The sequence below is a fragment of the Chryseobacterium metallicongregator genome, from assembly GCF_031324065.1.
Taxonomy (GTDB): domain Bacteria; phylum Bacteroidota; class Bacteroidia; order Flavobacteriales; family Weeksellaceae; genus Chryseobacterium; species Chryseobacterium metallicongregator.
Window position 1 is genome coordinate 57,672 of sequence record NZ_JAVIXS010000016.1, and the last position, 57,671, is coordinate 115,342.

The window sequence follows — 57,671 nt, forward strand, 5'->3', positions numbered from 1 at the left end:
GAAACAATTGCCAGGTCAGTAGCACCGCCATTGGAAAATGCCATCAATGGAGTGGAAAATATGGACTATATTACTTCTACAGCGAGTAATGACGGTACATTGAGTATTACTGTTATTTTTAAATTAGGAACAGATCCGGATCAGGCCGCGATTAACGTTCAGAACAGAGTGGCACAGGTGACCAACCAGCTTCCTGCAGAGGTAATCCAGGCAGGAATCACCACCGTGAAAAGACAGAACAGTATGATTGCGATGGTCTCTCTGACCAGTAAAGATGGTACGATGAGTGATCTTTTTCTTGAAAACTATGCGAAAATCAACATTGTTCCGGAACTGAAAAGAGTAAAAGGAGTAGGAGATGCCATGGTGTATGGAAATAAAGATTACTCCATGCGTATCTGGCTGGACCCGAATAAACTGACTTCCTACAATCTTACGCCCTCCGATGTTTCCCGTGCTATTCAGACGCAAAACCTTGAAGCAGCACCCGGAAGATTAGGGGAAAGAAGTAAAGAAGTGATGGAATATGTTCTTCGCTACAAAGGAAAATTTACAGAACCTGAGCAATATGAAAATATCACGATTAAAGCGTTGAATGATGGTTCTGTTTTAAAATTAAAAGACATTGCCAAAGTAGAATTCGGAGCGTACAGTTATACGGTTTCTTCCAATTATAATAAAAAAGCTTCGGTAACGATGGCGATCTTCCAGATGGCTGGATCCAATGCCAATGAAGTACAGATCGCCCTTCAGGAAAGAATGAAAGAACTGGAAAAGTCCTTCCCCGCAGGAATGGATTATGAAATTCCCTATGCTACAAAAGATGCACTGGATCAATCCATAGAGCAGGTTATTCATACATTGATAGAAGCATTTATTCTGGTATTCATAGTGGTGTATATCTTCCTTCAGGATTTCCGTTCCACATTGATTCCGGCTATTGCAGTTCCGGTATCGATTGTAGGAACATTCTTCTTTATGAAAGTTTTCGGGTTCTCTATTAATATTCTTACGTTGTTTGCTTTGGTGCTCGCCATTGGTATTGTAGTGGATGATGCTATTGTAGTGGTGGAAGCGGTTCATGCTAAAATGGAACATAAAAAGCTCAATCCTAGGGCAGCAACAATGTCAGCAATGAGTGAAATTACAGGAGCCATTGTTTCCATTACATTGATCATGTCTGCCGTATTCGTTCCGGTAGCCTTTATGAGTGGTTCCACGGGATTGTTTTACCAGCAGTTTGCCTTGACATTGGCTATCGCGATTGTGATTTCAGCGATCAATGCCTTGACATTGAGCCCGGCGTTATGTGCTTTATTTTTAAAACAACACCATCCGGGAACGCATGAAAAGATGAATTTCAAAGATCGTTTCTTCGCAGGTTTCAATGCCAGCTTTAATAAACTGACATTCCGTTATGGGAAAGCTGTGCTGTTCCTTTTGAAAAGAAAATGGGTGGCACTTGTTATGATTGTGGCTTTCGGAGGTTTGTTTGCATGGATGTCTATGACAACGCCTAAAGGATTTATTCCGGACGAAGACCAGAGTTTTATCATTGTAACCGCGAACCTTGCTCCGGGAGCTTCAAAAGACAGAACCTCAAAAGTAGTTTCCGATACTGAAGATTTATTGATGAAAAATCCGGCCGTGGATAAAGTAATTTCTGTAGACGGATTGAACTTATTCAGTGGTTCAATGTCATCATCGGCAGCTTCTATTTTCGTTAAATTAAAAAAAGGAGGCGAGAGAGGTGCTGTTAATAATATCAATGACATAATCGGACAAACCCAGGGAATGCTTTCCCAGGATAAAAGAGCTAATTTCCTTGTGATCAATACGCCAACGGTAGATGGTTTCGGAAATACCAGTGGAATGGAACTTGTGCTTCAGGACCGTACCAACGGAGAACTTCAGAATTTAGGAAATATTTCTTACGGAATGATGGGAGCTTTGATGCAGAGACCTGAAGTAGCGGTAGCATTTACCACTTTCGATGTTACGTATCCGCAGTTTGAAGTGCTTGTAGATGAAGTGAAATCTGCCCAGCTGGGAGTCAATGTTTCTGACGTATTAGGAGTAATGCAGGGATATTACGGAAGTATTCAGGCATCTGATTTCAATAGATTTGGAAAGTATTACAGAGTTCTGGTACAATCTACACCAGAGACAAGACAAGATAAAGAATCCCTGAACGGAATTTTTGTTAAAAATAATTTAGGTCAGATGGTTCCTATCAATACATTGGTAAGCCTGAAACAGGTAACAGGAGCTGAGGTAGTAGACCGCTTCAACCTGTTTAATTCATCCAATTTAACAGTAATGGCAGCTCCGGGATATAGTACAGGACAGGCTATGGCGGCCATTGAAGAAGTGAGCAAGCAGGTACTTCCTCCGGGATACACTTATGATTATAAAGGAATGAGCCGTGAAGAAGCGGGTTCAAGCTCACAATCTGTTATGATCTTCGGATTATGTATCGTGTTTGTATTCTTCCTTTTATCTGCTCAATATGAAAGTTATATTCTTCCATTGGCTGTATTGATTGCTATTCCGGTGGGACTTTCCGGAGTATTTGTAGGAATTACATTTGCGGAATTATCCAATAATATTTATGTACAGATTGCTCTGGTAATGTTGATTGGGTTATTAGCAAAAAATGGTATCCTGATTGTGGAATTTGCCATTCAGAGACGTAGAGCAGGGAAAAGTCTTATCGCCTCTGCAGTAGAAGGAGCAAAAGCCCGTTTACGTCCTATTTTGATGACCTCTCTGGCATTTATTACCGGATTGATCCCATTGATCTTTGTGGTTGGACCTTCTGCAATGGGTAACCATTCTATTGGATATGCCGCCATTTCAGGGATGCTTTTCGGAACGATCCTAGGAATTTTCGTAGTTCCTGTTCTTTTCGTAGTGTTTCAGGCCTTGCATGAAAGAATCAACGGAAAAGTAGTAACCGATGCGGATTGGGAATATTAATTCAAATGATTTTAACAATGAAAATTAAAAATATAGCATATATCGCATTCATTTCGGGAACCGCAATCTCCTGTAAAGTTCAGAAATATGAACAGCCTGAAGTAAAAATGCCTGAAGCTTTCCGAAGTGACAGCATTGTAGCAGGTTCTCATGAAAATATTGCGAAGATCAGCTACAAAGACTTTTTTAAAGATCCTGTTCTTGTAGGATTGATAGATAAAGCGATGGTGCAAAATAACGATCTTCAGGTCGCTTTAAAACAAATAGAATTTGCTTCATTGGCTTACAATCAGAGCAAATGGGCAAATATTCCGACTGTTAGTGCTTCTGCCAATGCCAATATCAACCGTCCTTCAGACAACAGTATGAACGGAATGATGGCCGGACAGTTTATGGGAAAAAGGTATATGGAAGATTATACAACTTCTTTGAGTTTCTCATGGGAAGCCGATATCTGGGGAAAGATTAAAGGAAGAAAGGAACAGGCTTTAGCAGAATATCTTAAAACGCAGGAAGCGGCAAAAGCAGTGAAAACACAAGTTGTATCTGCTGTAGTACAAGGATATTATAACCTTTTGATGCTGGATACTCAGTTGGAAATTACAAAATCCAATCTGGCTTATGCGGATAATACGCTGAAATTTCTGACCAAACAGCAGGAGCTTGGGCTTACTACAGCATTGGCTGTACAACAGCAGGAAATTGTGAAAGATCAGATTCTGAAATCAATTCCGGCTATTGAAAGTTCTGTAACAACCCAGGAAAATGCTTTGAGCCTGTTAACGGGATCTATGCCCGGAAAAATTGAAAGAAATGCAAGCCTGAACAATGTACAGTCTCCGGATCATCTTGCTGCAGGAATTCCTTCTGAATTATTAAGCTACAGACCGGATATCAAAACAGCTGAACTTGAAGTAAGAAAAAGTGCAGCAGCCATTCATGTGGCAAAAATGAGTATGTATCCTTCATTGAATATTACTGCGCAGGGTGGTGTGAATGCCTTCCAGATCAGCAAATGGTTCAGTGTTCCGGGATCGCTTTTCGGAATGGTAGCGGGAGCTGTAGCACAGCCTATTTTGAACGGGAAACAGTTGAAAACCCAATATGAGCAGTCTAAAGTATTGGCTGATCAGGCGGAAATTAACTTTAAGCAATCTGTTTTAAAAGCGGTAGGTGAAGTTTCTGATGCATTGGTTCAGATTAAAAAGCTGGAAGAACAGCAGAAAATTGCAGAAGGACTGGCAGTGAAATCTGGAGAAGCAGTAAAGAAGGCTGATCTGTTATTTAAATATAATTCAGCAACTTATGTAGAAGTGATTATCGCACAAACGAATAAACTTCAGGCAGAACTGGAGCTGGCTTCTCTGAAAACCCAGAGACTGAATGCCATTACAGCGCTGTACCGCTCTGTAGGAGGCGGATGGCAATAAAGTAAAATTGAATCTGTTTCGTCTTTAATGACGAAGCAGGTTTTTAATCCATTATCATTATGAAGACAAATATACAAGAGGGGATCATTCTCATTCCGGATTTCAGCGGATTTACCGAATTTGTGTTCAATACAAAATTGTACACAGGTGAGTATATTGTGCGACAATTATTGTCTACACTGATTGATGTGAACGATGAGTATTTTGAAATTTCCGAGATTGAGGGCGATGCCATTTTATTTTACCGTTATGATGAAAATCCATCCTATCAGAGTATTTCAACAATATTGTGGAAGATGAGAAGTGCCTTCAACAGGAAAATAGAGGAGTTAAGTAAAAGTTTAAGCACAAAAATTGATCTGGCTCTTAAGTTTATTGTTCATTACGGATCCTTCTCACAGTACAATATTGGAAACTTCAGAAAATTATATGGAAAAACGATTGTGGAAGCCCATCAGCTTTTGAAAAACGGAGTGGCAGAACAACCTTCTTATGCGCTTTTCAGTAATTCTTTTCTGGAAAGCAGTAAAAATAAGGAGTCTGATTTTAATAAAGATCCGCTTCGTTTGCCGGAAGTAGGTGTTATCCACTATTTTGAAAATTTAAACTAGCATATATTTTTTAATATCATTCCTTGTAAATTTGCTATTGCTAGCGGCCCGGGTGAGATCCGGGCTTTTTTTATGGGACTACCTCTGAATAAAAATTGATTTATATAGACTGGAAGTAAAATATTCATATAATTATCAAGGATTTTAAAACTTTTTTACGCTAAATTTAAATTATGTGTAAAAAGCTTTTTTAAGAATATTTATTATGAAAGTGATTTATATTGTCTCTTTTTATTGAATAATGTGTAGTGTTTTTGAATTTATGTTTAAATTTAGTGCTGATATCTTGTTGGTAATTAAGTATTTATTTTAATTTTTTTCTTTTTTGATGTAACGAAATTATCAAGATAGTGGTCTTATAGATAAAACTATAATTTCACATGAAAATACTATTATTTCCAATAGCACTATTAACAGGCTCATTAGCAATGGCTCAGCAAGCTCCAGCTCCGGCAGCCAGCGATACTGTAAAAGGAAATGCAAAAGAAATAGAAGCTGTTACACTGGTAGCCAGAAAACCAACAGTAGAATCGAAAATAGACAGAACTGTATTCAATGTAGCCAATAGTGCAATTCTGGCAGGAAATACAACATGGGATGTTCTTAGGATGACGCCTTTGGTAAGTATTGATAACAATGATGAGGTAAAAGCCGAGGGACAATTGGTTACCGTATACATCAATGACAGGAAATCTGTTTTTACAGGAAAAGAATTGAAGGAATATCTTAAAACAATTCCAGCAGATAACCTGATGAAAATTGAAGTGATTACCAGCCCGTCTTCCCGTTATGAAACTTCAGGATCCGTGATCAATATTGTCCTTAAAAAAAGAGATGATGAAGGAATAAAAGGAAGCATCTCCCTCAACAACAGGCAAAGTACAAAGAACTCACAATACACGAACTTCAACCTGAACTATCATAAGAAAAAGTTTACCCAAACCTTTATAGGAGGCTACAATAGCGGAAATTATGTACAAAAGACCCAAACATGGGACAATCGGTATGCAACGAATAAACTGACCCAGTTCAATTTGGAGAATGTGATGAGAAACGAAAGTCCGTCTATTTCTTCCACTTCAGAATTTGCACTGAATGATAAAAACAATATCGGATTTGTAGCAGAATATTCACAGAGCAGAAATTTGTCTCTGTCAGAGTCTAATGGGATGATCTTCAATAATGGTGAGCCTGGAGACTCTTTTCTTCAGACTCAGAATACATGGGGATTCAACCGTAATCTGGGAACGAATGCTTTCTATAAATATTATGATAAAGAAAAGAACAGAATTTTAGATATTAATTTAGGAACCAATTACTCCAGCAATGACAATGACAATTTAATTGATAAACAAATTAATAATCAGACTGGCAGCTCAAATCAGCAGCTGGGAGTTATCAGCTCCAATCAGATGCGTAATTATTATCTGAAAGTAGATTATACACAGCCTTTAGGGAAATCTGGGGGTACTGTAGAAGTAGGAGGAAAAACGGAAATTAATAACCATGTTATTCCCAATAGTCTGTATGGATTCAGTATGAATGATAGTCATTCAGAATATTACAATCTTGCGAGAAATGATACTTTTCATTATGAGGACAATCTGAGCTCTTTATATGCCAACTATAGTAAGACGTTCTTCAAAAAACTGGAAACAAGAATCGGAGTACGTTATGAATATATTGATTATAAAGTAAGACAGGATGTTGCGGGGGCAGAGAGAAAAGATTCATACGGAACTTTTCTTCCCAATTTATTGCTGAAATATAATTTTTCAGAGAAATTTGATTTAAGTCTTACCTATAACCGAAGCATCTGGAGACCGTGGTATTCTGAATTTAATCCTTTCCTCGTTCCTGAAATTAACGGAACCTATTCCAGAGGAAACCTTTATCTGAATCCCAATCCGAATGACCGGCTTTATATGAAATTGGGAATCCTGAAAAAATACTTTATCTCTGCAAGATATATGCACACGAATCAGGATTACTGGACAACGTATGTTACGGAAAACGGAAGAACGGTTTCATTGCCAGGAAACTTCGATGGAAAGGTTGAAAAATATTACCTGTTTGCCAATACCAACCAGAACTTCCTGAAAAATAAACTGAATGTGAACGCCGGATTCGGATGGTATTACATTAATAATAAAGACTTCAACCAAAAGAATGATCTAAGGGGTAAAGACTATATCAGTTATTGGGGAGCTTCTGCCAACGTATCTTACACGAATCTTTTCAATAAAAATATTAATCTAAGTGCGTGGGTAGAATTGGCCAACCAGAATAATGGAAATTCTTATGCGAATAATACCAACGTATTCCATAATATTTCAGTGACCAAAATATTCCCGAAAACTCAGATGGAGCTAAGTATGCAGCTGATGAATATCTTTAAAAGACCTTACGGTGATAACACGACTTATAGCCCGGACGGAACATTCAGAGAGTACTCAAAATGGGACTGGTATGGTGTTTCCCTTACTTTCGTAAAACGTTTCGGAAATCAGAAGGTAAAAGAAAATACAAAAACCGACGTAGAGAAAAACGGAGGCGGAGGAAAGTAATTCAGGATTTGTTAGATAAAAATGAAAGCAGGTTTTCAATTGGGAATCTGCTTCTTTATTAACCATATAAACAATAAACACCGGTTTGTCAGAAAACGTACATAAAGTATAGCAGATTGTTTGCTGTATAAACGCAATGCTCGCAAAGTTGTATTACATGGTATACTTTTTTCGATCGCAATGGCACCTCGTTTAGCAATGGAATATTTGTCTCAGCTGAGTTTAACGCCTTTGCGAACTTTTTTCCATAAAATTATTTCTAAAAGAATTGCGCTCTTTTGCGTTTAAACAATAGTATCTTATAGATTTCGTAATCTGAGCAGAGTTAAAATTGTGTGACCTGTTGGAGAATAAAAAAACAGATCCCAATCTGGAATCTGTTTGCATTCTATCAAATAATTATTAAATAGAGTTTAGTACTCTTAACTCTCAGTTTTATTTAAGGGTAAATTTCACTTTCGTTTTAATAGCATCTGAGGAATTTCCAATCAATGCTTCAAAATCTCCAGGTTCAGCTACCCAATCGTGTTTTTGAGCATCAAAATAACTTAGAGCTGTTTTATCAATCGTGAAAGTAACTTCTTTTTGCTCTCCCGGGTTCAGATATACTTTTTCAAAACCTTTCAACTCTTTTGCAGGGCGTGGAACAGATGATTTTAAATCACTGATATAAAGCTGGGCAACTTCTGCTCCTGCTTTTTTACCTGTATTTTTAACGGTTACTGAAAATGTGATTTTACCGTCCTGTGAAATAGTAGTCTGGTCTGCTTTTGCTTTTCCGAATTCGAAAGTGGTATAACTCAATCCATGTCCGAAACTGAAAAGAGGTTTTATATTCTTAGTGTCATGCCAACGATAGCCTACAAAAATGCTTTCATTGTAAGTAATATTGATAGGATTTTTCTGATCTTTACCTTTTCCTGCTGCAAACTCATCCTTTTGCCCTGGATATTCTCCAAGCTGATGGGCTGAATTGTCTTCAAGTTTTACAGGGAAGGTAAACGGAAGCTTTCCTGATGGGTTGGCATCTCCGGCTAAAACAGCGGCAATAGAGTTTCCTGCTTCAGAGCCCAGATACCAAGCCTGTAAAACTGTGGGAACTTCTTTAATCCATGGCATTGCTACGGCATTTCCGGAAACTAAAATTACTGCAAGGTTTTTATTTGCTTTGGCAATAGCAGAAATCACGTGATCCTGATTGTAGGGTAATCCATAGCTTTTTCTGTCGTTTCCTTCACTGTCCTGGAAGTCTGCTTTGTTCAAACCTCCTACGAAAATTACGTAATCCGATTTTTTAGCTAATTCTATAGCTTCATTCAGTAATTCTGCTTCAGAGCGGGAATCTTTTAAATCCTGTCCGGATTTTACGCCATTGTATTCTCCTCCGATGTCACCTACATAACCTCTTGCATATTGTACATCTGCCTGTTTTCCAAATCTGGATTTGATTCCGTCTAAAGGAAGGGTTTCATATTTCACTTTTAAAGATGAAGAACCTCCGCCTACCGTCATTATTTTGATGGCATTTTCTCCGATAACCGCTATTTTTTTAGCCTTATTAATATCAATTGGAAGAATATTCCCCTGATTTTTTAATAAAACAATTCCTTCTTCTCCGATTTCTTTAGCAACCGCTTTATGCTCTTCAGAAGCAATATTTCCGAAAGGCTTGTTGCGGTTCATTGTCGTTTTATAGGCAAGACGAAGAAGTCTTGTTACCTTATCATCCAATTCTTTAGTTCCTACTTTTCCTGCTTTAATCAAATCAAGATAAGGCTTTGCCAGATAATAATTATCATAGGCATTTTTCGTCCCTGCGGAAAGTCCGTTCGTCCATGATCCGAATTCAAGATCAAGACCGTTATGGATGGCCTGTTCTGTATTGTTTACAGCACCCCAGTCGGATACCACTACGCCTTTATAGTTCCATTCTTTCTTTAAAATATCATTTAAAAGATACTGATTCTGGCTGGCATACTGACCTTTGTACATGTCATAAGCACCCATGATGGTCCAGGAATCACCTTCTGTTACGGCTGCTTTGAAAGGTGGCAGATAGATTTCATAAAGAGCTCTGTCGTCTACATTCACATTGCTTGTATGGCGGAACATTTCCTGATTGTTCAGGGCAAAATGTTTCACAGAGGTTGCCACTCCGTTAGACTGTACTCCTTTAATGTAAGGTACTACCATCTTTGAAGTCAGATAAGGATCTTCACCCATGTATTCAAAATTTCTTCCATTCAGCGGAGTTCTGTAAATATTAACTCCAGGTCCCAGAAGAATATCTTTTTTTCTGTAGCGGGCTTCTTCACCCAACGCTTTACCATAATTCCATGACATTTTTTTATTCCATGTGGCGGATAAAGCGGTCAGGGCAGGGTAGGCGATAATAGAATCGTTTGTCCATCCGGCCTGATCCCATTCGTCCCACATTACCTCAGGACGTACTCCATGAGGGCCATCTGTTGTCCAGAATTCAGGAATTCCCAATCTGGGAACACCCGGTGAGCTGAATTTCGACTGTGCATGAAGCATGGCCACTTTTTCTTCCAGTGTCATTCTTGATAATGCATCCTGAATACGCTGTTCTACAGGTTTGGATTCATCTAAATAAACGGGGATGGTAGTATTGGTCTGAGCCATATAAGAAGCAGAAATAAAGGTGAGTAAACTTATAATGACGGTTTTCTTTAACATAATGCCTTTCTATTTGATTTACAGCAAAAATAAAGAAAATTTTTTATTATCTCAAATTGAGAAAATAAAATTTTAGCGAATAAAAAACTGCCTGCTTAATGGCGGACAGCTTTTTATTAAATATTGTATTGGTAAATGCGGAAAAACTGAAGAGAAGCATAAGAGTGAAAAGCAATACTCTGAATCGCGAAAACCCGTACCCCGAATCCACCCTCACAACTCTACTACTCTCAAACCCTCAAACTCTCTCACTCATCAATCCCATCCTTTCACAGCGCCACCTTTGAAAATTTCTTTGGCTTTCTTTTCCACTTCGGGAGACTGATAGGCTTTTACAAAGTTTTTTACTTTCTGGCTGTTTTTATTATCTGGTCTGGCAACGACTACATTCACATACGGTGAGTCTTTATCTTCTACAAGAATACCTTGTTTTTCCTGATCCAACCCTGCCTGAGCAGCAAAATTATTATTAATCACCCCCACAACAACATCTCTGTCTTCCAGAACTCTTGGGATCTGAGCTCCTTCAATTTCCATGATTTTCAGTTGTTTCGGGTTTTCTGTAATATCCGTTACTTTGGGAAGAAGTCCGACACCATCTTTCAATTTCAGCAGACCACTTTTTTGCAGAAGCAGTAAAGAACGTCCTCCGTTGGTAGGATCATTGGGTATAACAATCGTGTTGCCTTCCTGTAGCTGACTGATATTATTAATCTTTTTTGAGTACGCTACTATAGGATAAACAAATGTATTGCCTACAGGCACAAGATTATAACCTCTTTGTTTTGACTGTTCTGTTAAATAAGGAATATGCTGAAAAGCATTGGCATCAATATCTCCGTTGGTCAAAGCTTCATTGGGAACTACATAATCGTTGAAAGGGATAAGCTCCACTTCCAGGTTATACTTATCTTTAGCAACTTTTTTGGCAACTTCGGCAATTTCCTGTTCCGGGCCGTAAGTAATTCCTACGCGGATAAAGTTCGGGTCATCTTTTCTTCCCGAACATGCGCTGAACAGTAATATTCCGGCAGTTAATAAACCAAAAATCTTTATTTTTTTCATTCTAATTAAATTTTATATATACTGATCACGCATCACGCATCTCGTACGCCGGATCTCAAATCTCAAACCCTCCGACACTCTCACCCAATTACCTGTGATCAAACTTTTTTGACAACCTGTCGCCCATAAACTGGATGAAGAAAACCAAAAGTACAAGCAGAATCAATACCGTATTCATAATGACAATATCATATCCGATATATCCATACTGGTAGCCCACCTGTCCAAGTCCACCTGCACCTACGGCACCACCCATTGCTGAGTAACCTACTAAAGTAATCAAAGTGATGGTTGCATTATTGATTAATGAAGGAAGTGCTTCAGGAAGCAAAACTTTTCTGATGATTTGTAATGGAGAAGCTCCTAAAGCTCTGGCTGTTTCTATAAGACCATGAGGAACTTCAATCAGACTATTCTCTACAAGTCTTGCAATAAAAGGGGCAGCTCCCACACTTAGAGGAACCAACGCGGCATTTACTCCAATAGAAGTACCTGCCAGAATTCTGGTAAAAGGAATCATCCATACAATTAGAATAATGAAAGGAATTGCGCGGAAAATATTAACCAAAATAGAAAGCCCTCTATGATAGACTGCATTTTCCAGCAGCTGGCCTTTTCTTGTTAAAAATAACAGAATTCCTACCGGAAGACCCAGTGCAAATCCAAAAAATCCGGATAAAAATGTCATATAAACCGTTTCCCAGGTTCCTTTTGCCAAAAGGGCAATTACCGTATCACTAAGCATATCCTTTTACTGTATTTTGAATTTTATTTTGGTTGAAATAATAGATCGCCTGTTGGTTTTCTTCAGTTTCACCCTGAAGCTGCAGCAGAAGTTTACCGAAATTGGAATTTCCAAAATACTCTACATCTGCCTTTAATAATTTATAAGGGATTTTATATTGGTTGTATAGTGTTGAAAGAATTTGTTCAACACTGATATTTTCGTTAAGTTCTATTTCGACCAGCGGAAATAAACCTTCTTTAGGCTCTTTCTGTAGTCTGTTGATGAGTTCCTGTGGCAGGGTCATAATGTCTGAATTGATGAACTGGCGGATGATCGGGTTTTCTTTATCCGAAATAATCTCGCTTAAAGTTCCTTTTGTTAATAATTTTCCTTTATCGATCACAGCAACGTGGTTGCAGACCGCTTTGATGACTTCCATTTCGTGGGTAATTAAAAGGATGGTAATTCCCAGTCTCTGATTAATATCTCTTAAAAGCTGCAGAATAGACTGCGTGGTAGCAGGATCCAGTGCGCTGGTTGCTTCATCACAAAGCAGAAGGTGAGGATCATTGGCCAAAGCCCTTGCAATGGCAACTCTTTGTTTCTGCCCTCCGGAAAGGCTTTTAGGATAATCGTTGGCTTTATCTTCAAGTCCTACAATTTTCAGTAATTCATTAACTTTTCTGTTGATTTCGTCCTTGCTGGTATGGTCCAGTTCAAGAGGAAGCGCTACATTATCAAAAACAGTTCTCGAAGAAAGAAGATTGAAATGCTGGAAGATCATTCCGATTTTTTTACGCTCCTCAGCCAGTTGTTTGGAACTCAGTCGGGTAAAATCTTTTCCGTTAATGATAATCTGTCCTTCATCCGGTCTTTCCAATAGATTTACCGTACGGATCAGGGTACTTTTTCCTGCACCCGAAAATCCTATAATTCCTACGATATCTCCTTTATCTATGGTAAGACTTACCTTATCCAGTGCTTTAAAAGACTGTTTTTTCTGATGAAATGTTTTTGATATGTTTCTGATTTCTATCATTCTGATTTTATATACTTTTTTAAATAGGCTGATATCTTCTGCCTGTTCTGTTTAAAAATCTCCTTACTCTTCTGATTTTGACCTTTGACCGTTTTGAAAGTCTGAAATATTTGGTGACATTCGTTAGAAGTACTCCCAGCAATATAACGAATAAACCGTACAGCTGACCTCCATTGATGCTTTGGTTGGCAATAATCCAGCCTGCAATCACTGTTACAATAGGATTGATGTAGGTATGGGTGCTTACCAAAGCAGCGGGTTTTACGGACAGAAGCCAAATGTACGACAAATAAGCGACTATCGATCCAAAGAAGATCAAAAATAGAACTCCAAACCATGCCGATAACGGAACAGCAGAAACTGAAAAATCAGTCCATTCTTTTCTGAAAAAAGCAATGAGAAAGGAGGCTAATCCTGCTACAATAAGCTGTTGGGCAATATTCATAAATGTAGATTGAGAAGCCGGATTTTTCTTTGAATATAAAGAACCTAATACCCAGGCAATAGAACTTAATCCCAACACTACAAACGCAGTAATACGTAAGTTTCCATCTGCCAATGCATGAGCATTAGAATTTACACTACCTTTTAAAAACATAATCAATCCTGCAAAACCAATTACCAATCCTATCGGAATAAATTTATCTGAAAAATAATATTTCCAGTTCTTTTTGTCGATAGCAATAAACCAGAATGGCCCTGTTGCAATCGAAATAGCAGCCTCAGAAGCCGTTACATATTGTTCTCCCCAGGCTACTAGCCCGGTTCCTCCGGTAAGAATAAGAATACCGGTAATTGCATTTTTCTTCCAGTTGATCAGAGAATTTGCTTTTTCTCCTTTAGAAAGAAGATATCCTATCATCAGAATTCCGGCAACCAGAAATCTTAATCCTGAAAGAATGAATGGCGGAAAACCTTTTAAGCCAAATGAAATAGCTAAAAACGTAATTCCCCATATCACATAGATGTTTGTAAAAGCCAATGGAATCAACCATTTGTTTTTAGAATTGCTCATTTTTATTTTTTTGATGTTGTTGTGTTCAATAAAAAAAGGCTCTACCACGTGATAAAGCCTTTGAAAATATATCTATATAAAAGTAAGGTCAACCACAGTATTCTTGATGTATAGGCATACAGATATCCTTCATCATATTTTTGATGGTATGTTTCTTAATTGTATTATTGTTTGATTTTGCCTTCATTTTGTTTTCTTTCCTGAATACGTTTGCAAATATATAATTTAATTTTTATTAGTCCATTAAAAAAGTAGACATTTTAAATATTAATTTATTGTTAATGATTTAAATTGCTGTTTGATAGTATTTTACAATGTAAATATTCACTCATTTATTTTAATTTTAAAAATATTTTTAATGCCTTTTATTTCAAAAAATAGAGAAAATATCATTTATTTTTAATTATTAAAAATGTAATATAAATTGAAATTTATGAGAATTAAATAATTTTTGTATTGTCATGGATAAAATAGGTAGAAATTTATTCTGGTGCATTTTTATTTTGTAGATTTTTTATAAACCTTAATGTATGTATTGCTTGAATTCCCATAAAATATGTGAATTTTAAATTAAATTATTATCAGATCAAAGAGACAAGATCATTGGACCTTTTTGATTTATTAAACTAGTTAAATGCACAGGATTTCCGTTCACTGTAATTTAGCATCAAAATTAAAAGACATGGACAATAGAATTTTAGGTCTGCATCATATTACTGCTATTGCAGACAACGCCAAAAGAAATTTAGATTTTTATACTAAAGTTTTAGGTGTAAGACTGGTAAAGAAAACTGTAAATTTTGATGATCCTGGAACGTATCACTTCTATTTCGGAAACGAAAACGGAACACCGGGAACCATTCTTACTTTCTTTCCATGGGAAGGAATAGGAAAAGGAAATAATGGAAGTGGTATGGCTACTCATATTGGATATTCAGTACCCAAAGGAAGTCTTGAATTCTGGAAAAACCGCCTGCAGGGATTTAATATAAATGCAGAAGAAGGTGAAATATTTGGAGAAAAAATGATTTCTTTTAAAGATCCGGACGGACTTCAGTTACAGCTGATAGAGCCATTAGTTGAAGACAACAGAAAAGTATGGACAACAGATGATATCAAAGATGAAAATGCCTTGAAAGGGTTCCATAATGTTACATTAACCTTAAAAAAGGCAGATCCTACCATCAAAGTTCTGACGGATATTTTAGGATATGATTTGCAGAAACAGGACGGAGAAAGATACAGATTGGCAACGAACGCAATTGATACAGCCAATCTTGTAGATATTATTGAAAATGATACCATTCCTGCCGGAAGAAATGCTGCCGGAACCAATCACCACATTGCATTCAGAGTGAAAGATGATACTGTTCTGATGGAGTATCGTGAGAAAGCGTTATCTGCGGGATTAAGCATCACTCCGAAGATCAACAGAGATTATTTTTACTCACTGTACTTCCGTGAGCCGGGAGGCGTTTTGTTTGAAATTGCAACCGACAACCCGGGATTCACCGTAGACGAACCTTTGAATGAATTGGGCAAAAATCTGAAACTTCCCGTTCAATATGAAGGAATGCGTGACAAAATAGAAGGAGTACTGCCGAACTTATCATAGATCATCGGTCATATTTTAGAAAGATGCTAATTTTGAATTAAGAATTAAAAACAAGAAAAATGGAAAGAACAGAAATAGTTTTAGAAGGAAGAAAAGGAGAGATTCAGCTTTTCTCAGACGATCATAAAGCAGGTAAAATGGATATTTCAGTCATTGGAAAAAAACTGACTGTTTACCATACCGAAGTGAATCCGGAATATGAAGGAAAAGGTTTTGCAAAAATTTTACTGGAAAGACTGGTTTCCTATGCAAGAGAAAATGATTTGAAAATTTTACCGTTGTGTCCGTATGTACACGCACAGTTCAAACGTCATCCGGAAGAATATAATGATGTATGGTTGAAGGAAGAGCTATAGTGAGTTTGAGAGGCGGGTTTCGGGATGCGGGTTTTCGAGATTCGAGTTTGAGAATCGGAAGGTAATAGGGTTTGGGAGTCTTGAGCTAAAAAATAGAAGTGAAAGACAAACGATGCATAAAGCTACTCTCACGCTTATCAACCCGAATCCCGAAATCTCGCCTTCCATCATAATAACCAATTAACAATTTCAACACAATGAAACTTATCACAGGATTGCATCACGTAACGGCAATTACCGGCAATGCACAGGAAAATATAGACTTTTATACCGGAGTTTTAGGACTTCGATTAGTAAAAAAAACGGTCAATTTTGATTACTCAGATGTTTATCATTTTTATTTCGGTGACGAATACGGAACACCGGGAACCATTATGACCACTTTTCCCTATGGCAAAGATTTGATCAATGGAAGACATGGTAAAGGAATGCTCAATACCACTGCTTTTTCAGTTTCTTTAGAAGCCCTGGATTATTGGATGAATCGTCTGGAACAATTCAATATTCCTTTCAAGCAGCCGCAGCAAAGATTTTCTGATGAAGTTTTCATTTATCTAGAAGATTTTGACGGGCTAGGGCTGGAATTGGTTTTTAATGATAAAGACGAAAGAAAAGGATATTACAACGGCTATATTCCAAAAGATTATGCAATCAAAGGGATTCATCACGTGGAAATCTGGCAGGATGCTTATGAAAGAACAGCTGCACTTCTGACGACTCAGATGGATCATAAAGTGATCAAAGAAAGTCCTGACCGATTGAGATTAGGAACAGAAAATATGCCGGGGAAATATGTAGATTTGCTTTCTACTCCCAACGCTTTGAAAGGATTAGCCGGAAGAGGTACTGTTCATCATGTAGCTTTTGCCACTCCAGATGCAGAATCTCAGCTGGAAATGGTAAAAAGATTAAATGCATACGGACTGGAACATACTGAAGTGAAAGACAGAAAATATTTTACTTCTGTATATTTTAAAGAACCGGGAGGTGTTTTATTTGAAATTGCAACTTCCAGCCCCGGATTCGATGTAGATGAAGAGGCCGCATTTTTAGGAGAAGATCTCCAATTGCCGCTACAGTTTGAAAAAAGAAGAGAACGTTTGAATGAAGTTCTTCCCAAAATCGATTATCCAACAGAAAAATTCAGATAGAAATAATGAGTCATATTTTAAATATAAAAACAGCAGGCATACCATTGAATCAGGCAGAAAAAGCTTTGATCATGGTTCACGGACGTGGAGGAAGTGCTCAGGATATTCTGAGTTTATCACAGCATTTAAATGTAAAAGATTATGCTCTGTTAGCGCCACAAGCACTGAATCACACCTGGTATCCCTTCTCATTTATAGCACCCGTGGAACAGAACGAACCATGGTTGTCATCAGCCCTTGAAATGGTTGATGAAACAGTAAAAGCCACAGTAAAATCCGGAATTCAACCTGAAAATATCTACTTTTTCGGATTTTCTCAGGGAGCCTGTCTTACCCTTGAATTTTTAGCACGAAATGCTCAGAAGTTTGGTGGAGCAGCAGCCATTATCGGTGGAGTGATAGGAGATAAAATCAACCGTGAAAATTATAAAGGCGATTTTGCAGGAACTCCAATTTTTCTGGGAACCAGCAATCCGGATTTTCATGTGCCCGTAGAAAGAGTATATGCTACAGCCAATATTTTAAGAGAAATGAATGCGGAGGTAACAGAAAAAGTATATGCCAATTTCGGACATTTTATTAACGAGGAAGAAATTGAAATAGCTAATTCAGTGATATTTAAATAATTTAACCACAAAAGTCACAAAAGATTTGATAAGCTAATATTGAATTTCTGACAAGGACACTTAAGTTTTATAAAAATCTTTGATTTTTCTCTTATGTGATCTTTATATTGTATGTTATTAAACTGTATAAACATTTTAAAATAAAAACTTTGTGACTTTTGTGGTTATTACATTTTAAGTAATCAAGTAAAGTGGAGATTCCTACGGAATGACAAATATTACGTTTTATCTATCCGTACACTTTGTCATTCCGTAGGAATCTATCCAATGCATAAATTAACATTTAATAAAGATGAGCTTTAGCCCGCCTTACAATAAATAATCAATCCACTAGCTTTAGCCAAAACCTAAATAACCAGAATCTAAAAACTAACCTCTAATTTCTAACTTCTAAAAAACATGCACGAACAACTACTTTTAATATTAGGTCTTTTATTACTGGTTATGCTGCTGGTCATGCTGGCACAGCGGATCAAAATTGCCTATCCTATCTTTCTGGTTCTTGCCGGTTTGGGAATCAGCCTTATTCCCGGAGTCCCTGTTTTAAAGCTGGATCCGGAGATTATATTTCTGATTTTTTTACCACCTCTTTTATACGAAGCGGCCTGGTACACTTCATGGAACGATTTCTGGAAATGGAAACGTCCCATTAGTTTGTTGGCATTTGGATTGGTATTTCTGACCTCTCTGGTAGTGGCTTATACTTCACAAATGTTGATTCCTGGGTTTACATTGGCATTAGGGTTTTTATTGGGAGGAATTGTTTCGCCACCGGATGCTGTAGCAGCCACAACCGTCTTAAAAGGATTAAAAGTTCCCAAGCGTACGATTGCCATTCTGGAAGGAGAAAGTCTGATTAATGATGCCTCTTCACTGATTGTTTTCAGATTTGCTCTGGCAGCTGTAATGACAGGGGCTTTCTCAATGCATGAAGCGACTGGACAGTTTTTTCTGGTAGCAGGAATGGGTGTTGTCATAGGAATCGCAGGAGCGCATATTTTTTATGCTATTCACAGGTTTTTACCCACTACACCCGCTATTGATGCGGCACTTACTGTAATGACTCCTTATATTTTGTTTCTTTCAGCAGAGCATTTTCATTTTTCGGGAGTGATGGCTGTGGTGAGCGGAGGATTGTTTATGTCTTTCCGTGCTCATGAAATTTTTAAAACAGGAACCACTAGAATTAACATGACAGGAGTCTGGAACACCCTTATTTTTGTGATGAATGCTTTGGTTTTTGTATTAATAGGGCTCGAACTTCCGGATATCATCAATGGATTAGGGGGAATTTCTTTGATGGAAGGAATCAAATATGGTTTAATTATCAGTTTGATTGTCATTGTTGTACGTCTGTTGTGGATTTATCCTGTGGCTCATCTTCCAAGATGGTTCAGTGAAAAAGCTCGTCGTGATCCTAGTCCGGGATGGAAAAATCCGTTGATTATAGGCTGGGCAGGAATGAGAGGAGTGGTTTCCCTTGCAACAGCCTTGTCAATACCGGTTATGATGAATTCACAAACTGAATTTCCGATGAGAAATCTGATCATTTTTATCACATTCGTAGTCATTTTTGTGACATTGGTGTTTCAGGGACTTACCTTGCCTTTAGTTATTAAATTAACTAAAATAGGAGAGATTGATCATATCCTTCCTTCTCATGAACAGCAGGCCGGAATTCAGATGAGACTGGATAAACTTGCCGTTCATAAACTTGATAACGAATACAATGAAGCGGTGAACAGCAATGGTCTGCTGGAGAATCTTAAAAAGGCACTGGAAAGTGATATCAAACTTCACCAGAATCATTTAAGTTCTATTGAAATGTGTGCCAACAGGCAAAATGATATGGCAGAATATCACAAAGTAATGCTGGACATATTTGCCCTGCAAAGAAAGGAACTGTTTAAAATGAAACGAGAAAAACTCTTCAGTGATGATGAAATCAGAAAAGCAGAATCCCAACTGGATCTTAATGAACTGAAAATTACAGGGAATAAACATTTGTAGGAGCGGTTCGGAAGGTGGGTTTTGAGTTTGACAGTCGGAGGGTTTGAGAATATTAGAGTTGTTAGTGTGGAAGCGGGTTTCGAGATTCAGATTATTGAGTGGGAGCATTTGGAAGTAAAAGTGTTTAGATTCCTACGGAATGGACAAACTAAGCACTTTATTTATCCGCACACTATGTCATTCTGCAGGAATCTAAATATTGTATTTAATTATTGGAAAAGAACTCTCGATTAAGAGGATTTAAGAAATCTATTATTTTGCAATTTCGCCTATTCGCTATTCCGTCCTTTACTTAGGGAATATAAACATTAAACATTGAATTGTAAACTTTAAACCTTCAACAACATGAAAACATTACATTTTTTAGTCATTGGAAAAAACCAGGAAATTCTGGATACTTTAAAAAGAATTATAGAAAACAATGAAGGCTGGACAGCAGAAATCCAAAGCGATCAAGGTTTCTGCTATGAATACATAAAAAATAATAAAGTAGATATTGTCCTTTTAAGCTCTGGCTTAGAAGATGATTTTGAGAAAGATATAAAAATATTCTGTGCCGGTTTAGATAAGGACGTTAAAGTAATTGATCATTACGGAGGCGGAAGTGGACTTTTAAAGAATGAAGTTTACAGTCTTTTTCCTAATTTGCAGGGATAAACCTGACATTATGTTCGAAAATATCATCAAAAATATTACACGATTTATCTCCATCACTCCGGAAGAAGAAAAAACTTTTACAGATCTGCTTGTTTGCCAGTCGTTTCCAAAGAAAACGGTTTTACTCAGAGAAGGAGAAATCTGCCAGTTTGAAGGGTATATTCACAAAGGATGTGTAAGAATGTATTGTTTGGATGATAATGGTTCTGAAGTAACGTTACTGTTTGCCATCGAAGACTGGTGGATCAGTGATATTGCCTCATTTCAGGAGCAGAAACCTTCTAAAGTGTATATTGAAACGCTGGAAGATTCGGAAATCTATATGCTGAACCCTTCAACGAAAGAAAAATTATTGCAGGAAGTTCCTAAATTTGAAAGAGTTTTCAGAATGCTGGTTCAGAGAAATCTGGCAACCCTGCAGAGCCGACTGGTTAATACCATTTCCAAAACCGCATCAGACAGATACCTTGAATTTATCAAAGTATATCCTTCAATTCCACAAAGAGTAGCACAATATTACATCGCTTCTTATCTCGGTGTTTCAAAAGAATTTGTCAGTACCATCAGAAAGCGTCTTGCTTCAAAGGAGAAATAAATCTTAGTTTTTATACTTGCAGATTGCAGAGATTTGCATGGGTTTTACAGGTGTGAATATTCCTGTGAAATTATAGCCACCCATTTTATCGGAAATAAAATCCTGACGCCTTAAAAATATTTAGCTTAAAAAACAACTCGCGTCTTTGCGGTTTCCAACTATTCAGCTATTTTTTGACTTATCATTCATACAGAGATTCCTACGGAATGACACAATTGCAATTGCGGCCTTACCCATGCAGTTTGTCATTCCGTAGGAATCTAGTGAAGTTATCCTTTAAATTATTATACTGAATTGAATAGTTCCTAAGAGTAAAAAGATTCTTGCAATTTCCAAAAAACTGCAATCCACTTTAGTTATACTGCCGAATACAAAAGTATCCGGCATTTTTTTTTGCTGCAAAGTCATTTATTAAACTAGTTAAATGTGCAGGGTTTTTCAGCGCTCTACATTTGTCATATCAAAAACGAACAAATAACAACTGAGATATGGACAGAAAAGATTTTTTAAAAAAAGGATTACTGGGAACAGGAATGTTTGTAGCATCAGCTTCTTTGGCCAACGCTATGAAAAATGATATCGATGAAATTGAACCATTAGAACCGATCGGATATAATCACCTTCCTAATACAGAATCAAAAATAAAGGAAAATTCTGTAATCCACAGAGCAGACTCAAGAGGGAAAGCTGACCACGGATGGCTGTTGAGCCAGCACACTTTCAGTTTTGCCAATTATCACAATCCTGAAAGAATGCATTTCGGAGTATTGAGAGTCCTGAACGACGACAAAGTGGAAGCAGGCAGAGGTTTCGGAACACACCCCCACGACAATATGGAAATCATCAGTATTCCTTTAGAAGGTGATCTTGAACATAAAGACAGCATGGGAAATACGGCAGTGATCAGAAGTGGAGACATCCAGGTGATGAGTGCAGGAACAGGAATTATGCACAGCGAATTCAACAAAAACAGTGATCAACTGGTGAAATTCCTTCAAATCTGGATTTACCCGAAAAAGAGAAATGTTACCCCAAGGTATGACCAGATTACATTAGATAAAACAAAAGGTCACAATCAATTTCAGCAGATTCTTTCTCCTGATGCAGATGACGAGGGTGTATGGATTCATCAGGATGCCTGGTTCCACCTGGGAACTTTTGAAGAGAATAGAGAAACCCATTACCAGATCAGAAAAAAAGGAAATGGAATCTATGTTTTTATCCTTAAAGGAAGCGCAGAAATAGGTGGTGAGATCATAGAAGAACGTGATGGATTCGGAGTCTGGGATATTCAGGAAATTACGATCAAAACCCTTCAAGAAGGTACAGAAATCCTTTTGATGGAAGTACCGATGACATTATAAATAAAAAATTCAACAGAAATAACAACCCTTAAATTTTAAATAATTATGAAAAAATTAATCCTATCATTTGCAGCTGGTTTATTATCATTAACTGCATCAGCTCAAAACCCTGGAAAATCATTATTAAACCCTACTAATCACGCAGTAGTGCTTATAGACCACGAAGGACAAATGGCTTTCGCTACAAAAAGCATCAGCATGGAAGAATTAAGAAATAATGTGGCATTGGTAGCAGGAGGATCAAAAATATTCAATGTTCCTACAGTGGTAACGACAGTGGCAGAAAAATCATTCAGCGGACCTGTTTTCCCTGAAATTTCAGAAGTATATCCTGAAGCAACAAGCGGTTATATAGACAGAACTACTATGAATACATGGGAAGATGTTAACGCTCACAAAGCCATTACAGGAAAAAATAAAAAGAAACTGGTTTTTGCAGGATTGTGGACAAGTGTATGTATCGTAGGACCTGTATTATCAGCGATTGACGAAGGTTATGATGTATATGTGGTAACGGATGCTTCAGGTGATATCTCCAAAGAAGCGCATGATCAGTCAATCACCCGTATGGTTCAGGCAGGAGCACACCCAATTACTTCTGTTCAGTATGTGTTGGAACTGCAGAGAGACTGGGCAAGAAAAGAAACCTACAAACCGGTTAATGACTTAATGAAAAAACACGGAGGAGCTTACGGTATTGGAATTCAGTATGCTCAGGAAATGTTAAAACATTAATGATGTCTGTTTCGGCAGGCTGAAAGCCTGCCGAAACCTTCAACCTTAAATATTGAAATAATGAAACTACTGAATATACTTACTCTTTCCACAGTTTTGGCGGCAGGACTCCTGAATGCTCAGAAAGCAGACATGATTATCACCAACGGGAAGATTACCACAATGGATGATAAAAATCCTGAAGTACAGGCTGTCGCCATCAAAGACCATAAAATCTTACAGGCAGGAACCAATGCCCAGATTTTAAAATTAAAAAACAGTAATACAAAAGTCATTGATGCCAAAGGAAACAGAGTGATTCCCGGTTTGTTTGACAGCCATTTGCATGTGATCCGTGGAGGAAGATTTTACAATACAGAACTTCGTTGGGATGGCGTGAAATCTTTAAAAAGAGCTTTGGAAATGTTGAAAGAACAAGCTCAGAGAACACCGAAAGGACAATGGGTAAGGGTCATCGGAGGCTGGAATGAATATCAGTTTGAAGAAAAAAGACTTCCCACACTGGCTGAAATTAATGAGGCCACAGGAAATGTTCCCACATTCATCATGTATCTTTATGGGAAAGCATGGCTAAACAAAGCAGGATTACAAGAACTGAATATCAACGGAGATACTCTAAATCCGGCACAGGGACTTATTGAAAAAGACAATAATGGAGTTCCCACAGGATTATTGGTTGCAGAGCCTAACGCATTCATCCTTTATTCAACATTGGCCAAATTACCGGAGTTGAAAGAAGAAGAAAAAATAAACTCAACCCTCCAGTATATGACGGAACTGAACAGATTAGGGATAACGGCTGTAATGGATGCAGGAGGAGGATTCCAAAATTTCCCTGACGATTATGGAACAACAGATCAGCTGAACAAAGAAGGAAAAATTACCGTTCGCTTACCTTACTATTTATTTGCTCAAAAGAAAGGTTCTGAGCTTGCAGATTATACCAAATGGATAGGAATGGTAGAGATTGATGATCATGGCCACAATGATTTTAATGAAATAGATTACCATGTGAACGGAGGTGGTGAAAACCTGGTTTCTGATGGTGCCGATTTTGAAAACTTTCTTTTTCCAAGACCAGAACTTCCCGCTACCATGGAGAAAAATATGAAAGAGGTTGTAAGTCTTCTGGTAAAAAATAAATGGCCTTTCAGAATTCATGCTACCTATAATGAAAGTATCACAAGATTTTTAAATGTCATTGAGGAAGTCAACAAAGAAAATCCTTTGAACGGATTAGTCTGGTTTATTGATCACGCAGAAACCGTTACTGAAGACAATATGAAAAGAATAAAAACTTTGGGTGGAGGAATTGCAGTACAGCACAGAATGGCATATCAGGGAGAAAGTTTCATCCACAGATATGGTAAAAAGCCGGCTTTAGCTTCTCCTCCCGTGAAAAAAATGCTTGAAATGGGAATTCCTGTAGGATTGGGAACTGATGGAACAAGAGTAGCAAGTTACAATCCATGGGTTGCTTTATACTGGATCACCACAGGAAAAACCATCGGAGGAACTCAGGTGATGGGAAAAGAAAATACGCTGGACAGAAAAACAGCCCTATCCCTTTCTACTTATGGAGGTTATGAATTAATAAAAGACTATCAGAAAGGAAAAATACAAAAGGGATATTTTGCAGACCTTACCATTTTGGATAAAGACTATTTTGAGGTTAAGGATGAAGAAATCAAAAACATAACTTCAAAACTGACAATCGTAGATGGGAAAGTAGTTTACGGAGATGAAACCTACAAAACAGCAGCTCCAGCACCGCTTCCTGTCATTCCGGAATGGTCACCCGTAAAATATTACGGAGGCTATCAAACCCAATAACCAATAGTTGATCAAAAGTACAAAAATTCCCCTCCCTTGGAGGGGTGGCGAAAATTCAAAGAATTTTTGACGGGGTGGTCTTACCCATAAAAGCCTTCAATAGTAAAACAGTTACAACAATCATGAAAAAGTTAATTCATATTATCACAAACACCAATCCGGGAGAGAAACTAATCAATATTGCACTTTTAGTGTTCAGAGTTTTACTTTCAGTAGAATTAATCGTAGCCCACGGCTTAAAAAAAATAGGAGTAGGCGTTTCAGAAGCCGAGCAGGTTCCGAACCCGTTGCACCTTCCTGAAGCATTCAACAGTCTTTTTGCAGATGCTGCCAATCTCGTATTTCCGGTATTTGTAATCTTCGGGTTTTTCACAAGAATTGCCGTATTGCCGATCTTGGCTGTGACTCTTACAGGATATTTTATTCTTCATTGGAATGATGCATTACTGGTAAAAGATACTCCGTTTATGTACAGTTTGTGTTACCTGTTTTTATTATGGATGGGGGCAGGAAAATATTCAATGGATCATTATTTAACAAAAAAATCATCATGAAAAAACTGATTGCCATTGTACTGTTATTGCAGATTTTTATTCCAATTCAGCTCTTAGCTCAGTTTAAGCTGATGAGGTTTGATGAAGAGTATGCGGCATACAAAGACTCCGCAAAAACTTTTTATAACTCCATAAAATACATCCCGATTGCAGAAAACAATAACAAATATCTGTCATTGGGAGGAGAAGCAAGACTGGAATTTGTGGATTTTAATAATGAAGACTGGGGCAGAATGGGAATTGGAAGCAATCCTTTTCTGATTCAAAGATACACGATACATGCAGATCTGCATCTGGGCTCACGGGTAAGAATTTTCGGGCAGGTGAGAAGTGCATGGGAAAATGGAAGGAAAAATGGACCAAGACCGATTGATGAAGACCATCTGAATATTCAGAACCTCTTCATTGATGTCGATATCCTAAAAAATGATAAAGAAAAACTGACCGTACGTGCAGGAAGACAGGAATTGGATTATGGAAGCGGAAGACTGATCTCCGTAAGAGAAGGTCCGAATTTAAGACTCTATTTTGATGGATTAAAATTCATGTACAAAAGAGGAAATTTCAGATCGGATGCCTTTATGATGGCTGCCAGTGAAATAAGTCCGGGAGCGTTGGATAACAAATCTTCGAAATCAGTCAACCTTTGGGGAAGTTACAACACATGGATTATCCCCAAAAGCGGAAATCTGGAGCTCTATTATCTGGGAATTCACAGAAAAGATGTACGCTTTGAAGACGGACTTTCAGACGAAAACAGACATACTTTTGGCGGGAGATTCTGGAAATATGGCGGTGGCTTTATCTACAACTTTGAAGCAGCCTATCAGTTTGGCAATTTTAATAGAGGAAATATCAGCGCATGGACAGCTTCTGCAGATATCGGATATATGTTTGAAAATGTAAAAGGAAAACCCACCATCAATCTTAGGAACGATTATATTTCAGGCGACAGCAATAAAGGAGACGGAACATTAGGGACATTCAATCCTCTGTATCCGAAAGGTGGATATTTTGGATTTAATCCTCAGATAGGTCCGGTGAATTTAATTGATATTCATCCCTATGCAACGATTGATTTAGGTAAAAAAATAACGGTGCAGGCAGACGTAGTTTTCAACTGGAGATATTCTACCCAGGATGGAATTTACAGGCCCAGCGGGACATTAAACCTACCATCTTCAAACTCAAAAAAGAGATACATCGGAACGGCTTTCCTGGGAAGCTTTAATTATAAAATCAATTCATTTTTAACCTTTAATACAGGAATACAGTATTTCAATACCGGAGCTTTCATCAACGATGTCATCGATAACCACAAAGACGGACTCTTTATCAACTCCAGAATTGTATTTAAGTTTTAAAAAAATATAGGGAATTTGAAAGTTAATTGAACAATTATCCCACATCAATGTACCTTTCCATCTCAAAAACTACCTTTGAAAAAGCAAAAAATAGCCGGAGCAAAGCGACTTGCACCTTAAAAAAATAAAACAACAGCAAAAACTTAGTGCCTTTGCGTTATCCCAACAAACAAACATTAAAACCCGCATCTCTCAAAAAACTATCCCACATCAATGCACCTCTACATCACAGAAACTACCTTTGAAAAAACAAAAATAGCCGGAGCGAAGCGACTTGCGCCTTAAAAAATAAAACATCAGCAAAAACTTAGCGCCTTTGCGTTATCCAACAAAACACTCGCAACCCGCACCTCTCAACAAATTATTCCAGATCAATGTACTTTTCCATCACAGAAACTACCTTTGAAAAAGCAAAAATAGCCGGAGCAAAGCGACTTGCGCCTTAAAAAATAAAACATCAGCAAAAACTTAGTGCCTTTGCATTATCCAACAAAAACACACACAACCAGCAACAAAAATAACCAGCAACTAACAACAAAAAAATCTCATGAAAAATACAGTAAAACAATCACTGGTAATTGCAACGTTAGCATTCTCAACATTAAATTTTGCACAAACAACCACTGCAACACCTGCAAAAACAACAGCCATCGGAACATCCAAAACATGGGGAACTGTAGACGGTATCTCCATGGTAGGATTGGTACAGGGACCTTCTTCAGCAGATGCCCAGCTTCAGGTAGCCTGTGTTTTCGAATATACAGAAGGAGACATCTTCAATGCTCAGGCCTTACCTGCTAAATTGAACGGACTGGTTCATCTGGATGAAGCTTTAAAAGGAGAATTAACCAATATCAGAAAGGCAGGACAGTTTCAGGGACATTCTTTGGAAACCCTTTTAATTACACCTCCTGCAGGATCGATGTCTGCAAAGAAATTATTATTGATTGGCTTAGGCGACCGCAACAAGTTCACGCCAGATTTAATGACTTCCGTAGGAGAAGTAGCTGCCCGTGAAGCGATGAGATTAGGTGTTACCAACTTTGCCTTTGCCAGCGATCTGAAAGATGCCGGAATAGACTCTCCAACCGCTTTGGTAGCCGGAAATGTAGTGAGAGGAATTGTACATGCCAACCGTTCAGAAAATTACCTGAAAGAGCACAAATTATCTACCACCAAAAAATTAGAAAAAGTATACCTTCTGGCTGGCCCTGCCTTCTTTGAAACCGCAGGCGGAGGAATTGCTGATGCCATTACAGAAGCTCAAAAGAAATAATGAACCTAGTTTCATTACATTGTTGATTTAGCCTCCTTTTTTAAGGGGGCTTTTTTGTATAAATGATTGATTATCTACCCTAGTAAACAATTCATTTAAAAACAAAGTTTTAGCTTAAATGCTTTTAATTTTAAGGCAGCATGAATGTAGGATTTTCAAAATATCATTCTAAACTAAATGAAATGTAGCGTCATTTAATATCAGTAATATTCTTCCTTCGTCAGAATGACAAAGCGGATTGATGGAATATATTGTAAAACTTTACATCTTTATAATACAGAACCTAATTTCCTCTCTTTCAACTCTAAGACCTCAACCCTCAACTAAATTGGCAATGTCAAAAAAAATCCCGATTTTTGCACTCCTTCAATAAACCCGAGTTCATGAAATTATGTATTGCCGAGAAACCCAGTGTTGCCAGAGATATCGCCAAAGTATTGGGCGCTACCACGCCTAAACAAGGCTATATGGAAGGAAACGGCTATTGCGTGACATGGACGTTTGGACACCTTTGTACCCTGAAAGAACCTCATGACTACGGTCCACAGTTCAAATCCTGGAACCTTTTTTCACTGCCGATTATTCCCAACAGTTTTGGAATCAAGCTGATTCCGAATAAAGGCGTTGAAAATCAGTTTAAAGTCATTGAAAAATTGGTCGAAGAATGTGATGAGGTCATCAACTGCGGGGATGCCGGGCAGGAGGGAGAACTCATCCAGCGTTGGGTATTGCAGAAAGCAAAATGCAACAAACCTATCCAGCGTTTATGGATATCTTCATTGACGGAAGATGCGATTAAAGAAGGTTTTGCAAGCTTAAAACCTGCAGAAGATTATAAAAACCTGTATCTGGCAGGAAATGCCAGAGCTATCGGAGACTGGCTATTGGGAATCAATGCGACCAGACTTTTTACGAAAAAATTTGGGGGAAATAAAGCCGTTCTTTCCATTGGAAGGGTGCAAACTCCCACATTGGCCATGCTGGTGCAGCGTCAGAAAGAAATTGATGCCTTTACCACAGAAGAGTATTGGGAACTGAAAACCAAATATCGTGACGTTCTTTTCAATGCAGCGATTGACCGTTTAAAAACACTGGAACGAGCTGAAAAAGGATTGGAATATCTTAAAGTCAATCCATTTGAGATCGTTTCTTTCGAAATTAAAGAAGGGAAAGAAAAAAATCCACGACTTTTCGACCTGACCGGACTTCAGGTAGAAGCCAATAAAAAATACGGTTATTCAGCAGAAAATACACTGAATTATATCCAAAGTCTTTATGAAAAGAAGCATGTAACCTATCCGCGTGTTGATACCACCTATCTATCCGAGAGTTTATATCCGAAAATAACAGGGATTCTTCAGAAAATGTATCCTTATCAGGAGCTGATTGCTCCGTTACTGGAAGCTCCGATTCCAAAATCAAAGGCTGTTTTCGACGATACAAAAGTAACCGATCACCATGCGATCATTCCTACGGAAATTCCACCTTCTCAAAATCTGAGCAGGGAAGAAAAATTGATTTATGATCTGATTGCCAAACGTTTTATTGCCGTTTTCTATCCGGAATGTAAAATTTCAAATACATTGGTGGAAGGAAAAGTAGGAACGATTCCTTTCAAAACTAGTGGAAGACAGGTGCTTGAAGCAGGATGGAGAGCCGTTTATGCCAAAGAGCCTAAAGAAGAAGCTGCAGATAAAGACAAAGAAAAAGAGGAAGAACAAACCATCCCTGAATTTACTGTAGGAGAAACCGGACCACATGATCCTATGATTCACCAGGGAAAAACAACACCTCCAAAGCCTTATACCGAAGCAACCTTGCTGAGAGCCATGGAAACTGCCGGAAAACAGGTAGAAGATGAAGAGTTGCGTGAAATGCTGAAGAACAACGGAATCGGAAGACCATCTACCCGTGCCAACATCATTGAAACCCTTTTCAAAAGAAAATACATCGAGAAGAAAAGGAAAAACCTCATCGCTACCCAAACCGGAATTCAGTTGATTGATACCATCGAAGACGAACTGTTAAAAAGTCCGGAACTAACTGGTGAATGGGAATCCAAACTTCGTAAAATTGAAAAAGGAGAGTATGAAGCCAACCTTTTCAAAGAAGAACTGATTCAGATGGTTACCGAACTTACTGAGAAAGTAGTGTACGGAAAAGGAAAAGTAATTACCCTTCAGGAAGAAGAGAAAGAAGAAGTAAAGGAAAAGAAAAAAAGAGAACCTGCACAGAAAAAAGAACTTCAGTCCTGGGAAGAAACGAAATGCCCGAAATGCAAAGGACACAACCTGATCAAAGGAAAAACAGCAGTAGGATGTTCTGATTTTAAAAACTGCGGATTCAAAATTACCTTTGAAATTTTCGGTAAAAAATTATCCGATAAACAGCTTTTAGACCTTGTATTAAAAGGAAAAACCTCAAAATTGAAAGGCTTTACCACACATCCGGAAAACCTTGCAGAAGGTGTTTTAACTTTGAGTGATGATTTTCAGGTGCAACTTGGTTAATCAATAGTAAGTCTCACCTAAACATTATCCAACCATCTTAATTCACGATTCAGAAAAATCAGGTTAAATAGCATTCATTGTTGAGTGGAGAATACGGGATTCGAAACCGCAACCTTTTGACTGCCAGTCAAACACAATAGCTTTTGATATACGCTATTTATATGAGCTTCCTCTTCAAGGATAATGAAATGATGGCTAGAACTCTCTACACCGATAGATGATACAATTTTAGACATGATCACATTTTATCGGAGATAAAATCTTTGCGCCTTAAAAACATACAATTTGGAAAATAACTTGCGCGCTTGCGTTTTCCAACAATCTTCCGGCTTTTCATTTATACAGAGATTCTTACGGAATGACAAACTGTACGGATAAACTAAACGTTGTATTTGTCATTCCATAGGAATCCAGCCTTATGTTTTCACAGTTTTTTATATAAATATTCCAAGAGAAGAAGTGAGAATTCATAGGTTACCGGAACAACCTCTCGTACCAGCCTCCAACATCACTTTTAATTTCTTCATGATGCTTACATAAAATAACTGCCAGTTCCAGTTCTGATCTATCCGATTTATAAGGATTCAAAGTAAGAAATCCAAAGAAGTTTCCGTCCTGATCCAGAATTGCCGGAGGATAAGAAGCATAGGAATTCCATGGAGAATAGGCGCTGTACGTACTCCCATAATTTCCATATGTATTCCAGATGGATTTTGAACTGAAGACATTTCCGTAATCGCTGAACTTATTCCAGATCGAATTTTTATCAAAATTATCACAGTTTAGGCATCCCAGATACTGATCCTGATCTGCACCGCCATACAAATGTAATGTCTGTGCCTGAAAACAGAATCCTGCCAGTAAACCTAAAAGTTGTAAAAACCTTTTTAAACCCATCGTAAAGCTTTCCTGCAAATCTAACCTTTTGAACTGAAAAATTTTGATTATTGCTGAATAAAACGACACACAACAAAACGTTACAGGTTTTCAATACCTATAAGGTTTAAATATTCATATAGAGATCAAAGAGCAGCATAAGTTTATATCAGTTCCCTCAAAGCTTCCTGACACTGGAAATTTTTAATCTTTATATTCTTTAATCTTTAAATCAATTTCTACCTTTACATTCAAATTCAAAAGTAATGACACCAGAGAAAAGAAAACTCATCACAGACAGCTTCAACCGTTCGGAAACCTTGAAATTCTATAAAGCAGAACTGCTGGGAGTAGAAACCGATTTTATATCCATGAAAATCCCTAAAATGGAAATGATGACCAGAAAAGCAGGAATGTTTAACGGAGCGATGATAGCCTCTTTGGTTGATGTTTCTTCAGGATATGCTGCTGTGAGCCATTATCCGGAAGACTGTTATGTAGTAACCGTTGAATTGAAAGTGAATTATCTTCGTCCGGCAATGGGGGATGCTTTGGTTTCAAAATCCTATGTTATCAAAGGTGGAGGTAAAATTGTTGTCGTGAGAACGGAAATTTATGTTCAGACTGAAGGTTCGGACTCGGAAAGTCATGTAGCGACCTCATTAGTCACCATGATGAAAATAAAATAAGACGTTACGGGAAATAAAAGACAAAATATTCCTTCAATAAAGGGTTTCAAAGCATTATTTTTTCCGGAATGGAATGGCTTTTGCTCGACAAACCCCATAACATTAAAAAATATCACAATGAACTTAATTATCCGACTATTTATTACGGCAATTGTAGCTTATCTTTTAACTAAAATCTTGCCGGGAGTACATTTTGAAGGGTTTTCTTCAGCCATTATCTTTGCTATTGTGCTTGGGGTTCTTAATATATTTGTAAAGCCTATTTTAAGTCTGTTCGGACTTCCGTTAACGATCCTTACCTTAGGATTTTTTGCCTTGGTAATCAATGCCGGAATTATCCTGATTGCAGACTATTTCATAGACAGCATGGTTGTAGATGGTTTCTGGTGGGCATTTATTTTCAGTATATTATTGTCAATCGTAACCTCTCTTGCGAACTCAATGTTCTCAGATGGAGATTAATTAAAATCATAAAAGATCAAAATAAAAAAATCCGCTCGTTGAGCGGATTTTTTTATTTTTTAATGAACTTCAATAACACGAGGTCTTCTTTCGAATCTTTAAGTCTTAGAAAATAAGATCCCGAACTAAGCTGATTAACGGTAATTTCTTTTACAAACGGATCCTTTACAACAGTCTTTCCGGTCACATCTATAATCTCATATTCTTTGAAGTTCCGGTCAGTATTTAGTTTTAAAATATCTGAAACAGGATTCGGATAAACTTTGATTAAAACGTTGTTATTTTTAGATATCGATTCATTAGTCGTTAGAAATAAGCATGAAGGCGGAGTTGTTATTACACCATCCGTAAAATCATAATACAAAGTACTTCCCATCGGAATCAGATTAGTGCTGATGGTGGCAGGAATATTCTCAAATAGAGTGCAATTATTAAAACGGACATTGGCACTTTCAAAATCTTTTGTAGTTTTATACCATGATTCACATCCTGTAGGTTGCATGACAACTCCGGGCCAGAATGTATCCATTGCAAATCCGTCTATAGAATTGGGACTAACCATGTCAATCATTACGCAGCTTCCTGAAGTCCATGTAGAAGGGATTTTAAAATAAATAGCAGCTGTAGGAATATTTCCAGTGTAATACTTTTTACTGATTACAGGAGAAGAACTTCCTTGTCCGTTAACAAGAAATGCCTTGATCTCTTTATTCTGATCAATAGAAATCTGCACATTATTTACGGCAGAGGAAGAACTAATCGTCGGAGTGCTTCCGTCAGTCGTATAATAAATAGTCCCGTTTCCATTAATAGTGACCTGATAAGGATTATAATAATGATTGGGAAAAGGACTCATCGTAAGCTGTGAAAAAAAGAATGAAGACACACAAAGTGAAGAAAAAAGTATAAATTTTTTCATATTAAATGGGTATTAGTTTAGTTTTTATAAAATTAGTGAAATTCACTAGTAAATAAATTATTTATTTTTCAATTTTAGGAAACTTAAATGTTAATTCTTTAGTCCGTTTTTATTTTAAATATTAACTTTGGCAATCTTTGAATTTAATAAAAGGATGTAGGAAATCAGCTGATTTTGTACATCCGTTAAAAATGAATATCAACATATGAAACTTAAGTACAGCCTGCTGGCTTTGGCAGCTCCGCTTTTAATGAATGCACAACAAGTAATGACGCCTGAAATTCTTTGGACTTTGAAAAAAGTTGGGGTACAGGCAGTTTCACCAGATCAGGGTTCCCTTATCTACAAAGTAGGACAGGTAGACCTGAAAACAGAGAAAACGAAAAATGAGAACTATTTTCTGAATGTTCTTAATCATCAGTCTTCTAAAATTGATTTCGGTAAAAAAGCCCTTATTCAATGGGATAAAAACGGAATTTATGCGCAGGAAGGTGATAAAATCTATCTTTCTAAAGATGCCGGAAAAACCTGGACAGAATTTTATACGATTGGTGAAGCTGATAACGTTGTAATTTCTCCGGACGGGAAGAAAATTGCTTTCAGCAAGCAGGTATTGGTAGAAAAAGTGATGGGGAAAGATAAATTCAGTGATACTCCTAAAACGACAGCACAGGTTTACACAGATCTGAACCACAGACACTGGGATTATTTCAATGAAGGAAAATATAACCATGTATTTGTTGTGAATACAGCCGATAAAGTAGAAGGAGCGAAAGACCTTTTGGAAGGGAAAACATGGGATTCTCCTCAGAGACCTTTTGGTGGTGCTGAAGACTTTATCTGGAGCCCGGATTCTGCACAGCTTTTATATGTTACAAAACCTAAAAGTGGTAAAGAATATTCTACAAGCACCAATACAGATATCTTTGCTTACGATCTGGCATCTGGTACAACCAAAAACCTTACAGAATCCAACAAAGGATATGATGTAAACCCTAAGTTCAGCCCGGACGGAAAATCTTTAATCTGGCAGAGTATGGCCAGAGACGGATATGAAGCAGATAAAAATGATGTGAAAATCTTAGACTGGAAGTCAGGGAAGACCACTAATCTTACTTCAGGATGGTATGAAAGCGTTTCAGGAGATGTACTTTGGGGAGCCGATTCAAAAACAATCTACTTCACAGCAGCATTCAGAGGAACAAAACAGCTTTTTGCTTTGGATTCAAAATCAGCAAAAATACAGCAGATCACCAAAGGAGATTTTGACGTCAACGAAATCTTTACAGACAATAAAACTTCACTTTTAGTAGGAAGAACAGATGTAAACCATGCTACAGAATTATTCTCTGTAAACGTTAAAAACGGAGAGATGAAGCAGGTAACTGAAGCAAACAAAGAAACATACGCTAAGTTAGCTCAGGGGAAATCTGAACTTAAGATGGTGAAAACTTCAGACGGTAAAGAAATGGGGGTGTGGTTCCACTATCCACCGAACTTTGACCCAAATAAAAAATATCCTACTTTGGTATACTGCCAGGGTGGACCGCAGTCTGCTCTTACTCAGTTTTTCAGCGTAAGATGGAACTTTGCTCTTATGACTGCTAACGATTATATCGTAGTGGCTCCAAACAGAAGAGGGATGCCAGGCTGGGGAACAAAATGGAACGAAGAGATTTCAAAAGACTGGGGCGGACAGCCAATGAGAGATTATCTTGCAGCAACAGACTTTGCGAAAACTTTACCTTACGTAGATGGTGACAGAGTAGCAGCTGTAGGAGCTAGTTACGGAGGATACAGCGTATTTATGTTAGCCGGAATCCATGAGAACAGATTCAAAACATTCATCGCTCATGATGGTTTATTTGATATGAAATCCTGGTATCTGACTACAGAAGAACTTTGGTTTGCGAATTGGGATCTTGGTTCTCCATGGGAAAAACCACTTCCAAAAGCCTATACAGAATTCAACCCAAGTAACTTTGTAGAAAAATGGAACAAACCAATCATGATTGTTCAGGGAGGAATTGATTTCCGTGTTCCTTACGAGCAAGGGCAGGAAGCTTTCCAGGCTGCAAAATTAAGAGGATTAAAATCTAAACTGGTTTACTTCCCGAACGAAAACCACTGGGTACTTCATCCACAAAACGGATTGGTATGGCAGAGAGAATTCTTTGATTGGCTGAAGGAAACTTTATAAGATCAATAAAAATAAATATCAATAGGAGCGGGCTTTAGCCCGCTTTTTTTATGAAAAATATCCAATGGCTTTAGCCAAAATCTAAATAACCTGAGTTGTTTAAGGGAATTAATTCAGATTATTGGAAGCTGGAAGTAGCTGCTAATCTTAACATTGGAGGTTACCATAAATTAATGATATCACTGTTTAGAAAGATGAAAATGGCGACAACCCGTTTTTTAAGACCTCAATAACTTCCTTCTTCAAGCTCCCGGCTTCCAGCCAGATTAAAATAATTTAAATCTCTATATTTGAATATGCAAAACCGTATTTCTTCATTTCCACCCATCATTGACTCTCAGTCTGATATTCTAATTTTAGGATCAATTCCCGGGGTGAAATCATTGGAAAAGCAGCAATATTATGCCCATCCTCAAAATAAATTCTGGAAAATCATTTTTGAATTGCTGCACGAAGAATTTACTTATGATTATACTCAAAGAATTGAAACGATAAAGAAACATCATATCGCCCTTTGGGATGTCATTGATTCCTGTGAGAGAAAAGGAAGTCTGGATTCCGAAATCAAAAACGAAGAAGCCAATCAGATTGCTGAACTGCTGGAAAAACATCCGAATATAAAAGCTGTTTTCTGCAACGGTGGAAAGTCATACAAGAACTTACAGAAACTGCTCGGGAAAGATTATAAGCTGCCCATTTTTTTATTGCCTTCTACAAGTCCGCTTCATACCGTTTCCTTTGAAAAGAAACTGGAAGAGTGGAAAAGAATTCTTGAGTTTTTGAGGTAATTAGGAGTTTTGGAATTTGGGGTGCGAGATTCAGGTTATTGAGTGTGACTGTTGATGATGGGAGAGTTTGAACGAGGTGCCAGATTTTGTGATTCGGGATTTGGGTTTGAGAGTCGGAGAGTGAGAAGATAAAGCTGGATTCTTACGGAATGGCAAACAGAGCACTTTATTTATCCGCACACTTTGTCATTCCGTAGGAATCTAAATATCGTATGTAATCTTAGTACAAATGATAAGAGCTTAAAAATCATTTACTTCTCAAGTATTCCCTCAATCCCTTCAACAGTTCTAACTGGTTTTTTGTTCTTTCCAGATTGTGTTCAGGATGCATGATAGAATAGTAGGTACTTCCGTTAAGGTAATCTGTTAAAAAGCGAAGTTCCTGGATATAAATAGCGACTTGTGCCGCATAATCAAGACTATCAGATTCTTCAGACGTCAGTTTTTCTTTTAGATAAAATAAAAATCCCTCTTTTACAACTTTATACATTTCAGGATTGAAATTGTTTTGGGCTGTTCCGTCATCTTCCTGTGTTGTATTGGTGTAAGACTGAATCATGGTTCCGAAATCATACAAAATAGTAGAAATCATCATAGTATCCAGATCTATCACAGCTAAAGGGTTATGGTTCTGATCAAAGAGAATATTACTGATTTTTACATCGGCATGAATAATCCTTTTGGGAATCTGATTGTTTTTCTCCATTTCAATCCATCGGTCAGGCAACGACAAAAGCTGGTTGGTGATTTCTATTTCAACCTTAGCATTTTCTCTTAAATGAGGTGCTGCATTTTTTAGTGAGTCTTTATAATCTGCAACCCTCTTCTCAAAATTGAGGAAATTGGGAAGAGAATCTTGAATGGCAGGTAGTTGTTCAGTATTTACTGTATTTAGAAAATAACTGAAGGTTTTAGCAGCATCAAAAGCGGTCTGTAAGGAGGGAGCAGTAAGGAATGTAATGCTGTTTTCTACAAAACTTAACATACGCCATAGCTGACCATTTTTATCTTTTACCAGAATTTGGCCAGTAAGAGAAGGAATGGGTTCTATAATTTCAAATTGATAATTATTTGACCTGAGAACTTCATTAATCATTAAATGGTTATTAACGACCACTTCCGGCTGTTTAAAAACATGATTGTTGATTTTCTGCAGAATAAACTTTTTCCCTTGATCTTTATTCTCCAAAAGATAGGTTGTATTGATCAATCCATCAGTAATAGGAGTGAGGTTGTAATTATCAGTATTAATAAACTTTGCAACAATATCATTTAGCTCCATAAATCTTCCGGGTATCTGTTATTTTTAATCTCTGAAGTCAGAAAATCTATAATTTCCTTTTTATCATCAGCATAGGTAACTCCCATCCATCGGGATGGAGATGCTTTCACTTTTACTTTTACTCTGTTTTCGTTCATCATTTTTTGTACTGCGGAAGGAATGTAAAATTCCTGATTGGGTAGTGGATCAGATTCGATGAAATCATAGAAATAGGCTTCCAGATAACAAAAAATATGAGGATGGAAAATAAAAAAATTCATGGATACCAATGTTTCGGGATCTAATTTTATATTTTCTCCGTTTTCAACATAAATGATTGAATGATTGATCTTTTGAATAGAAGTTTGTTCCTCTACTTTGATCAGATAATTTTCAGCATCCAACGTACATATTCCTCTTGCTACGGCACCGTTGCCACTCAATGTTGTACCCACAGGGTAAGCAACCATCCCTAATTGTGTATCTGAAATATGATGATGGTTAATTTCATGGGCAGCCAGCTGATAGGCTTCTTTTCCATAAAAATCATCCGCATTAATCATCACAAAAGGTTCCTGTATTGAATATTTGGCACAAAGTACGGCATGAGCAGTTCCCCATGGTTTCTGACGATCCGGATAATCAAAGCCTTCCAGTGAAATAGGAATGGTGTCTTTCTCCTGATATACCCAAAGCAATTCAAAGTTTTTAGCTTTTGAAATGCCGTTGAGCCTTTCAATATAACTTTCAGGAATCAGTTTATTGACAATAATAACTATTTTTTGGAAACCGGCTTCCAGCGCATCAAAGATAGAATACTCAAGAATAGGCGAACCGTTATCAAGTATTCCATCTATCTGCTTAAGTCCTTTATATCTGCTGCCCAATCCGCCTGCCAGTATGAGTAATGTTTTTTTAGAACTCATCGGTCATTCCAAATACAGGTTTACGGGTTTTCCATTTTCCATTAGTAAAATCAGGGATATCAACTACCTGACCGCCTTTGGCAATAGACTCTTCACTCAATGGGGTTATAGAATACCATAGGGCAAGATCATATACATCCATCGGGAATTCTATATTTCGTTTGATACATTCAATGAAAGTATTCATCACAAAGAAGTCCATTCCCCCATGTCCGGCTCCTGCAGCAGTAGTTTCAAACTTCTTCCACATCGGATGATCATATTCTTTCATCCATTTTTCAGTATTGTCCCAACGGTGGGTATGGTTCATTGTTTTTTCAAAATAGATATGCCCCTGGGTAAAATCTCCCGATCCGAAATCCTGCCATAATCCTTCAGTTCCCTGAACACGGAAACCTAAATCATAAGGTCTCTGTAAACTTGTATCATGAGTAAGAAGAATGGTTTCTCCATTGGCACAGGCAATCTGTGTGGTTATAATATCTCCCTGGTTGAATTTTACTTTAGCGCTGGGATGGTTTTCTCCTCCTTTTGGATGCTCAACAATATATTTATGAAGGCCTACAGATTTTGATGAGAATGAAGAAAGTCTTGTTAAGCGATTTCCTCGGTTGATATCCATCATCATCGCAACCGGACCTAATCCATGGGTGGGATAAAGCTCTCCATTACGTTTTACATAATGTTCGGTTCTCCATTTTGCTTCACTGAATCCTTTTTCTCCAAATTCAGCCCCGGAATTGTACGGATTAACTCCATCATTGAAAAGAACACCTCTCAGGTCATGCTGATAACCGCCTCTTCCATGTACCAGCTCCCCGAACATTCCTTTACGTACCATATTCAGGATGGCCATAATGTCTCTGCGGTAACAAACGTTTTCCATCATAAAGATAGGAACTTTCGTTTCCTCATATACTTTTACAAATTCCCAACAGTCCTGAAGCTTTATTGCTCCGGAAACTTCCATGCCCACAATTTTTTTAGCGCGCATAGCTTCCACACCTTGGGTAAGATGCCATTCCCATGGAGTAGCAATCACAACAGCGTCTATTGTTTTTAATTTTAAAAGATTTCGATAGTCATATTCCCCATTGGAAAATTCCTGAGCAGCTGGTTTATTGTTGTCTTTTAATATTTTTTGAGATGCGGCAAGCATTCTTTTCTCCGGATCTGCAAATGCAACAATCTCTACATCACTACGTTTAGCCAGTAATTTTACATGTTCCTGACCACGAAGACCTACGCCGATAAAACCGACGCGGACTTTTTTATCTGTTTTAAAATCATTTGAATAAGCAAATAAAGAATTGGGTAAAACCAATGCTCCAAAGCTTGCTAAAGCAGCTGTCTTAAGAAAGTTTCTGCGGGAATTACTATTGTTCATCTATTATTTTTTCTTAAATATATTAAAACTTTTGTAAATCCCGATAAAGTGATAGATTATAGGATAATGAAGTAATAGAGGTAGTTGGTAAGAATTTGTGAGTTGTTGGATTTTAAAGTTGAATGATTTTGGAATTGTTGATGTATAGATTATTAATTTTCGCTTTTTTCTTTATTTTGATCATTTATATTTTTTTTACATATTTTGTTATATGCGTGAAAATTTATTGATTGATCCAGGCTTTTCTTAATGCAATTTGTTTTGAATCGGGATTGGAAACAGGAGTTACTTTTCCATTAGTTTCATCATAGTTGAATCCTGCTTTTTCCAGGTATTCTTTTAAAGGAATGGGTTGAGTACCTTCTACATAATCTCTGAAAAATGTACAGATTTCCGGAAAGGTCATTTTTGTAATCTCATCAAAAAGCTCATCATCATTAAAATATTTACCTGCTCCATATTTTTTCATAAGCATCTGCATCAGATCCTGAGTTCCTGTTTTACCGTTAGAAAGTTCTCTTAATCTTATATCCAGACACAACCCGAGTAATGCTCCTTTCAGATAAAAATTCATATATTGATCTTGTCTTTCCATAGATTTTTTACTCATTTCTGTTAAAGATAGAGTGTTGTCAAATGCTTTCATACCATTGATCTTTTCTTCCAGACTTTTTTCAAAATCTTCCAGACTGATCATTTTTTGTTTGATAGGCATATGAATGGTTGCATACTCCGTCATTCCTTCATATAACCAAAGGTGTTGAGACATCACAGGATTCAGGAAATCATAATGCTGAATTTCTCCTGAATGAATGTTGAGTGGGGTAACCACATGGAAAAATTCGTGAGAAGCCACTCTGTTCAGAGCATTTGGAAGAAACTTCATACTTCCGGAACGGTACAGACAGACCGTAGAGTGGGAATGTTCAAGCCCGTCTCCTAAAAATCCATTCTCATGGGAAGATTCATAATAAATCAGAAAAGCATATTTTTTGACAGGTAATGTTCCGCCAAGATAAGCCTGCTGATTTTTCAGGATGTTTTCTATTTCGTGGGCAATTGTTTTGGAGTAATGTCTTTCCTTTTTGTTGTAGAATGATACAAGTACTTTGGTATGACCTATTTTCAGCCAGGTGGTATCAGGAACAGAATATAAAACAGGAGAATCTATCAGTTCGCGGTAATCCTTTGCCCAAACCATATCCGTATTTTTATTTTTCTGTTGATAATCTAAAGCAGAAGAAGCGTAAAAATCCTTGTTCTTTGTAATGGTAATCTGATAAGGAATCTCTTTCATTTCCTCAAAATATCCTATTAAAGAATTATAATTGATGACAAAAACGCTGTCTTTTATAAACATACTGCCGGCAGATCTGGCTTCATTAGATTCTTTTTCCAAAGAGTCCCACCCGTCAGCTACCTGATAGGATATTTTCTTTACCCGGTTGAGATCGTGTACCATCCAGCTGTTTTTATCCAGACGTTCGGTTACTACTTTTTTACCGTTTTTATCGGTGGCTGAGAAATCAGAAACATATTGTCCGAAATTCATAGCCTGATAAAACCCGGGTACCAGTTTGGGAATGATAAATTTGCCTTGTTTAAGATTATTCTTTGGGGGCGAAAAAGATACCCGGACTTCATCATTGTTCATATGAAGAAGATCAATAGAATATTCGTAATTTTTTTTTGAAGTCTGAGCAATCATTACATTAGGAAGTAGAATGATCACGAAAAATAGTTTTATAAGGGTATTCACTGGATGCAATTTTAATGATTACGAATATTTTAAATCACCTCTAAGGTTGGTCTGGTTTATTTTTCCATATAGTATACCTCTTCATAAGGCTGAATCAGTACCCATCCATGTCCTGAAAACTTCATCTGGAATTCTTCACCGCTTCCTCTGCCGATAAGGCTTTTGAAAGAAACATTCGTTTTCAGTTCCGGGCTTAGGTTTCCAGACCATGCAACTGTGGCATTAGGATCTGTAAATACAGGAGTGTCAGGAGTTACAAGTAGGGTTAAAGGATCTCCGTGAGTGGTAATAGCAATATGTCCCGTTCCTGAAAGTTTTGCCTGAAAAAGCCCTCCGGACATCATTCCTGCAATACTTTTCAGCATGGTGATATCACTTTTTACGCTTTGTTCATGGGCAAGAATATCATTTCCGTTTACACATACAGATTCATTATTGAGATAAAGAATACGGACTTTTTTACCGGAATCTGCTACATATAGTTTTCCGGTTCCTTCTGCTTTCATCAGCCTGGCTCCTTCACCGCTTATGGCTTTCTTCAAAAGATTTCCAAGTCCTCCGGACAGCATTCCCTGTCTTTCAAAATTGATATTTCCCACATAGCTTACCATACTTCCTCTTTTAGTCCATACTGCCTGATTATTAAGGTTGATTTCCAGAAGATGTTTCGTCTCCAGCTCAAAATAATCTCTTTGCTGCGGATTCTCTTTCGTTTCGTTGATAAATGCTTCAATTGAATATTTACTCATAATGATAATTTTTTAATTTGTTGTTTTTATAGTGTTATTACTTTAGTTTGTCGAGTTTATACTCCCTTTTGTTACTTTTAGGATTCAGATCTACAAATTCATACTTTTCAAAATTGGCAAGTCTGGTTTTGAACATTTCAGTTGCTTTTTCCAGTGACCAGGTTTTAGGATAATGAAAACCTTCAAATTCAGCATTGAAAATTTGCGCTTTGAAATCATGCGAAAATTCGTCATTACCAGCATAGGTCAATGCTATTTTACCCGTCCATGTAATATCATATTTGTTATTGTCTGTTTTTGAAAACTGGATCTGATGTCCTGCACTGCTGTCATGCCCCAACAGATAAATATTGAAGGCAAGGCCATCATCATCAAAACGCTGTTCAGAAGGGAGATCATTACTGAAAAGATCGTTTTTAACAACTGTATCGAAGTCAAGTTTTTCATCAAGGTTGTTAATTCTGATTCCTCTTTGTTCGCCCCAATAGTTGGATGACAGTGTACAGGCATGGTAGTTTTCACATACTATTTTGGAGTTCCACTCGGACAGATCTTCGTTTTCTTCTTCACTGTTTTCATCATCATTGGTGTAATAATTTTCAGTTTTTAAATGAAAATCAAACCAGATAAATCCATACTCGTCAATTCTTCCGCTCCAGCTGAAAGTTTCAATTTTGTGGCCATTAGGATACGGATTATCAATGAAGTATATTGTACTTACAGATTCCATAATAAATTGTAATTTTTCCAAAAATACTCTTTTTATGCCTTGGAAATCCCCGTAAAATCACGGTTTTATATTTGATTGTAAATAATACTTGACAAAGGGGTGTTCAATGTTGTATATTTGCACTCCGAAAATTACACCTTGTAATTTCAATAATTTTTAAACCGTAATTTAAAAAATGAAAACATCAGATTTTAATTTTGATCTTCCTGCGGAATTATTAGCAGAACACCCATCAGAGCACAGAGACGAAGCGAGATTAATGGTACTTGATAGAAAAACACAAACTATCGAGCACAAATTATTCAAGGATGTTGTGGATTATTTTGATGAAGAAGATTTGTTCATCTTCAACAATACAAAAGTTTTCCCTGCACGTCTTTACGGAAATAAAGAAAAAACAGGTGCTAAAATTGAAGTTTTCTTATTAAGAGAGCTTGATAAAGAAACAAGAGTTTGGGACGTTTTGGTAGATCCTGCAAGAAAAATCAGAATTGGTAACAAATTATTCTTCACAGAAGATGAGTCTTTGGTAGCTGAGGTAATTGATAACACGACTTCAAGAGGAAGAACATTAAGATTCTTATTCGACGGTTCTTACGACGAATTCAGAACGAAATTGAAAGAATTGGGAGAAACTCCGCTTCCAAAATATATCAAAAGAGCGGTAGAGCCGGAAGATGCTGAAAGATATCAGACGATCTATGCAAAAGTAGAAGGAGCAGTAGCTGCACCTACAGCTGGACTTCACTTCTCTAAGCATTTGATGAAGAGATTAGAGATCAAAGGAATTAATTTTGCTGAAGTAACGCTTCACGTAGGATTGGGAACATTCAACCCGATTGAGGTAGAAGATCTTTCTAAGCACAAAATGGAGTCTGAAGAGATCATCATTGATGAGAAAAATGCTGCGATTATCAACAAAGCAGTAGAAACTCACAGAAGAGTTTGTGCAGTAGGTACTACTACGATGAGAGCATTGGAAACTTCTGTTTCTTCAAACAAAAAAATCTCTGCTTTCAACGGATGGACTAATAAATTCATTTATCCACCTCACGATTTCGGAGTTGCTAACTCAATGATCACCAACTTCCACACACCGAAGTCTACTTTAATTATGATGATTGCTGCATTTGCAGGAAGAGATTTCATCATGCATGCTTATGAAGAAGCCGTAAAAGAAAAGTATAAATTCTATTCTTACGGTGACGCAATGTTAATTCTATAAAAAAGATAATAGGTAAAAGGTTGCAGGTAATAGTATCTGCAACCTGCCACCTAAAATCTACAACCTTACAATGAAAGATATCCGTACATTATCATTAGACCAGCTTAAAGACTACTTTGTATCTTTAGGAGAAAAACCGTTTCGTGCGAAACAGGTCTATGACTGGCTATGGAGTAAAAACCTCCATTCGATTGACGAAATGACGAATCTTTCCAAATCACTTCGTGAGAGAATTTCGGAAGAATATACCATTAATCCTGTTTCCGTAGACCTTCTTCAAAAAAGCTCTGACGGAACCATCAAAAACGGAGTGAAACTTCACGACGGGCTGATGGTGGAATCTGTTCTTATTCCTACAGAAACGAGAACTACAGCCTGTGTGTCTTCACAGGTAGGATGCTCATTAAACTGCGAATTCTGTGCTACAGCAAGACTGAAAAGGATGAGAAATCTTGAAGTTGCTGAAATTGTAGATCAGGTAGCTCTGATTGACAGCCAGAGCAGAATGTATTTTGACAGACCGCTTTCCAATATCGTATTTATGGGAATGGGAGAGCCGATGATGAATTACAAAAACGTAGTGGAAGCCATCAAAAAAATTACCCAGCCGGAAGGTTTGGGAATGTCTCCAAGAAGAATTACCGTTTCTACATCCGGTATTCCTAAGATGATCAAAATGCTTGCAGATGACGAACTGCGTGTGAAGCTGGCTTTATCCCTTCACTCTGCTATCGAATCCAAGCGTAATGAGATCATGCCTTTCTCTGATAAATTCCCGTTGACGGATATTATGGAGGCCCTTCAGTACTGGTATCAGAAGACAGGTTCTGTGATTACTTTTGAATACTGCGTATGGAAAGGAATCAATGACGGTGACGAAGACATTAAAGCTTTAATCAAATATTGCAAACAGGTTCCTTCAAAAGTAAATCTTATCCAGTACAATCCGATCGGAGATGGAAAATATGATCAGTGCAACAAACAGGCTGAAGAAAATTACATCAGACAGCTTGAAAACGCAGGGGTAACTGTAATGGTCAGAAGAAGCCGTGGAGGTGATATTGATGCCGCTTGCGGACAGTTGGCCAACAAAACAACAGATTAAAATTTCCTTAAAAAAAGCCTAAAACTTTCATAAAAAATAGGTTAAAACCCTACCTTTGCACAAATTATTTTGTGATGATGGATTTTCTTATGAGCGAGGATGGGCTGGAAAATGTTTATGCATGGGCTATTCCATTGCATGCTACTGTTATTTTAGCTGAAATGATTTACAGCCACGTTTCAGAAGCTAAGCTATATAGTGGAAAAGATCTTGCTACCAATGTTTATCTTGCATTGATGAACTTTGGCCTAGACCTTATCATGAAGGCATTTGCCATGGGAGTGATGTTTTTCTTTTACCATCACAGACTTTTTTCATGGGATCTCAGCATCTGGTATTTGCTGGCATGTTTTATCATCACAGACTTTGCTTATTATGTGCTGCATTATGTGGACCACCGTTCCAGAGCATTCTGGGCAGTTCATATTACGCATCACAGTTCAGAGTATTTTAACCTGACAACAGGATTCAGAAGCCCCGTATTACAGCCACTTTACAGATATTTGTATTTTTCACCGCTTGCATTTTTAGGATTCAATCCATGGCATATTATGGTGGCTTACGCCATCGGGCAGGTTTATGGAACATGGGTACACACACAAACTGTGAAGAGTATGGGATTCCTGGAATATATTCTGGTAACACCTTCTCATCACCGTGTGCACCACGCATGTAACGTGAAATACCTGGATAAAAACATGGGAATGTGTCTCATTATCTGGGATAAAATATTTGGAACCTTCCAAAAAGAAGATCCAAATGTACCCGTGAAATATGGAATCTATCCAAAAATGCCGGATAACAGACCAGATACTGTTCTTTTTTATGAATGGAGAAAAATTTGGAAAGATCTGAAGCAGCCAGGATTAAAATTCACAGACAGAGTTAATTATATTTTCAATTCACCCGGATGGAGACATGATGGAACCGGAAAGACTGTAAGGCAATATCAGAAAGAATATTTTGCAAGACAGGCTAGAAAGAAAGAACAACAACAAAATCAGAAAGAGCAGAAAACGGCTTAACTTCTGATTTAAAATCAATAGAAATCTAAGTGAAAAGCGGGCTATTTTAACCCGCTTTTCTTTTTTAAGAAGTTAGAAAAAGTAAAACGGATAATAAGCAAAACAATAAATCTCTTCAAAAATCCAGAATTTTTCCATTCACTACATACAATATTTAGATTTCTGCGGAATGACAAACAGAACGCTTAATTTATCCATACACTATGTCATTCCATAGGAATCTACACGCTCCCCTCAAACCCGAATCCCGAAACCTGAATCTCATCTCTCACTCAAGCTCTCCAACCCTCCAACTCAATACCCGCGCCCCGCATCTCACCCAGAATAAAAACCCTATTTTTGTCCTATGAAAAAACTTCTTCTGATTGTTGCTCTTTTTGTCTTCCAGTCTGCATTTTCTCAGCAGACCGATTTTCTGAAAATTAAAAAATACAGAGTAGGTTATCTTGATGATAAAATTGAGGAAACCTCAGGACTGAATATTTTAAATGGAAAACTTTACACATTCAATGACAGTGGAAATGCTGCTGAACTTTTTGAAATTGATAAAAAGAGCGGCGAAATTATCAGAACGCTGAAAACTAATGTAATCAATACGGACTGGGAGGCTTTGGCCAATGATGGGAAAAATTTTTATATCGGAGATTTCGGAAATAATGCAGGAACAAGGAAAGATCTGATGATCTATAAAGTTCCTTACGGACGTATTGATACAGCTAATATCATTAAAATTCCCGGTTCAGAAAGAGCTTTGGATGGAACAAGAATTCTTTTTTATTATCCGGAACAGACTGATTTTACCTCTAAAAACACAAAAAATGACTTCGATGCAGAAGCCATGATCTACTTGAATGGAAAGCTGCATGTATTTACCAAAGAATGGGCTTCAAAAGCAACCTCACACTATATCGTAGATCCTGATATTTCAGAACTGCAAATGGCAGAAAAAATAGAAGCTTATACAACAGGTTTTGTGGTTACAGATGCTTCTTATTTTGATAAAAAGCTTTATTTAATAGGATATACCAAGAAAACAGAAGTCTTTTTAGATATTTTTACAGAAACCGAACCAGGAATATTTTTTAAAGAAAAACCAAAGCATTATTACCTCGGGACTGCGCTTTCATTAGCACAGATTGAGGGAATAAGTGTAGATGAAACGGGAATTTATATTTCAGGAGAAAAGTTCAGATCTCCGTTGGGAACCACAAAACCTTCCTTTTATTTTATTCCGAAAGATCAACTCAAAGATTAATTTACCTTAAAATTGAGCGAAAAAAATTATCTTTGTGAGAATTAATAATTATTCACCCAGCATTCGCAGATTGTGGCAAATACAGTAGAAGAGATTAAACGACCGATCAATGATGAAATGAAACTTTTTGAACAGAAGTTTTATGAGTCAATGCAGAGTAAAGTAGCTTTATTGGATAAAGTAACCCGTTTTATTGTTACCACCAAAGGAAAGCAGATGCGTCCTATGTTTGTGTTTCTTTGTGCCAAACTGGTGGGTGAGGTAACGGAAAAAACCTATCGAGGTGCTTCTATGATCGAGCTGATCCACACGGCTACTCTGGTACATGATGACGTGGTGGATGAAAGTTTTAAACGTCGTAATTTCTTTTCAATCAATGCACTTTGGAAGAATAAAATTGCGGTTTTGGTAGGGGATTATCTTTTGTCAAAATCAGTTTTACTCTCCACAGATCACAAAGATTATGACCTGCTTGGGGTAATTTCCAGAACGATCCGTGAAATGTCTGAAGGAGAACTTCTTCAGCTGGAAAAAGCCAGAAAACTGGATATCACTGAAGAGGTGTATTATGAAATTATCCGTCAGAAAACAGCTACTCTGATAGCAGCCTGTTGCGAAATAGGTGTTCTTTCCAATAATGCAGATGAAGCTCTTGCCAAGAAGATGATGGATTTTGGTACTTTTACCGGAATGGCATTTCAGATTAAGGATGACCTTTTCGACTATTTAAGTTCAAACGTGATCGGTAAACCGGTAGGGATTGATATTAAAGAACAGAAAATGACACTGCCTTTGATTCATACCTTAAAGATCGCCAGTGAAAAAGACAGGAAATACTATTTCGATACCATAAAACGATATAATAACAATCCTAAGCGTGTAAAAGAGCTTATAGAATTTGTTAAAAATTCTGGTGGATTGGAATATGCTATTACCATCATGAAAGATTTCCAGCAAAAAGCCAAAGATATTCTGAATGAGTTTCCGGATTCTGAAGCAAGAAAGTCGTTACATATTATGCTTGATTATGTGATTGAGCGAAAATTCTGATGTTGATATTTTTTAGTTGTTCTGAGTTTTTTATTCACTTATTTCCCTTTCTTCCCACGTGGTATGTAAATTTTTCATTGTTGGAGAAAAAATAGAGCTATCTTTCAATAATTCAATCAGTTGTGATTAGTTGCGTTTTTTATGATATTAAATTACTGTAAACTAATATTTTGCATCATTTAAATAAAGTGCTTGTTAATAATTCATTGGGTTTCAGTATATTTTTTGTTAATTTGTCGCAAGAAAAAACAACAAATAATGAAAAAAATTCAGACAATGATGATAGCGTGTGCTATCACTTCAAGCGTTATTTCGTACGCACAAGTGGGAATAGGTACTCAAAATCCCCAGACAACTTTTCATATTGACGGTTCTAAAGACAATCCTGCCACAGGAGTTCCTTCTGTAGCCCAACAGGATAATGATTTTAGTGTAACCTCAACTGCTAAAGTAGGGATAGGTACAGCTTCTCCAAGTGAAAAATTAGATGTGGCGTCCGGAAATGCCCGTATCCGTAATATTAATTCAAATATAGGCGTCGGAGGAACTGACAGGGTTGTTGTAGCTGATGCTAGCGGAGTACTGAAGACTATAGACTTTACTGCTTATTCGCTTTTTCATGCACGTTTAGCAGCTAACCAGAACATCAGTTCTTCAACAATTACTACTTTATTATTCGCTGCACCAATAGCAACTTCTCCTTTCTATTCCTATAATACCGGAACTGGAGTAATGACTTTTAATCAGGCTGGCAATTATCTGGTAACATTACAGGCAAGTTTTACCAATATGCCTGCAGATACTCAGTTGCTTATTGGTATCAGACCTGTACCAGATGCTAATTACCTGGGAAGAGGAAGCCATTATAATGCAGTTGCTTCTTCAGGAACTGTAGGTGAGCTGATGAATTATACAACTGTAGTTGTTGCTCCTACAGCGGGATACCAGATTCGTTTTACAGCAGCTCCGAATCAAAATGCTACGATTATTTCAACAGAAACAGGATCTACAGGAAGCGGAAATGTTACCAATGTAACTGTTCAGAAGATATAATTCTACCTTTTATTATAATTAAAACTAAAGTGTTTTGTAATATGTTTTCAGGAATCTGGAAATATGTGCAAAACACTTTCTCTTTTATATTTAGAATCTGATATTGATTCAGTTAAAAAAATTGGAAATAGCTTCTTATTGAATTCTCAAATTTTTATACGATTGCCCTTATGTATTACCGTAAATTACGCAATTGTGCGAAAATTTTAAATTAAATAATTTTCAGGGTTACAATAATAACAGCTAGAACTATACAAAATAAAGCGATTAAAAATAAATAATCCGCAATGTTCTCAAACGTAGATTCCCGCTTTCTATTCCTAGTTCTGATCGCCAGAAATGAAAAGAAACAGCTACAGGCAAAAAGAATACAGGCAAATCCTGCAAATTCGTCCAAATACGTATTCTGACTGATCTTAGAGATTTTCAGTGACGTAATAATGATTAATGAAAATCCTAAAAGATTGCTGGACGCATTCAAGATGTGAGGTGACTTTTTTTCCATCATTTACAATTTTTTTCAAAATAAAGCACAATTTTTTTTATTATCAAATTTTTAAAAAAGATTATTAAAAATTAAAATTAATTTAAAAAGTGTATATTAGCAAAATACTTGAAGATTAAAAAACTTTTTTACTTAGCTATGCAAACAACCTATATTGAAACACAGCAAATATCCTTTCAAGATTTTAAAAATCAGATACTTGGAGACTACAGGTTAGGAAGGATCTCTCGTGAAATGTCTTATCTCGGAAGGAGAGAAGTACTCACTGGAAAAGCTAAATTTGGAATTTTTGGGGATGGAAAAGAACTTCCTCAGCTTGCAATGGCGAAAGTTTTCAGAAATGGAGACTTCCGTTCAGGATATTACAGGGATCAGACTTTTGCATTGGCAATAGATGCCTTAACAGTAGAAAGTTTCTTTGCACAGATGTATGCAGATACCAGTGTGGAAAGAGAGCCTGCATCAGCGGGAAGACAAATGAACGGGCATTTTGCAACAAGAAGTTTAAATGAAGACGGAAGCTGGAAAGATTTGACAGCTCAGAAAAATATTTCTTCCGATATTTCCCCTACAGCCGGACAAATGCCAAGATTATTGGGATTAGCTCAGGCTTCAACGATCTATAAAAGCGTAAAATTTGACGGTTCAGAAAAATTCTCAAGAGAAGGTAACGAAATTGCTTTCGGAACTATTGGGGATGCTTCTACAGCAGAAGGACACTTCTGGGAAACTCTGAATGCAGCATGTGCTCTTCAGGTTCCTATGATTGTTTCTATCTGGGATGACGGATACGGAATTTCAGTTCCTACGAAAAATCAGAGAGCAAAAGCTGATATCAGTGAAATGCTAAGTGGTTTCCAGAGAAAAGAAGGAGAAAACCAGGGATGTGAGATTATCCAGGTAAGAGCTTGGGATTATCCTGCATTATTAGATGCTTATGCTAAGGCAGAACATTTTGCAAGAACAGAAAGTGTACCGGTGGTAGTGCACGTGGTAGACGTTACTCAGCCTCAGGGACACTCTACATCCGGATCTCACGAAAGATATAAAAACGAAGAACGTCTGGCTTGGGAAGCAGAGTATGACGGGCTGGCAAAATTCAAAGAGTGGATTCTGAACTATTCTATCGAAATAGATGGAAAAGAGGAAGTAATTGCTACTGCTGAAGAATTGGATGCTATTGACGAAGAAGCGAAAAAAGCAGCAAAAACAGGTCAGAAAGTAGCTTGGGAAAACTATCAGAAAGCCATTTCAGTACTTATTCAGTCTATTTTACCTTTAGTAGAAAACCTTAAAGGACAAAATGCTGAAGTGGAAACTTATATTGCTCACTTCAACAAATTAGTTTCAAAAGCTAAGAAAGATATTTTCCATTTGGTAAGACAGACTTTACTGGCAACAAGAGGAACAAATTCTGCAGAAAGAAATCAATTGATGCAGAAATACAATGAAGTATCTGCTGTTGAAAAAGACAACTATTCTTCTCACTTATATTCTCAGTCTGAATGGAAGGCTGAAAACGTTCAGGAAATCAAACCTGTATATTCTGACAGCTCTGAAGATGTAGATGGAAGAGTAGTGATCAGAAACAACTTCGACAAAATTTTTGAGAAATATCCTGAAACTTTAATCTTTGGAGAGGATACCGGAAATATCGGTGACGTAAACCAGGGATTGGAAGGAATGCAGGAAAAATATGGTGCTTTACGTATCGCTGATACAGGAATTCGTGAAGCAACGATCCTTGGACAGGGAATTGGTATGGCGATGAGAGGTTTAAGACCAATCGCTGAAATCCAATACTTAGACTATGTTCTTTACTGTTTACAGGGAATGAGTGATGATCTGGCAACGGTACATTACAGAACAAAAGGAGGTCAGAAAGCTCCATTAATTATCAGAACGAGAGGTCACAGATTAGAAGGAATCTGGCACTCTGGCTCTCCAATGGCGGGTATTCTGAACCTTTCAAAAGGAATTTTAGTATTAGTACCTAGAAATCTTACAAAAGCAGCAGGATTCTACAACACTATGCTTCAGGCTGACGAACCTGCCATCATCGTAGAATGTCTGAATGGATACAGATTAAAAGAAAAACAACCGGATAACTTAGGTGAATTCACAGTTCCTGTAGGGAAAATTGAAGTAACTAAAGAAGGAAAAGATGTTACTTTGGTAACTTACGGTTCTACATGGAGAATTGTAACAGAAGCTGCCAACGAATTGGAAAAACTAGGAATTTCTGCAGAAGTAATCGATATTCAGTCATTGATTCCTTTCGATTTATCTCACGAAATTGCTGAAAGTGTTAAGAAAACCAACAGATTAGTCGTGATTGACGAAGATGTGGAAGGAGGAACTACAGGGTTCATCCTACAGCAGATCCTTGAAAAGCAGAAAGCATTCAGATATCTGGATTCAGATCCGTTGACGATCTCTGCTAATGATCACAGACCAGCATATGCAAGTGATGGTGATTATTTCAGCAAACCGTCTACAGACGATATGGTAGAAAAAATCTACGCAATGTTTAATGAAACAAATCCTCAGAAATATCCTGCGATATTCTAATTGGGATTTTAGATACATTTAAAAACCGCTTCCTTTTGGGAGTGGTTTTTTTGTTTATATTTACTTGAATCCTTCAGTGATAAACCATGAAAATTAGACTCTTATATTTGATCTTAATATTAATAATTATAGGTTGTAAGAAAGCGAATAAAAAAGAAGTTTTACTGGCAGACAGAGAAGCTCCTTTAGGCTGGATTTATTTGAAAATGTATGATGATAACAGTTTCGAATTCATTTCCCAGGGAATGATGCGGGATAAAGATGTGTACAGCGGAAATTATAGCTTAAAAAATGATACCCTTTATTTTAAATACAAAGATTCAATTCCTAAAGCAGGTTCAAAAGCTGTGATAGAGAAAGGGTTTGTATATTACCTTAATGGCGATTACCATGAAAGTGTTCAAATACAACTTAATAAATTATCTATTCAAAAATAAAAACAGCCATAGATTTATAGCTCCTTCTTGATTAATCTACCTCAGCCAAAGTAATCCTCAATTTATTCAAAGTATTCATCAAAGTTATACTTGCGGTAAGCTCCACAATTTCTCTTTCCGTAAATTGCTCAGTCAGTTTTGCTTTGATATGTTGCCAATCATCTTTACTGTCAATGACAGCTTCAGCCCATTCTAAAACAAGCTTTTGCTGATCATTAAAGGCATTCGTGTGTTTCCAGCCCGGGAGCCTGTTAATGGTATCTTGCTCAAACCCAAAATCAGATAATTCTTTAGCATGATAACTGCAGCAATAAGCACAGCCATTGATTTGTGAGACGCGTAACTCTACCAAAGCGATCAGTTTTTCATCAATACCGGATTTTCGGATGCTGTGGTGGGCTTTGTATAAATTTCCAATGGTTTCTTTTGCAATTTCTTTGTAATTCATAGTGAAATATTTTCTGCAAATTTGCATCAGAAATGGCTTTGAACCTATATGCTTACCTTTTCGTTATATACTTACCTTTTTGAAAGTGCTCAATTAAAACATGAAAGAAATAACTTCATTTTTGAAGTCCCGAAAATGGGCACTTATTATTTCGATACTATATGTAGGAACCGGAACATTGGCAGTATGTTCAGCTTATGGCAGCGATCCATTATATGGTGAATGGACTTTATATGCTTTAATAGTAACATTTCCTGTCTCAATTTTGAGTTTCGGATGTAGATATGCTGATCCAAGTATATGGCCTGTATTATTGATTCAGTTTATTATGTTTTTAATTACATTTTTTATTTTATCCTTATTTATAAAAAGTAAGCCGGATAATTAATAAATAATGTTCAGTATTGTTTTAAAAAGCAAAAAAGCCATCAAACATTGACAGCCTTTTTATTTTTTATATCTTCATTCAAAAAAGAACAATCTTTATCTTCATGCTGTCCCTTCATCTGATATTTTGCTTCCCACTCTTCCAGTAAATACAGAATAGGTAATAAAGCCAATCCTTTTTCTGTAAGAGAATATTCCACTCGCGGAGGCAGTTCTTTAAACTCTTCACGGATAACCAGACCATCAGTTTCCATCTCCCTCAATTGATCAGTCAATACCTTTCTGGAAATGACATTAATGCGTACTGCCAGCTCTCCAAAACGTAACTTCCTGTCTTTAATAACAAGAACAATAATAGGCTTCCATTTGCTTCCCAAAGCGGCCATTGCCTTGCCCAGAGGGCAGCTGTATTGCATTAATTCATTCTTTTTCATAAGGAGATCTTTATTTTAAACAGCATATAAAACCAAAGTTTCATATGTTACTTTAATGTTACTAATGTAAGTTACTGCGAAGTTACCACTATTTTTTTAATAAAAGATACAAAAGTGAACTATTATTAGTTACTTTGTGTAACAATTATAAAATATAAATTTAAATATGAGTACATCATCATTATTTAAACCGTTTCAATACAAGAATTTACAGCTTAAAAATAGAATAGTAATGGCTCCTATGACCAGAGCACAATCTGACAATGGAGTTCCCACTCAGAATATTGCAGACTATTACGGAAGGAGAGCTGCTTCAGAAGTAGGATTAATTCTTTCTGAGGGAACTGTGATCAACAGACCTGGATCAAAGAACTTACAGAATATCCCTGATTTCTATGGTACAGAAGCATTAAATGGCTGGAAAAATGTCATCGATACTGTACATCAGAATGGAGGTAAAATGGGACCTCAGATCTGGCATGTAGGAGATACAAGAATGTCGGAAGACTATCCGTTAGTTCAAATGGAAAAAGCTTCAACAATGACGATTGAAGATATTCAGGATACCATTGCACAGTTTGCAGCATCCGCAAAATCAGCAAAAGATCTTGGTTTCGATTGTATTGAAATCCATGGAGCACATGGATACCTTATTGACCAGTTTTTCTGGGAAGTGACCAATACAAGGACTGACGAATACGGAGGTAAAACATTAAAAGACAGAAGCAGATTTGCTGTAGAAGTAGTAAAAGCGATCAGAGCAGCAGTAGGAGAGGACTTTACCATTATTATCCGTCTTTCACAGTGGAAGCAGCAGGATTATAAAACAAGACTGGCATTCACTCCAAACGAAATGGAAGACTGGTTATTACCATTAAAAGAGGCTGGTGTAGATATTTTCCATTGTTCACAGCGTCGTTTCTGGGAACCGGAATTTGAAGGTTCTGATTTAAACTTTGCAGGATGGGCTAAAAAAATTACCGGACAGCCAACCATTACAGTAGGTTCTGTAGGCTTGAACGGAGATTTCCTGAATGCTTTTGCAGGGCAAGGAACAGAAAAAAGAGACCTTACAGAATTGATCAGAAGACTTGACAATGAAGAGTTTGATCTTGTTGCAGTAGGAAGAGCAATCTTACAGGATCATCAGTGGGTACAGAAGATCAAAGAAGGAAACACTGAAGCTCTTCTGGATTTCTCAGCAGAAAGTATGGGCGTTTTATTTTAATATCAATAAGGAATGGTGAATTCGCTTCGCGGTGGTTTTTTAACAGCATAATTTATTCACCTGCGAAATAGAATTAACGATGCAAACTGGTATTAAATCAGCATAATTCACTTTATTTTATATTTAATTTTCACCTATTTATTAAAGAACCCGATTTCAGAAACTCTGAAATCGGGTTTTTATTTACTTCTTTATAAACAATTTCTAAAAGCTTTGAATTCCTTTTTATAAGAATCTGCATCCTGTTGCAGCGGGTTCGCATGACCAATAAGCAGGAACACCATTTTCAGCTTTATGTCGGCATGCAACAGTATCGCCTTCGCATTGTGGAGCATTTCCTCCAATGATGTTCTTTAATGTCGATTTTGTTAATTTCTTTAGATTTTTCATGTTAATTAGTTTGTTGATTCATGCAAATATAATATTTTTTGTAAATCAAACAATACTTTGCACTAAAATGGGAAATATATTTTTTCAAATAACATATTCTAAAAACAAACCCGCTTCCGGAATTTCCAGAAGCGGGTTTTAACAGATTTAAATATCTAAAACTGCCTTAAAAAATGGCAGAAATGATTTCTTTATCTTATAAACCAATATTTTTAGTTGGCTTCAATTGTTTTAAGATGCTTTTTGGAATTGCATTTTTGTGAACAAGGATTGCTGTTGATTTGTATTCAACATAAGGTCTTGTTACGTAAAGATATCCGGCGAAATCATTGGTTACACCCCATGAGTTTTTCACCATATAATATTCTTTACCTGTCTGGTCTTTTGCCAAACCTACGATATGCATACCGTGGTCATCCGTTGTAGAAAGATTGTTAAGTGCTTTCTGACGCATGTCTTCACTGATGGTTTTATCTTTTTTAGGCTCAGTAAACAAAGTTTGTTTGTTCTCTGCAGTGATCTGGTCAAGATCCATATCCGGAACGTAAGCTACCCCGTTTTTATAAGAGAAATAAGGCTCAGAAACATCCGTTGCCCAACCTACAGAATATCCTTTTGTTACAGCATTGTCAATGATTGCAGTAAGGTCTTTCATCGGAACATTCCAGTCAGAATCGTGGCTCCAGTTATCAGGAATGGGAACTACAAATTTTTCATAGTAAGCATAATCTTTATAAGAAGATAATTCTACATAATCTTCAGGATTGATTCCTACTACTTCTTTAGCAAATGTTTTCGGAGTGTAGTTTTTCCCTTCATATGTGAAGTTAGCAGGTACTTTTCCTAAATATTCATCAAGAATAGCATCTACCGAATCCATCCAGTTATCTGTCAGTTTCCCTTTTGAAGAAGCCTGAACAAGGCTGTCAAGAACAGGTTTTAGTTTCCCTTGCATTTCCTTGAAGTTGTTGGTAGTCTGTCCAGCTTTTAATCCTGTATACACATCCTGAGGAACAGCTCCATACTTCTTATA

General features: G+C 37.1%; 50 protein-coding genes (2 of these 50 cut by a window edge). 32 read left to right on the forward strand and 18 right to left on the reverse strand.

All coding sequences use genetic code 11. The features are described from left to right. The 4 genes from REB14_RS16915 to REB14_RS16930 all read left to right on the forward strand — a co-directional run. Positions 1–2,979, forward strand: partial view of an efflux RND transporter permease subunit gene (locus tag REB14_RS16915; RefSeq protein WP_079242440.1) — the 3' portion only. The gene continues 162 nt to the left of window position 1, outside the view; 2,979 of the gene's 3,141 nt are visible here — the last part of the coding sequence; its start codon lies off the left edge, out of view; its stop codon occupies positions 2,977–2,979. A 17-nt stretch (positions 2,980–2,996) separates the two neighbouring features. Then, on the forward strand, positions 2,997–4,409 hold the full coding sequence (locus REB14_RS16920) for an efflux transporter outer membrane subunit (protein WP_309522776.1): 1,413 nt from the start codon (positions 2,997–2,999) through the stop codon (positions 4,407–4,409). Positions 4,410–4,468: 59 nt separating this feature from the next. Then, on the forward strand, positions 4,469–5,020 hold the full coding sequence (locus REB14_RS16925) for a DUF2652 domain-containing protein (protein ID WP_079242438.1): 552 nt from the start codon (positions 4,469–4,471) through the stop codon (positions 5,018–5,020). Positions 5,021–5,400: 380 nt separating this feature from the next. Then, the gene (locus REB14_RS16930) at positions 5,401–7,587 is read left to right on the forward strand and encodes an outer membrane beta-barrel protein (RefSeq protein WP_309522777.1); all 2,187 of its coding nucleotides are present in this window, start codon (positions 5,401–5,403) and stop codon (positions 7,585–7,587) included. 435 nt (positions 7,588–8,022) lie between these two features. On the opposite strand, the gene REB14_RS16935 is transcribed toward REB14_RS16930, so the two are convergent. From REB14_RS16935 to REB14_RS16955, 5 genes are all read right to left on the reverse strand, one after another. Next, positions 8,023–10,233, reverse strand: coding sequence for a glycoside hydrolase family 3 C-terminal domain-containing protein (locus tag REB14_RS16935; protein ID WP_425248769.1), 2,211 nt, complete (start codon positions 10,231–10,233; stop codon positions 8,023–8,025). 309 nt (positions 10,234–10,542) lie between these two features. After that, positions 10,543–11,352, reverse strand: a complete 810-nt coding sequence (gene metQ, locus REB14_RS16940; protein WP_079242435.1) for a methionine ABC transporter substrate-binding lipoprotein MetQ — start codon at positions 11,350–11,352, stop codon at positions 10,543–10,545. An 88-nt stretch (positions 11,353–11,440) separates the two neighbouring features. Then, positions 11,441–12,097, reverse strand: coding sequence for a methionine ABC transporter permease MetI (gene metI / locus REB14_RS16945; protein WP_309522779.1), 657 nt, complete (start codon positions 12,095–12,097; stop codon positions 11,441–11,443). Continuing rightward, the gene (locus tag REB14_RS16950) at positions 12,090–13,118 is read right to left on the reverse strand and encodes a methionine ABC transporter ATP-binding protein (RefSeq protein WP_309522780.1); all 1,029 of its coding nucleotides are present in this window, start codon (positions 13,116–13,118) and stop codon (positions 12,090–12,092) included. The genes metI and REB14_RS16950 overlap by 8 nt, the downstream gene beginning before the upstream one ends. A gap of 19 nt (positions 13,119–13,137) precedes the next feature. Beyond that, complete coding sequence (locus REB14_RS16955; protein ID WP_309522781.1) at positions 13,138–14,133, reverse strand: EamA family transporter; 996 nt, start codon at positions 14,131–14,133, stop codon at positions 13,138–13,140. Between the two features lie 682 nt (positions 14,134–14,815). Between REB14_RS16955 and REB14_RS16960 the strand changes: the two genes are divergently transcribed. The 14 genes from REB14_RS16960 (at position 14,816) to REB14_RS17025 (ending at position 30,779) form a co-directional block, all read left to right on the forward strand. Then, the gene (locus REB14_RS16960; protein WP_309522782.1) at positions 14,816–15,748 is read left to right on the forward strand and encodes a ring-cleaving dioxygenase; all 933 of its coding nucleotides are present in this window, start codon (positions 14,816–14,818) and stop codon (positions 15,746–15,748) included. 59 nt (positions 15,749–15,807) lie between these two features. Further along, entirely contained in the window at positions 15,808–16,104 is a 297-nt protein-coding gene (locus REB14_RS16965) for a GNAT family N-acetyltransferase (RefSeq protein WP_047433770.1), read from the forward strand. Between the two features lie 197 nt (positions 16,105–16,301). Next, positions 16,302–17,255: a VOC family protein gene (locus REB14_RS16970; protein ID WP_309522783.1), complete on the forward strand. Its 954-nt coding sequence runs from the start codon at positions 16,302–16,304 to the stop codon at positions 17,253–17,255. A 5-nt stretch (positions 17,256–17,260) separates the two neighbouring features. Continuing rightward, positions 17,261–17,881 (forward strand): alpha/beta hydrolase, encoded by a 621-nt coding sequence (locus REB14_RS16975; protein ID WP_309522784.1) that lies wholly within the window; start codon positions 17,261–17,263, stop codon positions 17,879–17,881. Between the two features lie 399 nt (positions 17,882–18,280). Further along, the gene (locus REB14_RS16980) at positions 18,281–19,891 is read left to right on the forward strand and encodes a Na+/H+ antiporter (protein WP_079242427.1); all 1,611 of its coding nucleotides are present in this window, start codon (positions 18,281–18,283) and stop codon (positions 19,889–19,891) included. A gap of 345 nt (positions 19,892–20,236) precedes the next feature. Next, positions 20,237–20,548, forward strand: a complete 312-nt coding sequence (locus REB14_RS16985; RefSeq protein ID WP_079242425.1) for a hypothetical protein — start codon at positions 20,237–20,239, stop codon at positions 20,546–20,548. Between the two features lie 10 nt (positions 20,549–20,558). Further along, entirely contained in the window at positions 20,559–21,143 is a 585-nt protein-coding gene (locus REB14_RS16990; protein WP_079242424.1) for a Crp/Fnr family transcriptional regulator, read from the forward strand. Between the two features lie 488 nt (positions 21,144–21,631). Beyond that, entirely contained in the window at positions 21,632–22,507 is an 876-nt protein-coding gene (locus tag REB14_RS16995) for a pirin family protein (RefSeq protein WP_309522785.1), read from the forward strand. A 45-nt stretch (positions 22,508–22,552) separates the two neighbouring features. Next, positions 22,553–23,242, forward strand: a complete 690-nt coding sequence (locus tag REB14_RS17000; RefSeq protein WP_309522786.1) for a hydrolase — start codon at positions 22,553–22,555, stop codon at positions 23,240–23,242. A gap of 60 nt (positions 23,243–23,302) precedes the next feature. Then, positions 23,303–25,075 (forward strand): amidohydrolase, encoded by a 1,773-nt coding sequence (locus REB14_RS17005; protein ID WP_309522787.1) that lies wholly within the window; start codon positions 23,303–23,305, stop codon positions 25,073–25,075. 122 nt (positions 25,076–25,197) lie between these two features. Continuing rightward, complete coding sequence (locus REB14_RS17010; protein WP_309522788.1) at positions 25,198–25,629, forward strand: DoxX family protein; 432 nt, start codon at positions 25,198–25,200, stop codon at positions 25,627–25,629. Then, complete coding sequence (locus REB14_RS17015; RefSeq protein ID WP_309522789.1) at positions 25,626–26,993, forward strand: alginate export family protein; 1,368 nt, start codon at positions 25,626–25,628, stop codon at positions 26,991–26,993. Before REB14_RS17010 ends, REB14_RS17015 begins: the two co-directional genes overlap by 4 nt. A gap of 547 nt (positions 26,994–27,540) precedes the next feature. Next, complete coding sequence (locus tag REB14_RS17020; RefSeq protein WP_309522790.1) at positions 27,541–28,269, forward strand: M17 family peptidase N-terminal domain-containing protein; 729 nt, start codon at positions 27,541–27,543, stop codon at positions 28,267–28,269. A 383-nt stretch (positions 28,270–28,652) separates the two neighbouring features. After that, positions 28,653–30,779, forward strand: a complete 2,127-nt coding sequence (locus REB14_RS17025) for a type IA DNA topoisomerase (protein ID WP_079242416.1) — start codon at positions 28,653–28,655, stop codon at positions 30,777–30,779. A 474-nt stretch (positions 30,780–31,253) separates the two neighbouring features. On the opposite strand, the gene REB14_RS17030 is transcribed toward REB14_RS17025, so the two are convergent. Further along, on the reverse strand, positions 31,254–31,694 hold the full coding sequence (locus REB14_RS17030) for a hypothetical protein (protein ID WP_309522791.1): 441 nt from the start codon (positions 31,692–31,694) through the stop codon (positions 31,254–31,256). Between the two features lie 227 nt (positions 31,695–31,921). On the opposite strand from REB14_RS17030, the gene REB14_RS17035 reads away from it, so the two are divergent. Continuing rightward, positions 31,922–32,344 (forward strand): PaaI family thioesterase, encoded by a 423-nt coding sequence (locus tag REB14_RS17035; RefSeq protein ID WP_079242415.1) that lies wholly within the window; start codon positions 31,922–31,924, stop codon positions 32,342–32,344. A gap of 117 nt (positions 32,345–32,461) precedes the next feature. After that, the gene (locus tag REB14_RS17040; protein WP_047388083.1) at positions 32,462–32,806 is read left to right on the forward strand and encodes a phage holin family protein; all 345 of its coding nucleotides are present in this window, start codon (positions 32,462–32,464) and stop codon (positions 32,804–32,806) included. Positions 32,807–32,858: 52 nt separating this feature from the next. Here the strand turns inward: REB14_RS17040 and REB14_RS17045 are convergent, their stop codons facing one another. Next, complete coding sequence (locus REB14_RS17045; protein ID WP_309522792.1) at positions 32,859–33,725, reverse strand: chitobiase/beta-hexosaminidase C-terminal domain-containing protein; 867 nt, start codon at positions 33,723–33,725, stop codon at positions 32,859–32,861. Between the two features lie 205 nt (positions 33,726–33,930). Between REB14_RS17045 and REB14_RS17050 the strand changes: the two genes are divergently transcribed. Both REB14_RS17050 and REB14_RS17055 read left to right on the forward strand, forming a co-directional pair. Further along, positions 33,931–35,925, forward strand: coding sequence for a S9 family peptidase (locus tag REB14_RS17050; protein WP_309522793.1), 1,995 nt, complete (start codon positions 33,931–33,933; stop codon positions 35,923–35,925). A gap of 296 nt (positions 35,926–36,221) precedes the next feature. Continuing rightward, the gene (locus REB14_RS17055) at positions 36,222–36,713 is read left to right on the forward strand and encodes a DNA-deoxyinosine glycosylase (RefSeq protein ID WP_309522794.1); all 492 of its coding nucleotides are present in this window, start codon (positions 36,222–36,224) and stop codon (positions 36,711–36,713) included. 247 nt (positions 36,714–36,960) lie between these two features. Here the strand turns inward: REB14_RS17055 and REB14_RS17060 are convergent, their stop codons facing one another. From REB14_RS17060 to REB14_RS17085, 6 genes are all read right to left on the reverse strand, one after another. Beyond that, positions 36,961–37,995, reverse strand: a complete 1,035-nt coding sequence (locus REB14_RS17060) for a phosphotransferase enzyme family protein (protein ID WP_079242411.1) — start codon at positions 37,993–37,995, stop codon at positions 36,961–36,963. After that, on the reverse strand, positions 37,986–38,900 hold the full coding sequence (locus REB14_RS17065; RefSeq protein WP_309522795.1) for a sugar phosphate nucleotidyltransferase: 915 nt from the start codon (positions 38,898–38,900) through the stop codon (positions 37,986–37,988). Before REB14_RS17065 ends, REB14_RS17060 begins: the two co-directional genes overlap by 10 nt. Then, positions 38,890–40,287, reverse strand: a complete 1,398-nt coding sequence (locus tag REB14_RS17070) for a Gfo/Idh/MocA family protein (protein WP_309522796.1) — start codon at positions 40,285–40,287, stop codon at positions 38,890–38,892. The genes REB14_RS17065 and REB14_RS17070 overlap by 11 nt, the downstream gene beginning before the upstream one ends. A gap of 223 nt (positions 40,288–40,510) precedes the next feature. Then, a complete protein-coding gene (locus tag REB14_RS17075; protein ID WP_309522797.1) occupies positions 40,511–42,046 on the reverse strand; it encodes a M61 family metallopeptidase in 1,536 nt (511 codons plus the stop codon). A 56-nt stretch (positions 42,047–42,102) separates the two neighbouring features. After that, positions 42,103–42,795 (reverse strand): AIM24 family protein, encoded by a 693-nt coding sequence (locus tag REB14_RS17080; protein ID WP_047433734.1) that lies wholly within the window; start codon positions 42,793–42,795, stop codon positions 42,103–42,105. 37 nt (positions 42,796–42,832) lie between these two features. Continuing rightward, a complete protein-coding gene (locus REB14_RS17085) occupies positions 42,833–43,546 on the reverse strand; it encodes a hypothetical protein (RefSeq protein WP_309522798.1) in 714 nt (237 codons plus the stop codon). A gap of 154 nt (positions 43,547–43,700) precedes the next feature. On the opposite strand from REB14_RS17085, the gene queA reads away from it, so the two are divergent. The 6 genes from queA (at position 43,701) to REB14_RS17115 (ending at position 50,238) form a co-directional block, all read left to right on the forward strand. Then, positions 43,701–44,750 (forward strand): tRNA preQ1(34) S-adenosylmethionine ribosyltransferase-isomerase QueA, encoded by a 1,050-nt coding sequence (gene queA, locus REB14_RS17090; RefSeq protein WP_079242405.1) that lies wholly within the window; start codon positions 43,701–43,703, stop codon positions 44,748–44,750. A gap of 70 nt (positions 44,751–44,820) precedes the next feature. Beyond that, entirely contained in the window at positions 44,821–45,855 is a 1,035-nt protein-coding gene (gene rlmN / locus REB14_RS17095) for a dual-specificity RNA methyltransferase RlmN (RefSeq protein ID WP_034696370.1), read from the forward strand. Positions 45,856–45,929: 74 nt separating this feature from the next. Beyond that, positions 45,930–46,880 (forward strand): sterol desaturase family protein, encoded by a 951-nt coding sequence (locus tag REB14_RS17100; protein WP_079242404.1) that lies wholly within the window; start codon positions 45,930–45,932, stop codon positions 46,878–46,880. Positions 46,881–47,226: 346 nt separating this feature from the next. Next, positions 47,227–48,135 carry a hypothetical protein gene (locus REB14_RS17105; protein ID WP_309522799.1) on the forward strand — a complete coding sequence of 303 codons (909 nt, stop codon included), beginning with the start codon at positions 47,227–47,229 and terminating at the stop codon, positions 48,133–48,135. A 72-nt stretch (positions 48,136–48,207) separates the two neighbouring features. Further along, positions 48,208–49,185 (forward strand): polyprenyl synthetase family protein, encoded by a 978-nt coding sequence (locus REB14_RS17110; protein WP_079242402.1) that lies wholly within the window; start codon positions 48,208–48,210, stop codon positions 49,183–49,185. A gap of 258 nt (positions 49,186–49,443) precedes the next feature. Further along, the gene (locus REB14_RS17115) at positions 49,444–50,238 is read left to right on the forward strand and encodes a hypothetical protein (protein WP_079242401.1); all 795 of its coding nucleotides are present in this window, start codon (positions 49,444–49,446) and stop codon (positions 50,236–50,238) included. Between the two features lie 211 nt (positions 50,239–50,449). Here REB14_RS17115 and REB14_RS17120 read toward each other — a convergent pair whose 3' ends face one another. Beyond that, positions 50,450–50,746: a hypothetical protein gene (locus tag REB14_RS17120; RefSeq protein ID WP_238594269.1), complete on the reverse strand. Its 297-nt coding sequence runs from the start codon at positions 50,744–50,746 to the stop codon at positions 50,450–50,452. Between the two features lie 135 nt (positions 50,747–50,881). On the opposite strand from REB14_RS17120, the gene REB14_RS17125 reads away from it, so the two are divergent. Both REB14_RS17125 and REB14_RS17130 read left to right on the forward strand, forming a co-directional pair. After that, complete coding sequence (locus tag REB14_RS17125) at positions 50,882–53,314, forward strand: alpha-ketoacid dehydrogenase subunit alpha/beta (protein WP_079242400.1); 2,433 nt, start codon at positions 50,882–50,884, stop codon at positions 53,312–53,314. Positions 53,315–53,400: 86 nt separating this feature from the next. Next, a complete protein-coding gene (locus REB14_RS17130; protein ID WP_079242399.1) occupies positions 53,401–53,751 on the forward strand; it encodes a hypothetical protein in 351 nt (116 codons plus the stop codon). A 31-nt stretch (positions 53,752–53,782) separates the two neighbouring features. Here REB14_RS17130 and REB14_RS17135 read toward each other — a convergent pair whose 3' ends face one another. Beyond that, positions 53,783–54,199 carry a carboxymuconolactone decarboxylase family protein gene (locus REB14_RS17135; RefSeq protein WP_079242398.1) on the reverse strand — a complete coding sequence of 139 codons (417 nt, stop codon included), beginning with the start codon at positions 54,197–54,199 and terminating at the stop codon, positions 53,783–53,785. Positions 54,200–54,299: 100 nt separating this feature from the next. Here REB14_RS17135 and REB14_RS17140 point away from each other — a divergent pair, with 100 nt between their 5' ends. Further along, positions 54,300–54,587, forward strand: a complete 288-nt coding sequence (locus tag REB14_RS17140; RefSeq protein WP_079242397.1) for a hypothetical protein — start codon at positions 54,300–54,302, stop codon at positions 54,585–54,587. A gap of 40 nt (positions 54,588–54,627) precedes the next feature. Here the strand turns inward: REB14_RS17140 and REB14_RS17145 are convergent, their stop codons facing one another. Then, a complete protein-coding gene (locus REB14_RS17145) occupies positions 54,628–55,020 on the reverse strand; it encodes a winged helix-turn-helix transcriptional regulator (protein WP_309522800.1) in 393 nt (130 codons plus the stop codon). A gap of 166 nt (positions 55,021–55,186) precedes the next feature. On the opposite strand from REB14_RS17145, the gene REB14_RS17150 reads away from it, so the two are divergent. After that, complete coding sequence (locus REB14_RS17150) at positions 55,187–56,248, forward strand: NADH:flavin oxidoreductase (protein WP_309522801.1); 1,062 nt, start codon at positions 55,187–55,189, stop codon at positions 56,246–56,248. 225 nt (positions 56,249–56,473) lie between these two features. On the opposite strand, the gene REB14_RS17155 is transcribed toward REB14_RS17150, so the two are convergent. Together REB14_RS17155 and REB14_RS17160 are read right to left on the reverse strand one after the other, a co-directional pair. Continuing rightward, on the reverse strand, positions 56,474–56,638 hold the full coding sequence (locus REB14_RS17155) for a bacteriocin-like protein (RefSeq protein ID WP_157885757.1): 165 nt from the start codon (positions 56,636–56,638) through the stop codon (positions 56,474–56,476). Positions 56,639–56,834: 196 nt separating this feature from the next. After that, positions 56,835–57,671, reverse strand: partial view of a C1 family peptidase gene (locus REB14_RS17160; RefSeq protein WP_034696380.1) — the 3' portion only. The gene runs 366 nt beyond the window's last position; only the last 837 of its 1,203 coding nucleotides appear in the window; the start codon falls outside the window, past its right edge — the gene reads right to left on this strand; its stop codon occupies positions 56,835–56,837.

Bases quoted from the DNA above. Each gene is read 5' to 3' on its own strand.
- REB14_RS16920 (WP_309522776.1), top strand. From the start codon at position 2,997: ATGAAAATTAAAAATATAGCATATATCGCATTCATTTCGGGAACCGCA.
- REB14_RS16925 (WP_079242438.1), top strand. From the start codon at position 4,469: ATGAAGACAAATATACAAGAGGGGATCATTCTCATTCCGGATTTCAGC.
- REB14_RS16930 (WP_309522777.1), top strand. From the start codon at position 5,401: ATGAAAATACTATTATTTCCAATAGCACTATTAACAGGCTCATTAGCA.
- REB14_RS16935 (WP_425248769.1), bottom strand. From the start codon at position 10,233: ATGGCTCAGACCAATACTACCATCCCCGTTTATTTAGATGAATCCAAA.
- metQ (WP_079242435.1), bottom strand. From the start codon at position 11,352: ATGAAAAAAATAAAGATTTTTGGTTTATTAACTGCCGGAATATTACTG.
- metI (WP_309522779.1), bottom strand. From the start codon at position 12,097: ATGCTTAGTGATACGGTAATTGCCCTTTTGGCAAAAGGAACCTGGGAA.
- REB14_RS16950 (WP_309522780.1), bottom strand. From the start codon at position 13,118: ATGATAGAAATCAGAAACATATCAAAAACATTTCATCAGAAAAAACAG.
- REB14_RS16955 (WP_309522781.1), bottom strand. From the start codon at position 14,133: ATGAGCAATTCTAAAAACAAATGGTTGATTCCATTGGCTTTTACAAAC.
- REB14_RS16960 (WP_309522782.1), top strand. From the start codon at position 14,816: ATGGACAATAGAATTTTAGGTCTGCATCATATTACTGCTATTGCAGAC.
- REB14_RS16965 (WP_047433770.1), top strand. From the start codon at position 15,808: ATGGAAAGAACAGAAATAGTTTTAGAAGGAAGAAAAGGAGAGATTCAG.
- REB14_RS16970 (WP_309522783.1), top strand. From the start codon at position 16,302: ATGAAACTTATCACAGGATTGCATCACGTAACGGCAATTACCGGCAAT.
- REB14_RS16975 (WP_309522784.1), top strand. From the start codon at position 17,261: ATGAGTCATATTTTAAATATAAAAACAGCAGGCATACCATTGAATCAG.
- REB14_RS16980 (WP_079242427.1), top strand. From the start codon at position 18,281: ATGCACGAACAACTACTTTTAATATTAGGTCTTTTATTACTGGTTATG.
- REB14_RS16985 (WP_079242425.1), top strand. From the start codon at position 20,237: ATGAAAACATTACATTTTTTAGTCATTGGAAAAAACCAGGAAATTCTG.
- REB14_RS16990 (WP_079242424.1), top strand. From the start codon at position 20,559: ATGTTCGAAAATATCATCAAAAATATTACACGATTTATCTCCATCACT.
- REB14_RS16995 (WP_309522785.1), top strand. From the start codon at position 21,632: ATGGACAGAAAAGATTTTTTAAAAAAAGGATTACTGGGAACAGGAATG.
- REB14_RS17000 (WP_309522786.1), top strand. From the start codon at position 22,553: ATGAAAAAATTAATCCTATCATTTGCAGCTGGTTTATTATCATTAACT.
- REB14_RS17005 (WP_309522787.1), top strand. From the start codon at position 23,303: ATGAAACTACTGAATATACTTACTCTTTCCACAGTTTTGGCGGCAGGA.
- REB14_RS17010 (WP_309522788.1), top strand. From the start codon at position 25,198: ATGAAAAAGTTAATTCATATTATCACAAACACCAATCCGGGAGAGAAA.
- REB14_RS17015 (WP_309522789.1), top strand. From the start codon at position 25,626: ATGAAAAAACTGATTGCCATTGTACTGTTATTGCAGATTTTTATTCCA.
- REB14_RS17020 (WP_309522790.1), top strand. From the start codon at position 27,541: ATGAAAAATACAGTAAAACAATCACTGGTAATTGCAACGTTAGCATTC.
- REB14_RS17025 (WP_079242416.1), top strand. From the start codon at position 28,653: ATGAAATTATGTATTGCCGAGAAACCCAGTGTTGCCAGAGATATCGCC.
- REB14_RS17035 (WP_079242415.1), top strand. From the start codon at position 31,922: ATGACACCAGAGAAAAGAAAACTCATCACAGACAGCTTCAACCGTTCG.
- REB14_RS17040 (WP_047388083.1), top strand. From the start codon at position 32,462: ATGAACTTAATTATCCGACTATTTATTACGGCAATTGTAGCTTATCTT.
- REB14_RS17045 (WP_309522792.1), bottom strand. From the start codon at position 33,725: ATGAAAAAATTTATACTTTTTTCTTCACTTTGTGTGTCTTCATTCTTT.
- REB14_RS17050 (WP_309522793.1), top strand. From the start codon at position 33,931: ATGAAACTTAAGTACAGCCTGCTGGCTTTGGCAGCTCCGCTTTTAATG.
- REB14_RS17055 (WP_309522794.1), top strand. From the start codon at position 36,222: ATGCAAAACCGTATTTCTTCATTTCCACCCATCATTGACTCTCAGTCT.
- REB14_RS17060 (WP_079242411.1), bottom strand. From the start codon at position 37,995: ATGGAGCTAAATGATATTGTTGCAAAGTTTATTAATACTGATAATTAC.
- REB14_RS17065 (WP_309522795.1), bottom strand. From the start codon at position 38,900: ATGAGTTCTAAAAAAACATTACTCATACTGGCAGGCGGATTGGGCAGC.
- REB14_RS17070 (WP_309522796.1), bottom strand. From the start codon at position 40,287: ATGAACAATAGTAATTCCCGCAGAAACTTTCTTAAGACAGCTGCTTTA.
- REB14_RS17080 (WP_047433734.1), bottom strand. From the start codon at position 42,795: ATGAGTAAATATTCAATTGAAGCATTTATCAACGAAACGAAAGAGAAT.
- queA (WP_079242405.1), top strand. From the start codon at position 43,701: ATGAAAACATCAGATTTTAATTTTGATCTTCCTGCGGAATTATTAGCA.
- rlmN (WP_034696370.1), top strand. From the start codon at position 44,821: ATGAAAGATATCCGTACATTATCATTAGACCAGCTTAAAGACTACTTT.
- REB14_RS17100 (WP_079242404.1), top strand. From the start codon at position 45,930: ATGATGGATTTTCTTATGAGCGAGGATGGGCTGGAAAATGTTTATGCA.
- REB14_RS17105 (WP_309522799.1), top strand. From the start codon at position 47,227: ATGAAAAAACTTCTTCTGATTGTTGCTCTTTTTGTCTTCCAGTCTGCA.
- REB14_RS17115 (WP_079242401.1), top strand. From the start codon at position 49,444: ATGAAAAAAATTCAGACAATGATGATAGCGTGTGCTATCACTTCAAGC.
- REB14_RS17120 (WP_238594269.1), bottom strand. From the start codon at position 50,746: ATGATGGAAAAAAAGTCACCTCACATCTTGAATGCGTCCAGCAATCTT.
- REB14_RS17125 (WP_079242400.1), top strand. From the start codon at position 50,882: ATGCAAACAACCTATATTGAAACACAGCAAATATCCTTTCAAGATTTT.
- REB14_RS17130 (WP_079242399.1), top strand. From the start codon at position 53,401: ATGAAAATTAGACTCTTATATTTGATCTTAATATTAATAATTATAGGT.
- REB14_RS17135 (WP_079242398.1), bottom strand. From the start codon at position 54,199: ATGAATTACAAAGAAATTGCAAAAGAAACCATTGGAAATTTATACAAA.
- REB14_RS17140 (WP_079242397.1), top strand. From the start codon at position 54,300: ATGAAAGAAATAACTTCATTTTTGAAGTCCCGAAAATGGGCACTTATT.
- REB14_RS17145 (WP_309522800.1), bottom strand. From the start codon at position 55,020: ATGAAAAAGAATGAATTAATGCAATACAGCTGCCCTCTGGGCAAGGCA.
- REB14_RS17150 (WP_309522801.1), top strand. From the start codon at position 55,187: ATGAGTACATCATCATTATTTAAACCGTTTCAATACAAGAATTTACAG.
- REB14_RS17155 (WP_157885757.1), bottom strand. From the start codon at position 56,638: ATGAAAAATCTAAAGAAATTAACAAAATCGACATTAAAGAACATCATT.